A 57,671-nucleotide genomic window follows, 5' to 3' on the forward strand; every position below is an offset into this window, starting at 1 on the left:
TAAATTATAGAGTTGAAGATGCTGCAGGCAATTTTGCTACTTGTTCGTATACTGTAACGGTAATTGATAATATTGCACCTACTATTTCTGCTCCCACAAACATAAGCGCAACAACTAACACAGCTTGTACAGCCACTGGTGTAGTACTTGGAACTCCAACAACTGGAGACAATTGCTCCGTTGCTTCTGTGACCAATGATGCCCCGACTGCTTTTCCAATAGGTAACACCACCGTGACGTGGACAGCAACGGATGGAAGTGGAAATACAAAAACAGCTACTCAATTGGTAACCGTAACAGATAACATTCTTCCAATTGCACGTTGCAAAAACATTTCTATTGTCTTAGATAATACCGGTAACGCTTCAATTACTGTAGATCAAATTAATGATAATTCTTCTGATAACTGCGGAATCTCTTCTGTAGTAGCTTCAAAATTACTATTCAATTGTGGAAACCTAGGCAACAATTCGGTAACACTAACAGTTACAGATAACAGTGGTAATAAAGCTAGCTGCATAGCAACAGTGACAATTACAAATCCTGCAGCAAATGCAACTATTAGTATCTCTGCTTCACCTAATACCGCTATATGCGTAGGAACGAATATTACATTCACTGCTTCTCCTACTAATGCTGGAATTAACCCGCATTACCAATGGTACAAAAACGGAACTCCAGTTGGAACTGATAGCGCTACATACTCTAATACTACTTTGTCAAATGGAGAAACAATATATGTCGAATTAAGATCTGGCCCATGTTCCACCTATGTTACCAGTAATACATTTACAGCTGTAGTTAATGATTTACCAATTGTTAGTGCCCCTTCAAAAATATGCATGGGCTCTACAGGTACTCTATCACCTACAACTGGTGGAACTTGGGTCAGCAACAATACATTAATTGCTACTGTTACCAATGGCGGAGTTATCACAGCAGTTGCACCTGGTACAACGACTTTTAGATACACCAAAACCTCAACAACTTGTAGTAGTACAACGATTCCAGTTACTATTTATGCTCTACCCATTGTAAGCTCTCCAACACAAGTTTGTGTTAACGAAACAAAAGTTCTTTCTCCTACAACAGGAGGAACTTGGACTAGTAGCAATACTTCTGTAGCTACTGTTAATAATGCTGGTGTTATAAGTGGAGTTGCTGTAGGAAATGCAACTTTTACATTTACAGATGGTATTTCAGGCTGTAGTCGCACAACAACTTCAGTATCAGTAAAAGCAATTCCTGTAATTTTATCTGCTAGTGCAACTCCATCCACGGTTTGCAGTGGAGAACAAAGTACTTTAGATGCTGTTGTTCAAGGTGCTACTAGTACCTCAACAACTCTTGTAAATTATAATTTTAATTCTGGAAACAACTATGGAGCCTTAGTCTCAAATGCTGTAGCAGGCATTACGAGTTCGGTTACTAGTCTAACCATTCCTTTTGACCTTAATAACGGTGGAGTTGTCACAACTGGAACTGCATTTGTTCCTAATACGGCTGGTAATTATTTAAATGCAGATGCCCCAGGTAAATCTTGGATATTTAGTCTAGGAGGCACTGATTTACCAAACTACACTTCATTTAAAATATACTTTCAAGCGCAAAGAGAAGATACTAAAAATACAAAAAAAGTCACAGTCTCCTATATGAAAAATGGAGGTACTACTTCTGTAATTATTGGTTCTGTATCCTTAAATAGCGACAATAGATGGTATGTAGGGACATTTACATTACTTGCGGGAGCAGCTAATCCTACTAATCTAGAAATCACTTTGGACATTTCAGGAAAAGGGAAAGATAATGTTAGAATCGATAATTTTCAAATACAAGGAATTAAATCGGGAGCAAGTTATTTATATTCATGGGTTGGATCTCCAACTGCTACGGCTGGACTTCCAACCAATGCGAGCGTACCATCTGTAAGCAACAAAACGATACCTGTCTACCCTACAGTTACTACAGAATATACTGTAACTGTAGCAAATACTGACGGGTGTATAGAAACAAAAAAAGTTACTGTAAATGTCTATCCAGACCCTAAATTGGAAATAACAGCCGATTATTGCTATGGTCCAAATCAAGTGAGATTATACGCCAACTCTTCTAGTCCAATTGGTAATTTAGTGTGGAGCACAGGGGAAACAGGCCCAAGCATAACTGTAGATACTGCACAATATGTTGAAGTTGTTGGAACCACACCTGAAGGTTGTACTTATGTTGCTTCTTTAGAAGTTGCTCAAGAACTAGTGACAAATGGAAGCTTCACAGAAGGAAACACTGGCTTTACATCTGACTATAATTATAAACCAGATGGCCCGGGTAATACCGAATTAGTAGATGACACAGGTAAAAATGGTTATTCCATTACAACAAATGGTCAAAATGTACATAATAATTTCTGGGGAGAAGACCACACCGATAATTCAGTTGGAAATAGAAATTTCATGGCAGTAAACGGTCATGGAACCACATTAGTAGTATGGAAAGAAACGGTAACTGTTCAGCCAAATACCACTTATTATTTTTCAGCCTATGCCATGAGTTTAAATAGTGCAGGAAATAATGCTCAATTGCGATTTCAAGTTAATGGAACTCTAGTAGGAACTACTGCTGTTTTAGCGAATCATGGTCAAAGTAATTCCTCTACAGATAATTGGACCCGCTTTTATGGTACTTGGACATCTGGAACAAATACTACTGCTGATGTTAACATTAGAGATCTACAAAGTGCGGCTTCAGGTAATGATTTTGGATTAGATGACATCTCTTTCGGTACATTATCTCCATTTTTAACACTCACCTCCGCAGCTGGAACAGACTCTCAAACTGTCTGTCAAGACAATTCGATTACAGATATTACCTATTCTGTAGGTAGCGGGATTAGTGCTCCTAATGTTACTGGCCTACCTTCCGGTATAACTTCATCTTTTAACGGAATTACTCTTCTATTTACAGGTATACCAACCGCTTCTCCAGGCACATATCTTTATAAAATCAAAACAACTGGATCATGTGGTACCCTAACCGCAACAGGAACGATCACAATCAATCCCGCAGCAATTGTAAATGCAGGCACAGACATTGCTCTATGTTCTACCACAACAAATGTTCCTATGGCAGCAACATTAGGAGGAAGTGCAACTTCTGGAATATGGACTGGTGGAACAGGTAGTTTTAGCAATAATACTCCAACCGCACTTTACACACTTGGCGCCGGAGATACTGGAACCGTTACTCTAACGTACACTACTAATGATCCTGATAGCGCGGGACCATGTCTAGTTGTTTCTGACACCGTAGACCTTATCATTACCCCAAATTTTGCTGCTAATGCAGGTACAGTTACCACAACTTTGAATTGTGCCGATACTACTGTAACACTAGCCGCAAACGGCGCTATTGGCCAATGGGCGGTAACTTCGGGCCAAGCAGCTGGATCATATAGTTTTTCTAACACAAGCAGTCCGACTTCAACTTTTACCGGGGAAAGTGGTGAGACTTATACTTTATCTTGGACAATAACAAACCTTTCTCCGTGCCCTCCTTCTGTAGATACTGTAACTTTCACAATTGCGAATTGTCTTAATATCTATTTTGATGGGGTAGACGACAATATAGATTTTGGCAATAATTTTAATTTAACCAATACCTTTAGCTTTGAAATTTGGGCAAAACCAAATGCTCTTAATGGATTTACTAAAACAATACTTTCAAAGAAAGATATAACTGACGTGAGTACTGGGTATGACTTAAGATTAGAAAACAACTCCATATCATTTTATTCCAATAATTCTAAAGTGCTAACCCATAACGGAATCAACAGCGACCGATGGTATCATATTGCCGTAACATTTGACGGAGCTACGTACAAGCTTTATTTTGACGGAATCGAAATGGATTCTAAAAACGGAGCTGTTCCAATTACAAATAACTACAAATTTCTAATTGGGGCAATGAATAAATCAGGTAACAAAACCATAAATTATTTTAATGGTTCATTAGACGAATTAAGAATTTGGAATATTAGTTTAACCAATGAACAAATTCGCCAAATGATGAATCAGGAGATTATCAAAAATGGGAATAATGTAGACGGGGCTGTTATCCCTTTACCAATTTCAGGTTTAACTTGGACTAATTTGGCCGGTTATTATAAAATGAATCAAGGAACCTCTGATGTTCTTGGAGGAAAATTAAATGGGACAGGCTTTGTTTCCGGAAGATTACTTAAAATGACACAACCTCAAGAACAAACGGCTCCACTCCCTTATACAACAAGAGCAGATGACCAAGACTGGAGTACAGACGAAACTTGGACAAATTATCCCGTATGGAATTATCCAAATAGCTTAGGTGTAAATGGAGATCCCATAGATTGGAATATTGTAAAGTTATCCCACAATGTAAAATCTGGAAATAAAGACATTACTTTATTAGGTTTGATAATAGATTCCGATAAAAAATTAACAATAGCCGATCCCAATCAAGGTTTAGACGAAAAAAACAATGGTCAAGGTTTATGGATTACCCATTACTTAAAATTAAACGGGGCAATCGATTTGGTTGGAGAATCTCAACTTGTTGAAAAAAGATACACCCTGACTCAGTCTAGTGAAAGTATATTAGATGAAAGCAGTTCGGGTTATATCAAGCGCGATCAACAAGGCAAAAAGAGCAGTTTCAATTACAATTACTGGTCTTCACCAGTTACTAAACAAAAACGGGCAAATAATGCAGCATACTCAATTGCAGAAGTTTTAAGGGACGGTACAGCTTCCGCGACTCCTAAAGCAATAAATTTCGGCGACGGAGCATATTTCGCAGACGGACCGGTAACTGTCCCTATAAAAATAAGTAAACGATGGCTATATTCTTATAATTCGCCGACCCCGGGTTCCAATACGGCTTTGCAAAATTACTACCTCTGGAATTATATTGGAAATAGTGTTTCATTACAGGTCGGAGAAGGATTTACCATGAAAGGAACAGGCGGACCTGCTTCTATTTTAGCAACACAGAATTATACATTTATAGGGAAACCAAACTCCGGAACTATAACTCGATATATTCCAATAGGGCAAACCTATCTGCTGGGAAATCCCTATCCATCAGCTCTAGATGCTGATGAATTTATAAAAGATAATTTGGAAGGAAGAGCCGGTCACAACGTAATTAATGGAGTACTTTTGTTTTGGGACCATTTTGGAACTTCAAATAATCATAATTTAGCACAATATGAAGGAGGTTATTCCACCTACACACTAATGGGGGGTGTTGCAGGAATTAATAATAGTCCATTAACATCAAATAACCTTGCGCAAGGACTTAAAGCACCTGAACGTTATATCGCTGTGGGCCAAGGTTTCTTTGTTACTGCATCTTTAGACCCTGGAATAAAAGGAACAACTGCGACAGTTGATGGCGGAGATATCAGCTTTAAAAATAGTCAAAGGACATTTGAACGAGAAGCAGCTGCAAGTTCGCTCTTTATGAAACAAAAAGCGACCGACAAATCAAGTATCGCCAAAAAAGACACAAGATTAAAAATAAGGCTGGGATTCAACTCCACTGCTGGTGCACATCGTCAATTATTACTTGGAGCAGACGCTAACACTACGAATCAATTTGATATTGGATATGACGCACAAATGCTTGACACGAATGCCAATGACATGTACTGGCAGTTTAGTGATCGTCAGTTTATTATTCAGGCAGTTCCCAATTTCAACGCTGACCAAATAATTCCTTTTGGCATTAACGCCACTAAAGCAGGTGACGCCACTATAAAAATTGATGCGTTAGAAAACATACCTAATGATCTCGAAATTTATTTATATGACAATGTAACTGGAATTTATCATGACATAAGAAATAATGTTTTCCCAATTTCACTTGCTGTTGGAAGATACGATAACCGATTCTCTATACGTTTTGCCAATAAAACACTTGATGTGAACAGTTATGATTTACCGGATAGCATATCGGTGTATTTTACAAATAAGGATAAAACCCTAAACATAGAAAACAACTTCATAGACCGCACAGTAAATAAAATATACCTCTTTAACATATTGGCGCAAAACATTTCTAATTGGGACGTTAAAGAAAGAGAACAAACCAGTATCAAAATTCCAATAAAAAATGTTCCGTCGGGCGTTTATATTGTGAAGCTCAAAACGACTAAGGGAGATTTTAGCAAAAAAATAATTATTCGCTAACTAGAAAATATGGTAATCAAATTGGATTTTAATTCTATTTGGGATTTAAAAAGCAACATTAATTTAAGTAAAACACATTCGAATTTTATTTACATTTAGTTACCAATTAAAAAATGAAAAATGAAAAGAATACTTATACTTGCTACATTTGTTTTATTTACTATTAATTCAAATGCACAAGACGAAAAAAAAGCCGTTAAAAAGGAAGCTAAAAAAGAATCTTGTTGTGCTATAAAAGCTGATAATCACAAAGCAATGACTGCTGAAGAGCTAACCAAATGCCAGGCAAAATGCAAAGCCGAGGGCAAGAAATGCGATGCGAAAATGGTGGCAACTGAAAAAAAAAAGTGTTGCGCTAAGAAAGCATAATTTACTTTTAATAAAATAAACGCCGCTAAATTTAGCGGCGTTTATTTATTGAATTCTAGTTTTAGTAAAACTTGAATTTATTTTTTATTTAACTCTTACACTCCATTCAAAATCCATTTCGGAAACCTGTTCTCCTTTTTCATTTGTCCCAATAGATTTCATCCAGAAGGTCTGTCCCTCTCCTGTTGTCAAGGTTTCATGAATCGCATTTTCTATTAGGTGTCCATCATTACAAACAAATGTTATTCTTCCCGTTGCTTTTTTTGTAAAAGATGATTTATTATTGGCAACTAGCATCGAAATCTTCTTTCCACTTTTTTGAATTTGGTATATTACCAAAGCTCCTGTCGACAGTTCGGCAGCCATTGCCTGAACAGCAAAATACATGGAGTTAAATGGATTCTGATTAATCCAGCGGTGCTTAACAGACACCACACATTTATTCTCTCCTACTTCCTTTACTCTTACTCCACATAAAAATGCTGAAGGCAATTTGAAAAATAGAAATTTATTAAGTTTAGATGCTGTAAGATTCATTTTCGTTGGTTTTTTTGCTAATATACAAAAATATACTATGCGTACATATAAAATATATTTGTTAAAATTATGTTAACATTTACTACTATGCGATACAAGATACTGTCTTTTGGCCATATATTTGTATAAGAAATTACTATGTAAGCTAAGCGGAATTAGTTATGGTTTTTCAATCATCAATCAAAATCAAAAAAAATGGAAACAATCACCGAAAAAAATGCAGCTACTTTTACACACTTAAGTTCTTTAACCCAATATTTTTTCCCTTTTGGAAATTATATATTTCCAATACTAATTTGGACTTCAAAAAAGGACAAATCAGAATTTGTAGATCACAATGGAAAACAAGTACTTAATTTTCAACTGAGTTTGCTACTGTATTCTTTAGTACTTATTGCAATAGCAATTCCTATTTTCATCATCACGATTTTTAGTAACATTCCTTTTAACGCGATAATACATGATGACAACTTCGTTATCAATAACTTTAATTTTGACAACAACATGGGCTTATTGACTATAGGAATAATTGCAGTGCTAATTTTTGGACTATTAAAAGTATCAGAATTTTTCTTAATCATATATGCAGCAATCAAAACATCTAACGGAGAGCGATTTAAATATCCTATAACAATTCCATTTATAAAATAAAAATCGTAGCCCTGCTGGAAGTGGCATATCCCGAATTAGAAAAACAAGGCTTTTTCAGTCGTAGTTTTAATTAATCGGGAATATAGCGGACAGCGGGTATAGCTTCTAATAAAAATCATCATCAATCATCAATCAAAAAATGAACTGTTTAATCAAAAAACAAAAATGAAATTATGAACATTGAAAACACAAAAGCACAGATGCGTAAAGGTGTTCTCGAGTTTTGCATCTTGTCTGTATTAAAAGAAAAAGATGCATACACATCGGAAATATTAGACACCTTAAAAAACGCAAAATTACTCGTAGTAGAGGGTACTATTTACCCACTGCTAACCCGATTAAAAAACGACGGATTACTTAGCTATCGCTGGGAAGAATCCACATCAGGACCGCCACGAAAATATTACGGCCTTACTGAAATAGGACAAACATTTTTAAACGAACTAAATGGCACGTGGACCGAACTATCTGACGCCGTAAATCTAATCACAAACCAAAAATAAGAGTCATGAACAAAACTGTAAATATAAACCTAGGCGGAATGTTCTTTCATATAGATGAAGATGCATACCAAAAACTTACCCGATATTTTGACGCCATCAAGCGATCTTTATCCAATTCATCCGGACAAGACGAAATCATAAAAGATATCGAAATGCGTGTTTCAGAATTACTAAACGAGAAACAAAAAAGTGAAAAACATGTTGTAGGTTTAAAAGACGTAGACGAGGTGATTGCTGTCATGGGACAACCAGAAGACTATATCATCGAAGAAGACAACCAACAAAATCAATCCTTTAACGATAACATGAGCAGAAAATCAAAAAAACTGTACCGAGATAAAGAAAAAGGAATGATAGGTGGTGTTGCAGCAGGTCTTGGACATTATTTTGGAATTGATGCTGTTTGGATTAGAGTGATACTAATTCTATTAGTTTGGGGCGCTGGAACAGGAGTCTTAGCATATATAATTCTATGGATTGTAATGCCTGAAGCTATAACAACATCCGAAAAACTAGAAATGACAGGGGAACCAGTAAACATTTCGAACATAGAAAAAAAAGTTCGAGAGGAATTTGAAAATGTTTCTGACAAAATAAAGAATGCCGATTATGACAAATATGGCAACCAAATTAAATCTGGAGCTGGAAAGATTGGAAGTTCATTTGGAGATTTTATCCTTTCAGTTTTTAAGGTATTTGCTAAGTTTTTAGGGATTATATTAATCATAACAGGACTAACTACCTTAATCTTTTTGCTTATTGGAGTTTTCACTTTGGGTTCATCAACATTTATTGATTTCCCATGGCAAGATTTTGTTGAAGCGGGAAACTTTACTGACTATCCAATTTGGACTTTTGGCTTATTAATGTTCTTTGCAGTAGGTATTCCTTTCTTTTTTCTAAGCATTTTGGGATTCAAACTATTGTCTCCAAATATGAAGTCTATAGGAAACATTGCTAAATACACCTTACTTGCACTTTGGATAATAGCTGTTGCATTAGCAATCTCAATAGGAATAAAACAAGCGTCAGCCTTTGCTATTGACGGAAGAGTTGTTCAAAAGGAGAATATTGCACTACAAACTACAGACACATTGCATATTAAGTTCATACATAACGACTATTATGCCAAAAATGTAGACGACAGAAATAATTTCAGAATAACACAAGATTCAGCGAATACTGATGTTATATATTCAAATGAAGTGCGTTTTGAAATTAAAAAAACCAACGAGAAATTACCATATATAAAAATTGAAAAAGAGGCCAAAGGAAAATCACTCTCAGAAGCAAAACAAAGAGCACAACAAATTAGATATAGCTATAAAATAATTGGAAATCAATTGATTTTAGATAACTATCTCGTGTCTGACTTGAAAAATAAATTTAGAGATCAAGAAATTGAAATTACTCTATATTTGCCTGAAGGAACTCTATTTAAGGTTGATTCAAGTGTACAACACTATGACAGGTCTAATGACGATTTTTTCAACTTACACGATAGTTCCGATAAATATCTTTACCAAATGATGGATACTAATGTAAAATGTTTGGATTGTCCAGCTGATGAAAATGACTATGACGATATTGACTACAATGAAGACCAACACACATCAGTAACCATAAATAAAAATGGTGTTTCAATTACAAATGATACTATTATAAATACCAATAGTGATATCAAAGAATTGAAAATAAACAAAGACGGGATCATCATAAAAACTAAATAATCATGCTAAAAATCATCACAATCATCACGAAATTCATATTGGTAGCATTAACCGCATTATTGTTTTCATCCTGCAACTATACGGTTAATTCAAAATCAATAAAAGGCAGCGGTCATGTTACTACTGAAAAACGAACTGTAGCAGGAGACTTTAAAAATATTGAAGTTAGCAACGCTATTGATCTGGTAATTGAACAATCAGACCAAAAGGAAATTATTGTTGAGGCTGATGATAATTTACAAAACAGCATTACTACAAGGGTAGAGAACGGAGTGCTGATCGTAGCTTGCGATTACAATTCCTTTATTAACATTGAGTCCAAAAAAGTTACTGTTAGAATGCCCTTTATAGAAGAGTTACAAGCTTCAAGCGCTTCATCAATTACAAGTATTAACACTTTAAAAGGAGAAAACATCAGCCTGAGAACTTCAAGTGCCGCAACTATAAATGTAACCATAAAATCAGACAATATAACTAGTAAAGCTAGTAGCGGAAGTACAATCTCTATGAACGGTATGGCATTAACATTAGAGGCTATTTCCTCAAGCGGAAGCACAATCGATGCTTTTGAATTATTAGCAAATGAAGTGACCGCAAAATCATCCAGCGGATCCTCTATAAATGTTCATCCAATAGTGAGTTTAAAAGCTAAAGCATCTAGTGGTAGCTCTATTGACTATAACAACACCCCTCAATCATTAGAAAAAAAATCCAGTTCTGGAGGCAGTATTGACAAAGAATAGCTTTTCTATAATAGAAATTATTACTAAAATCATCCCCCTAAAGCGGATGATTTTTTTATATTTGTAAAAACCATTATTTAAAAAAAATGAAAAAACACACCACGATAGCCCTCCTATTTTTAACAACAACTTTGCTATTTGCCCAAAATAAAGAAAAAATTAAAGGTTCAAAAAAGGTTACTACAGAACAAAGAGAAATAGGGCCGTTTAGCAGCATTGAAATTGAAGATAATATTGAGGTATATCTTGAATTAGGTGAAAAACCAGAAATAAAAATTGAAGCAGATGATAACCTTCAAAATATTATTTCAATTGATATAAAAGACAAGAAACTAAATGTACAAACTTTAAAAGAAGCCATCCGCTTTAAAAAGTTAATTGTGAAAATTACGTATACAAAAGATTTGAACTTAGTAAGCTCAAAAAATGATGCAACAATCAATGCGATTCAAGAAGTTCAATTAGATTCCATTACTTTTAAATCATTTGATGCATCTGAATTATTTTTAAATGTCAACTCAAAACATTTTCAGCTAGAGTCCAATGACAAATCAAAGGTGGAACTTAACCTTAAATCAGAAAAATCAAAAATTGTATTAAGCCAGAACGCATCTTTAAAAGCCTTAATTACAACCACTGATTTAATTACCGATTTATATCAAAAATCAGAAGCTAAAATTGAAGGAACTGCCACAGTTGGATTGTTCAGAATTGACAGCAATTCAAATTTAACGGCAAATAATTTAACCGTAAAAAATATTGAAATTACTGCCGAAGGAGATTCTAACTGCTCAGTTAATGCCCTAACCAATATCATTATTGTTGCTTCAGGCAAATCGGAAATTGAACTTTATGGTGATCCAAAAATAGAAATGAAAAAGTTTACAGATGAGGCCAAATTAATTAAAAAAACAAAATAGAAAAGACTATTTACATTGTTACTTAATAGCTCAAAACAAAAAGTCCCGATTTTTGACAAATCGGGACTTTTTATATATTGTAACTTTATAATTCTGATTATTCTTTGGCTGCCAAATATCTTTCAGCATCTAAAGCACCCATGCATCCTGTACCAGCAGCAGTAATTGCTTGACGGTACACATGGTCTGCAGCATCACCACATACAAAAACACCAGCTACATTAGTTTTTGAAGTTCCAGGTATATTTATGATATATCCGGTTTCATCTAAAGTAATAAATTCCTTAAAAATATCTGTATTTGGTTTATGACCAATTGCTACGAAGAAACCTGTGGCTTCAATGTCAAAAGTTTCATTTGTAGTTTTATTCAATGCTCTTACCCCAGTAACTACTTGATCGTCACCTAATACTTCAACGGTATCATGATTCATCAAAATAGTGATATTCTCTGTTTTGCGAACGCGTTCTTCCATAATTTTTGAAGCTCTGAATTTTTCGCTTCTCACTAACATCGTCACTTTTTTACAAAGCTTAGACAAATAGTGTGCTTCCTCGCAAGCTGAATCTCCAGCTCCAACGATTACCACTTCTTGGTTTCTATAGAAAAACCCATCACAAACGGCGCAAGCAGAAACTCCACCACCCATCTTTAAATAATGTTGTTCTGAAGGTAATCCTAAGTATTTAGCTGTTGCACCAGTTGAAATAATCACTGTTTCACAGTGCAATTCTTTAGTGTCATTAATCCAAACTTTATGTACATCTCCAGAAAAATCAACTTTGGTAGCCCAACCATCACGTACGTCAGTACCAAAACGTTGTGCTTGTGCTTGAAGTTGAACCATCATCTCGGGTCCTGTTACTCCATCCACATAACCAGGAAAATTTTCTACTTCATTAGTAGTAGTTAATTGTCCACCAGGCTGGATTCCTTGGTATAAAACAGGATTCATATTTGCTCTGGCTGCATATATTGCTGCAGTATAACCTGCTGGTCCAGAACCTATAATAAGACATTTAATTTTTTCGATTGTATCAGACATAATAAGATAATATTATAATTTTAAAAAGAACAAAAGTAAGTTATAATTACTGGATTATAGAACTTGGATAATCACTTTTAGTTATTGTATAATAAAAAAAATCCCTTCTGTAAAAACAGAAAGGATTTTTAGTCGGGGTGGCAGGATTCGAACCTGCGGCCTCCTGCTCCCAAAGCAGGCGCGATAACCGAGCTACGCTACACCCCGTAAGCGGCTGCAAATATACAATTGTTTTTTTGCTTCACCAAAACTATTTTACAAATAAGAAATAAATTTATTTCAGCAAGAACCAATAGAGCAAAACAGCAATTGCATTTACAATCTATTTTTTCTTCGAAAAACTCTTTTCACATTCAAATACCATATGTCGTTTCGCCTTTCGTAAAAATTGCTTGCATGTGACAGGGAAGAGCGATCATGAGCAACTAATTTTATACTATTTTAAAAAACTTTGCGCTCCCCTAGCTTAAAAACTGCGGTTAAGATTGAACTATAAAATTAACAAGTAGTAAAAAAAAGCAACAGAGTCAATTAGCAACAAATCAAGCATTAACAAATGTTAACAAAATAGATTTTTAGAAACCATAATTAATTGTATTTTTACGGTTCAAAATTTATAAAATATAATGGGCAAAATCATTGCGATTGCTAATCAAAAAGGAGGAGTTGGAAAGACTACAACATCAGTAAACCTTGCCGCTTCCTTAGGAGTTTTAGAAAAAAAAGTGCTACTGATAGATGCTGACCCTCAGGCAAATGCAAGTTCTGGACTTGGAATTGATGTGGATAATGTCGAAATTGGAACTTACCAAATCCTGGAACACAGTAATACGCCTGCAGAGGCAATCATAAAATGTTCTGCTCCTAATGTTGATGTAATTCCATCACATATAGACCTTGTCGCGATCGAAATCGAATTGGTCGATAAAGAAAACAGGGAGTATATGCTGAAGAAAGCATTAGAAAGTATCAAAGATGAATACGATTTTATCATCATTGATTGCGCTCCATCGCTTGGACTTCTGACATTAAACGCACTTACTGCTGCAGATTCAGTAATCATTCCTATCCAGTGTGAATATTTTGCACTTGAAGGTTTAGGAAAACTACTAAACACAATAAAAAGTATTCAAAAAATTCATAACCCGGATTTAGATATAGAAGGATTGTTATTGACAATGTTTGACTCTAGATTACGATTATCAAACCAAGTTGTCGAAGAGGTTCAAAAGCATTTTAACGACATGGTTTTTGACACCATTATTCAACGAAATGTAAAGTTGAGTGAAGCTCCTAGTTTTGGCGAAAGCATAATAAACTATGACGCAACGAGCAAAGGGGCCGCTAATTACTTGCATTTAGCCCAAGAAGTGATAAAGAAAAACAGTAAATAGTTTTATGGCAAAAGCAATAAAAAAACAAGCCTTAGGAAGAGGATTATCTGCGTTATTAAAAGATCCGGAAAACGATATTAAATCGGTAGACGATAAAAATGCAGACAAGGTAGTAGGAAACATTATTGAGCTTGAAATTGAAGCAATTGAAATAAATCCATTTCAACCCAGAAGTAATTTCAATGAAGAATCATTGAGAGAGCTAGCTACTTCCATCAAGGAATTAGGTGTAATCCAACCGATTACAGTACGAAAACTAGATTTTAATAAGTACCAATTGATCTCGGGGGAGCGTCGTTTACGTGCTTCTACTTTAGTGGGATTGACTACGGTTCCAGCATATATTCGAATTGCTAATGACAATGAGTCATTGGTTATGGCATTAGTTGAAAACATTCAACGTCATGATTTAGATCCTATTGAGATTGCACTGTCTTACCAACGTTTGATTGACGAAATTCAATTAACACAAGAACAAATGAGCGAACGTGTTGGAAAAAAACGTTCAACAATTGCGAACTATTTACGACTTTTAAAACTTGATCCGATTATCCAAACTGGTATTCGTGACGGTTTCATTACCATGGGACATGGTCGAGCAATTATCAATATTGAAGATCTGGACATTCAAACAGATATCTATCAAAAAATTGTCAGTCAGAACCTTTCTGTTCGTGATACAGAATCCTTGGTAAAAAACTACCATGAAAGTTTAAAACCAAAAGCGGCTACAAAACCAAGGCCGGCTTCATTTGAAATAGATGAATCGCAAAAAAAGGCGTTTTCTAATTATTTTGGAAACAAAGTAGATGTAAAAGTAGCTGGAAATGGAAAAGGAAAAATCACGATTCCTTTTCAATCGGAAGAAGATTTAAAAAGAATCGTCGAATTAATAAAGGGATAGTGAATAAAATTATTTCCATAGGAATACTTTTTTTTGTGTTAGGAAGCACGTCTGTTTTTGCACAAGCAAAAAACGACGACGTTCTTATTGCAAAAGACACTTTAAAATCAAATAACATTGATCCGTTAACACCAGCAAAAGCCGCTTTTTACTCTGCTATACTTCCTGGTTTGGGACAAGCTTACAATAAAAAATACTGGAAAATACCCATTGTATATGGAGCAATAGGTACCAGTCTTTACTTCTATTTGGACAGCAATAAAAAATACCATCAATATAGAGACGCCTATAAACGTAGATTAGAGGGATACTCCGATGATGACTACACCTATCTTGATGATTCTCGTCTAATTGCTGGTCAAAAATTTTACCAACGTAATCGCGATTTATCTGCTTTATTTGTAGTAGCTTTTTATGCTTTAAACATTATAGATGCTAATGTTGACGCGGCCCTATTGCAATTCAATGTTGATGAAAACTTATCAGTCAGACCTGTCGTTTATCCAAATGATGTAACATTAAGAACAAATGTGGGTCTAACGTTTAATTACAATTTCTAATCTCGTACTCAAAAGGTGACTTGAAATGAAAATAAAAACTAAAGAAATGAAAATTGCGCTTTTAGGATACGGAAAAATGGGCCAGGTAATTGAGCGAATTGCACTGGAAAGAGGTCATGAAATTGTTTTAAAAAAAGACGAACACAATACCTACGAAGGCCTTTCAAATGCTGACGTAGCGATTGACTTCAGCATTCCAACTGCCGCTGTAAGTAATATCTCTAGTTGCTTTAATGCTAATGTTCCCGTAATTTCAGGAACAACTGGATGGTTAGAACACTTTGATGAAATGGTAAGCTTATGCAAAGAAAAAAACGGAGCATTCATCTCTAGTTCCAACTTTAGTTTAGGTGTTAATATTTTCTTTGAACTTAACGAATACCTGGCTAAAATGATGTCTAAATTAGACAGCTATACTGTTGAGATGGAAGAAATTCACCATACTCAAAAACTAGATGCGCCAAGCGGAACTGCTATTTCATTAGCTAAAGGAGTAATTGAAAACAGCAGCTTCACTAATTGGACATTGGATAACGCTAAAGAAAATGAGATCCATATCGAAGCAAAAAGAATTGGAACTGTTCCTGGAACCCATACCGTAAAATACAATTCAGCCGTTGACGCTATAGAAATAAAACACACGGCACATAACCGCGAAGGGTTTGCTCTTGGTGCTGTAATTGCCGCAGAATGGATTATAGGTAAACACGGTGTTTTTACCATGAAAGACGTATTAAATTTAAAATAAACTTTTTCCGGCTTAAGGATAAAACTCCAATTGGAAAACCTTAAACTTCAAACCTTAATCAAATAATTATGACACTATATCAATGGTTTGTATTTTTCTTATTCATACAAATAGTTCACTTTTTGGGAACTTGGAAATTATATGTGGCTGCAGGAAGAAAAGCCTGGGAGGCAGGAATACCAGTTTATAATGCCATTGTATTGATGAAAATTATCGGACGCCCTACTTGGTGGACGCTATTATTATTTATACCGATCATTAATCTAATTATGTTTCCAGTAATCTGGATCGAAACTTTGAGAAGTTTTGGGAAAAAATCAAATTTAGACACTTTCTTAGGAATAGCGACTTTTGGTCTGTACATATACTATGTAAATTACACTCAAAAATTAACTTACGTAGCAGAGAGAAATTTAAATTCCGAAAACAAAGCGGCTAGTACACTGAGCTCATTGCTTTTTGCAATAATAGTAGCGACATTAGTTCATACTTATTTCGTACAACCTTACACTATTCCAACATCTTCATTGGAAAAATCTTTATTGATTGGTGACTTCTTATTTGTTAGCAAAATTAATTATGGCGCTAGAGTACCCATGACAACTATTGCTATGCCGATGGTACATGATTCAATTCCTTTTGCTAAAACCAAATCTTATCTTAGTTGGCCTGAATTACCATATTTAAGAATGCCCGGCATTGAAGAAATAAACCGAACGGATATTGTGGTTTTCAATTGGCCTGTCGATACTGTTCATTATTTCTTTGAACCTAAAGGAACGCCTGGAGTCATAAAACCTGTAGATAAAAAATCCAATTACGTAAAAAGATGCGTTGGAGTTCCCGGAGACAGTCTATCTATCAAAGACGGACTTGTATATATAGATGGTAAAGTATTGCAATTACCTGAAAGAGCGAAACCTCAATTTTCTTACTCGGTGGCAATAGATGGAAAAACACCTATCGATTTTGAATACCTATTAAAGGATCTTGATATAACAGATCAGGTATACTTTAAAAATAACGACAAAAGAGATACTTTACTTTTTAGAGCACTAACAGCTGCGGGAGCAGCAAGATTAAAAAATGTTCCCGGAATTACTGATGTAAAACAAGAAATATCAACAGGAATTGAAGATGGAATATTCCCGAATATTAACAAATGGAACAGAGATAACTTTGGCCCTATCTATATTCCTAAAAAAGGAACTACTGTAGCTCTTACGACTGAAACATTACCATTTTACAAAAGGATAATCACCGATTATGAAATGAATGATGATGGAAACAAAAACGACCTTAAAGTAACTGGAAACGAAATTAGATTAAATGGTGCAATTGTCAAAAACTACACCTTTAAGCAAAACTACTACTGGATGATGGGAGATAACCGTCATAACTCTGAAGATAGTCGTTATTGGGGATACGTTCCTGAAAACCATATTGTAGGGAAGCCGGTATTTATCTGGATGAGTTGGGATACTAACGGAAAAGGCCTGAATAAAGTACGCTGGGATAGAGTTTTCACCACCGTAAGCGGCGAAGGACAACCACAATCCTACTTCAAATACTTTTTGTTTTTCCTTGCAGCCTATTTCTTAGGTGAGTTCTTATGGAAAAAAAGCAGAGCAAAAAAAAATTAGTCACAACTTTTAAAGTCGAAAGTCATAAAGCCCCTACCCGTAGGAATCCTTTATGACTTTTGACCTTATGGCTTTAAAAACTTTAGATAGCTATGGAAATTTTAATCCAGCCCACCTACTTCCCCTCCATAAGCCATTTTGCAGCTATGCTACAGGCAGAAAAAATCACTTTTGAAATAGAGGATAATTTTCAGAAACAAACCAATCGTAACCGAGCTTATATCTATAGTCCAAATGGGATTCAGCTTTTAAATATACCCGTTAAACACACGAAAGGGGCGCATCAAAAAACGAAGGATATTCAGATAGATTTTGATTTTGATTGGCAAAAACAACACTACAAATCACTGGAAACAGCATACAGAAGTTCGCCATTTTTTGAATTTTTTGAAGACGATATTCGTCCTTTTTTTGAGAAAAAACACAAGTTCCTACTAGATCTTAATTTTGAGACTTTAGACATTATAACTAATTGTTTGCGAATAAAATTAGAATATACCACTAGCACAGAATACATACAAGATATCGACCCCTCACTTACTTCAGATTTTAGACATCTGGCAGATGGTAAAAAAGATACTTCTTCATTTGAAAGATACATACAAGTATTTGACGACAAACATGGTTTCATTAACAACCTAAGCACTCTCGACGTACTCTTCAACGAAGGTAAGTTTACCGTTGATTATCTAAAAAACCAGCCACTTTAGGAGTTTGAAAAACTCTTTACTCTAATGATATTTTAGCCATAATGGGATAATGGTCTGAATTTTCGAAGTTAGAAAAGCTTTCAAACTTTTTGACAGTCATCTTTTCGTCAGCAAAAATATAGTCAATCCTAGTTGGGTAGTATTTGAATTTATAAGTCTCCCCAAATCCTGTCCCAGCCTCTTCAAAACTGTCCTTAAGCGTACCTTTAATGCTCCTGTATACATATGAAAACGCACTGTTATTCATGTCACCACAAATAATGATCGGGTATTCACATTTTTTCTCATGCTCTTTAAAAATCTCTGCTTGTTGTTGTTGTTGCTTAAAAGCCTTACTGATTCTTATAAGTAACATTTGAGACTTGTCCTTATTGATAACATCAATATTTTCAGAAATCTCATTGACATCCGGAGTGATTTTTATCGACTGTAAATGCATATTATAAACCCTGATTATATCCTTACCTTTTTTAATATCGGCATAAATTACATTATTGTTAGAACTTGGAAACACAATATTACCTTGACTAATAATTGGGAATTTAGAAAAGATAGCTTGACCGGTCTTAATCTTATTCCCTTCCATCAAAATATATTTATGGCGATATATTTTCAAGTCAATATCAGTTGATGAGGAGAATTCTTGAATACATAAAATATCCGGATTTTTCTCATTGATAAATCCAAGAATTACACCCGGTACATCCTCTTTATCCAACCATTTAAACAAATTAAATAGTCGCACATTATAACTCATTACAACAAAGTCCTTGTCATCCTCTGGATAGTCTTTTGATGAAAATTTATAAAATTTATTGATGAATGTAATACCCATCAAAAGCACCAATCCCGATAAGAACATTCGTTTTTTAAATTGAATGGCCCAATACAAAAAAAACAATCCGTTTAGTAGAAAAAACAACGGCATAAAGAGGGTCAGAACAGATAAAATAGGAAATATTTTAGGTGCCAAAAAAGGCAGAACGTAAGCAACAAACGTAACCACTATAAGAAGAACGTTCAAACTAAACATCCCTCTGTTGAACCATGAAAGGTTTTTCATATTGCTTTATATTCAGTTAAAATACTAACTCCTATTTATTATTATCTTTTAGAAAAGGATTGTAAATCCTTACTTCCCGGCTTTGAACAAAAATTCCTTTTCTGTTTTGCTTAAACTATCATATCCAGATTTACTTATTTTATCCAAAATCTCATCTATTTGTTGCTGTGCCTTATCTTTTGTTATGATTTTAGAAACTCTATTCTCTATTGGTTGACTATAATTTTTATGCACTTTTCTAAAGGGAGTTGATGTCGGTTTCTTAAATGAACTTGCAAAAAAATCAATTATCCAAGTGACAATCTTACTCAAATCAGTGCCATTTTGCAATAATTTAATATAAACAAACCCAAATAAAGCCCCTGACAAATGCGAAATATGCCCGCCTGTGTTGTCTAAACGAAATTGCATTAAGTCAAGTATAAGAATTACTGCAGTAATATGCCATAATTTCACATTCCCTATAAGCAACAATCGGACGTTCATCAAAGGTTGATATGTTGTAACTGCCACTAATATCCCCATAATTGCAGCCGATGCTCCAACGATGGACGCACTCAAATTTAAAATATAATAACCTCCTACAAATGAAATTCCTGCAAAAATCGCACTCAAAACATACAATCCAAAAAACTGTTTTTGTGTAAAAAAAGTCAAAAAATAGGAGCTGGCAAAATTGAGAATTACCATATTAAAAAGCAGATGAAAAAAACCATCATGGAAAAACGAGTAGGTCAAGAACGTCCATGGTTTTACAATAAAATTTGAAGGCTCCGTTGACAAAGCAACCCAAGTTGGGAAATTAAACGATCCTAAACTAAATTGATAGAAAAATACCAATGAAACCAGAAAGCAACCTACATTCCAATAGATCAGTCTATGAGCAACGCCGCCTAGTTTGTACTGTGATTTTAAGTCGTCTAAAATATTCATATTTTGAGTTTAGAATTCATTCAAATATATTTCTAATTGTATTTAATTCCAACGATTATCATTGAACTGGTTTTTTTTCCAATACCACATGATTAAAAAACCAAATAATGCCCCTCCTACGTGTGCAAAATGGGCAATTCCACCACCACCAAAAATAGATTGACCAGAAATCCCTAAATACAAATCTACCAATACTAAACCAGGAACAAAATACTTGGCCTTAATTGGAACTGGAATGAACATTAGAGCAAGTTCAGCATTAGGAAACATAAAAGCAAATGCAACGATTACACCATAAATAGCACCCGAAGCACCAACAACTGTTCCTAAATAAGCACTAGTAAAGTCCTGAAACTGAGAAACCGTCATGATTTCCTGCCATTGTGTATTGATTTTACCTTCATTTAGAAGTTGCAAAACCTCTGCTTTGGCAAATCCATTTGAAACCAGTGTATTTATTCCTTCACTGAAATAATAATAGTTTATTCCCGTATGAAGTAAGGCAGCACCTAAACCACAAGAAATATAAAAGAAAAGAAACTTTTTGCTTCCCCAAATACTTTCTAAAGCAGAACCAAATGAATACAAGGCAAACATATTGAAAAAAATGTGCATGTATCCTCCGTGCATGAACATATGTGTGATAACCTGCCAATATTGGAAACCAGAATTTTCAGGAAAATACATAGCTAACATTTTGTAGGCGCCATCTCCCACAATTTGTGTTCCTATAAAAAATAGGATATTAATTATAATTAATTGTTTTACCGTTTCGGTTACATTTCTCATATTGCGAATTTTTTATCTAAATCTTCCACACGCATGGTGATGAAAGTGGGTTTTTGAAAAGGGGAAACATTAGGTTCTTTACAGGCAAAAAGTCCATTTACCAAGTTCTCCTGCTCTTTTACTGTTAATGGTGTTCCCGTTTTTACAGCCAAACTTTTGGCCATAGATTTTGCTATTGAATCATTTTGACTAAAACTACTCTCAGGGATACCATCTTGTAAATCACTCAATAATTGTTCCAACACTAAAGAAACTTCACTTTCCGTCACATTTACCGGAATTCCGGAAATAACAATATGATCTTTCTTTGTCTCTTCAAAAACAAAACCGGTATTAACTAGTGAAAGTTTCAACTCTTCAATGAGCTCCATTTCAACAGATGAAAAGAACAAATCAAGAGGGAATAGCAATTGCTGACTTGAAGCCTGATTAACGGTCATGTTGATCAAAAATTGTTCATACAAAACGCGCTGATGTGCCCGCTGTTGATCGACTATAACCATTCCTGATTTTATCGAGGAAACAATATATTTTTTATGAATTTGGTATGCACTATGTACAGTTTGCTCAACTTCTCCGTCATTGAATAGAGAGCCAGTAACCTCTTCACTTTCAAAAGAAAAATCAGCACTTCCAGTACTAAATTCAGAATCCTGTTTTAGTCCTACATACAGGCTTTCCCAATTTGAAGTGGGTTCCGGTTTCTTGTAACTTGAATAGTGCTTATTCACTTTATCATCCGAAAAAGGATTAAAGCTACCATCAACTTGGATTGTAGGCGTCGCTCCTTTTAAATCTTTATAATGGTACGGTGTATCTAAATTAGAATCTCGATCAAAATCTAAAACGGGTGCCACATTAAATTGCCCCAAACTATGCTTAATAGAAGCTCTTAGAATAGCATATAAAGCATGCTCATCATCAAACTTTATCTCCGTTTTAGTGGGATGTATGTTGATATCAATTGTATTTGGAGGAACAGTCAAGTACAAAAAATAACTCGGTTGCGCGCCGTCTTTCAAAATACCATCGTAAGCCGCCATCACGGCATGATGTAAATAACCACTTTTTATATAGCGATCATTAACAAAGAAAAACTGCTCTCCCCTATTTTTCTTGGCAAACTCAGGTTTACTTACAAAGCCTTGAATAGTTACTATTTCAGTCTCTTCTTGTACTGGCACAAGTTTTTGATTGGTCTTACCCGAAAATATATTGACAATTCGCTGTCTCAAACTAGAGCCTGGCAAATTGAACATTTCACTGCCGTTATGATAAAACGTAAAATAAATATTGGGATGGGCTAGAGCCACGCGTTGAAACTCATCTACTATATGACGGAGTTCAACTGTATCCGACTTTAAGAAATTACGACGAGCAGGAATGTTAAAAAATAAATTTTTGACTGCAAAAGAGGTTCCTTTTGGTAAAACAGCCACTTCCTGTGACACAAACTTACTTCCTTCAACGATAATTTGAGTACCGAGCTCTTCTTGGTCCTGCTTGGTCTTCATTTCTACATGGGCAATCGCAGCAATTGAAGCCAATGCTTCCCCACGAAACCCTTTAGTATGCAAAGAAAACAAATCCTCAGCTTTACGTATTTTAGATGTCGCATGGCGCTCAAAACACAGCCGAGCATCAGTAACACTCATTCCTAAACCGTTATCTATAACCTGAACCAATGCCTTACCGGCATCTTTTATAATTAATTTAATATCCGTTGACCTTGCATCGACTGCATTTTCAAGCAATTCTTTGACAACTGAAGCCGGTCTTTGTACGACTTCTCCAGCAGCAATTTGGTTGGCAACATGATCAGGAAGTAATTGAATTATACTCGACATTAAAAGAAATATTTTTAAAATTTTTAAAAGGCAAAAGTGTACAAATTTAATGAAATTCTATCGGGTTTTATTATTAATACAATTTAAAAAAAATAAAAAAACCACTGAAACAAGCACTATTTGCATTACACAAATACAAATCTAGAACGGCTTATCTTATAGCTTAGATTGATCTACAAAATGATAGAAAAGCATTTTACAATCACAAAAAAAAATCACTACTGAGCATTTCCTCTAACCCACTGAAACCACAAAGGATATAAAGATCAAATTTTTAAAGAATAAATTACTTAGCATCACAATAAAAAAACCTACTCCAATTTACGGAATAGGTTTATTATAATATTATAAAATATAAGCGAATTTTAAACTTTACTCCTTTAACTCTAAAGGCGAACCTTCTTCCAACTGCATAGCACCTGCAGATAGCAAAGGTCCCGTAGGTTTTTGATGTGTCAAAGATGCCTGTTGACGAATGAAAGCCATTTTGATAGCAGCAATAGCAGCTTCTGTGCCTTTATTACCATGAATTCCCCCACTTCTATCAATGGACTGTTGCATCGTATTATCTGTAAGAACACAAAAAATCACTGGTATGTCACTCTGTACATTCAAGTCTTTTATTCCTTGCGTTACTCCTTCGCAAACAAAATCAAAATGCTTTGTTTGTCCTTGAATCACGCAACCTATAGCAATTACAGCATCGACATTTTGAGTTTGCAGCATTTTTTTGCAGCCATAAACAAGCTCAAAACTTCCAGGAACATTCCATCGAATAATATTATCCGCGGGAACTGAATTTTCCAAAAAAGCCTCATTTGCCCCATTGTACAAGCCTTCAGTTATAGTATCATTCCATTCTGAAACAACCACCCCAAAACGAAAATTTTTCGCTTTTGGAACAGTGTTTTTATCATAAACGGATAAGTTTTTATTTACAGTTGCCATTTGGTTGTAATTTTTTGATTTAAATATTGATTTCCGATGTTAAAGATAGAATTTTGAATCAACAATCTAAAATCTAAAATCAGTAATTTTAAATCATTTTAACTATTGTGCTAATCCAATCAAAACATCTACCGAAGCAGCCTCTGGGCTTGCGTCAAAATTATCTTTAATATCTGTAAAATATTTCAATGCGTCTTCTTTCTTACCTAATTCCAAAGCCGTTTTACCTGCTTTTAATAAGAAACGTGGCGTGGTAAAATCATTTTTATTTGCTGCAACTGCCTTAAGATAATTATCTAAAGCCTCTTGCTGTTTTTTGCTTTGTGCATATGCATCTCCAATTGCTCCTTTTGCCAAAGCACCTAGAACAATATCTTCAGATTTGAATTTACTTAAATAATCAATCGCCTCAGTATATTTACCTGTATTTAGGTAAGCGATCCCTGCGTAATAATTAGCTAAATTCCCAGCATCAGTACCTGAATACTCATCAGCAATTTTCACAAATCCAAATTTACCTTCAGAACCATTCAAAGACAATTTGTATAATGAATCACTCGCAACACCGTCAGTAGCTTGTTGAAAGTTTTGTTGTGCTACAAACATTTCGTTTGCCGCTTCAACTTGTTTTGGCTCAGCGATAAACTTTTGATACACTAAATAACCTATAGTAACTAAAGCAACAGCACCTACTATACCAATAATGAAATTCTGATTTTTAGCTACAAAATCTTCTGTTTTTGAGGCAGTTTCATCTAATGTTGAAAATACACCCGCAGTTGTGCTGTCTTTTTCATCAATGTTTAAGTTTTCAACCGCGTCATCATTTACTCTTTCTTTTGGTGCTTTATATCCTCTTTTACTGTAAGTAGCCATTTAAATTTAATTTAGTGAACCGCAAAAATAAAATTTTTATTCAAACCGACACAAAAAAATTAGGATTTTATAGATAATAATAAAAAATATATATTCTGCCTAGCCCCCATCCCTTCTAAACATAAAAAAAAAATGATAGAAAACGCTCAAAAGCCTATTATATCGATAATTTTCAATAATTTGCACCCACTTTAGATAAGCCAATCAAAAACAACAAACTCCTCAATACCAGCAAGCCTTAAAGATGTATTTAAAAAAGATTTCACTGTTCAATTATAAGAATTTCTCGGAGGCTAATTTCGAATTTGAGGGTAAAATAATTTGTTTTGTAGGTAAAAACGGCATTGGAAAAACCAATGTACTTGATGCTATCTACCATTTATCCTACGGTAAAAGTTATTTTAACCCCTTGGCGGTCCAGAATATCAAACATGGCGAAGAGTTTTTCGTTATAGATGCTGAATTTATTAAAAACGAAAGAAACGAACAAGTCGTTTGCAGTTTGAAGAAAGGCCAGAAAAAGGTACTGAAACGCAATGGTAAATCATATGATAAATTTTCAGATCACATTGGCTTTATTCCACTTGTTATTATTTCCCCCGCAGACCGGGATTTGATTGTGGAAGGAAGTGAAACCCGAAGAAAATTCATGGATAGCGTCATCTCTCAATTGGACTCCCATTACCTGAAGCAACTTATACAGTACCAGAAGGTAATGAGTCAACGGAACGCTTTGCTGAAATATTTTGCATTGAACCACGTTTTCGAAAATGACACCCTATCGATATATAATGAACAACTCGACGGTTTTGGAAAGTATATTTTCGAAAAAAGGAAAGAATTTATCGAGCAATTTTTACCTATTTTTAATACACATCATCATGCGATAACAGGTTCTGAAGAAACAGTTCAATTAGTTTACGAAAGTCATTTGTACGAAAAGGATCTACTGACTCTTTTGAGAGAAAATATCAATAAGGACCGCGCATTACATTATACCAGTGTAGGCATACATAAAGACGACCTTTCTTTTGAAATAGATGGACACCCTATTAAGAAGTTTGGTTCTCAAGGACAGCAAAAGTCTTTTCTAATAGCTTTAAAACTAGCTCAATTTGAATTCCTTAAAAAGCAAAGTGGTGTAAAACCCATTTTATTATTTGATGACATTTTTGACAAATTAGACGAAAGTCGTGTTGCAAAAATAATTGAGATGGTCAACAGCGACACTTTTGGACAGCTATTTATCTCTGATACACATCCAGAACGAACTGAAGCCATCGTTAAATCGACACATCAGTCTTATAAAATATTTAACTTGTAAATAGGACTATAAATCATTTAAGTCCTCAAAATTTACTTAATTTAGCGTATTGAACCTCTAAAGAAACTAAAATGAAATTTCGCTCAATATTTTTTTTACTAGTATCTTTTGTCATTTTATCCTGCAACGGACAAACGTCAAAAGATATAAAAACTGTTGAAGCAAAAACTTTTGCCGAAAAAATCAATACGACTGACAATCCACAAATACTGGATGTCCGTACACCAGAAGAGTTCAATGTAGATCATATCCCAAATGCGAATAACGTAAATTGGCTTGGAGACAACTTTATTAAAGATTCCGAAAAATATGACAAAACAAAACCTGTATTTGTTTATTGTAAAAGTGGAGGTCGAAGTAAAAAAGCAACGGAAAAACTGCAAGAACTAGGGTTTAAAAACATCTATGAGCTAGATGGTGGATTTATGAAATGGGATGCGGAAGGCCTTTCTAAAAAATAACATAAAATTAAAGTGATAAGTTAACAACACTGTAACAATAGTCAACAAATGCTTTCAAAAGACAGTTTAGAATTTCTAGAAGATCTAAAAAACAATAACAACAGGGATTGGTTTTTGGAAAACAAAAAAAAATACGAAGTTTTCAAAAAAGACTATCAGCAATTAGTTGCTGATTTTCTTGATACTATGAAACCCTTAGATCCATCATTAGAAATGTTGGAAGTAAAAAACTGTACTTTCAGAATAAATCGTGACATTCGGTTTTCAAAAGACAAGTCCCCCTATAAGTCGCACTTGGGCGTTTGGCTTTCTTCGGGAACCAAAGGTCATAATCGCGCCGGCTATTACGTTCATATCGAAAAAGGAGCAAGTTTCATTGCCGGAGGTTTTTATGCTCCTGAAGCGGCCGACTTAAAAAAAGTACGCAAAGAAATTGCTTATTTTCATGAGGATTTAGAAAAAATTCTTAATGAAAAAAACTTCAAAAAAGAGTTTGGTGATTTTGATCGAAACGAAAAAAGCATCCTCAAAAATGCTCCTAGAGATTATGAAAAAGACCATCCCGCGATTGAGCTTTTAAAACTTAAAAGTTTTGAGACTTCTCAACCATTCGACATTTCTGAAGTTGCCAAAAAAGATTTTGTTTCAAAAATGAGCAAAAAACTAATTCTTTTAAAACCTTTAAACGAATTCATTAATAGAGCGCTAACTTCTGAAGAGTTTTAATACAACCCATGAAAAAAAGAAAGATCCTTTTTCTTGGAGAATCCTACAGAGCTGACGCCATTACTTGGACCAATGGCCTTAAAGAGTTTGGTGATTTTGACATCATCAGTTGGGAATTAAAAACACCAAGCAATACCCATTTCAATAAATTGAAGCGAATTTTAGAATATAAATTCGCTCTTTTCAAAATTAAAAAAATAATAAAACTGCATCAACCTGATATGATTATCGCAGAAAGAACCACAAGCTATGGCTTTTTGGCTGCCCTATCCGGAGTTAAGCCCACTGCCATAGCGCAACAAGGAAGAACTGATTTGTGGCCAGAAAACTCCCCTTTTTTACCATTCAAGAAAATATTACAGAATTACGCTTTCAAAAAAGCAACTCTAATCCACGCCTGGGGACCTGTTATGGCTATTTCGATGGCAAAAGTCAATGTTGATATGCAAAAGGTTCTGGTTATGCCAAAAGGAATTGACTTGACAAAATTCGAAAATAAAAACTCAACGAATCCAGACCAAATTTCAGCTATAGTAACCCGCTCATTACTGCCTGAATACCGCCATGATGTGATTTTGAAAGCTTTTGGAATTTTAAAGGACAAAGGAATTGATTTTGCGCTTACCATAGTAGGTGACGGAACGCAGCTAGCCGTTTTGAAGAATTTAGCTAAACAATTAAACATAGAAAACAAAGTCCATTTTACCGGAAGGATACCCAATACGGAATTACCCCAATTATTACAGGCCTCTAGTTTTTACATCAGTATTCCCATAACAGAAGGAGTATCAGCATCATTATTTGAAGCTATGGCATCCAATTGTTACCCAATCGTAACAGATATTGCAGGAAATCAAAGTTGGATACAACACCGTAAAAATGGGCAACTTATCGCTTTGGATGATTCCAAGATGCTCGCTGAAGAACTATTATGGTCATTTGAAAATAAAACCCATAGAGCAGAAGCTGTAATGACAAACCGAAAATTTGTTGAGAAAAATGCCGATTACAAAATCAATATGAAAATCATAGCCAACAAATACCACGACTTAATTAATAGCTATAGTAGCATTTAGCTTAGCTACGTGCGTAAATAACGGGATTTACAATAAACCCATCAAGATTTTGCAATAAGGAGGTGTTCAAATCATTGCGAATATCATACTTTATTTTGGATACTTATCTAGATGAAAAAATATACAAATAAATTATAATCCTTACTTTTGGAACTCGAATTCAACAATAAAAAGAACGCCCTTTTATGGAAATGCAAAATAATTTCTCTTTAAAAAACTACAACACCTTTGGTATAGAAGCCAAAGCAAAACAATTTATTGCAGTTCACTCTGTGGCCGAATTGAAAACCGTTTTAAAACAAAACAAATTAGAGAAAAAATTCATCCTTGGTGGAGGAAGCAATATGCTTCTGACGAAAGACATAGAAGCTTTGGTTATTCACATCGATTTGAAGGGCAAAAAAATAATTGAGGAAAATGAAGATTTTGTATGGGTCGAAAGTCAAGCTGGGGAGAGCTGGCATGAATTTGTGCTTTGGACCATAGAACAGAATTTTGGCGGATTAGAAAACATGTCTCTTATCCCAGGAAATGTGGGCACTACTCCGGTTCAAAACATAGGCGCATATGGAACTGAAATCAAAGACACGTTCATTTCATGTGAAGCACTATCTATAGCAAACCAAGAAACAAAAAAGTTTATAAAAGACGAATGTCATTTTGGGTACCGAGAAAGCATTTTTAAAAACGAGGCTAAAGACCAATATGTTATCACCTCAGTTATTTTTAAATTGACCAAACACAATCACAAAATCAACACTTCGTATGGCGACATTACTGCCGAATTAGCGAAAAACAGTATTAGTAAGCCTACTTTAAAAGACGTAAGTAATGCCGTAATTGCCATTAGACAAAGTAAATTGCCCGATCCAAAAGAATTAGGAAATAGCGGCAGTTTCTTTAAAAACCCCATTCTGTTAAAATCCGATTTCGAAAAAATTCACCAACAGTTTCCTGAAATGAAATATTATGACATCTCTGAAACCGAAGTAAAGGTTCCGGCAGGCTGGCTTATTGAACAAGCTGGATTTAAAGGAAAGCGTTTTGGTAATGCTGGAATCCATAAAAACCAAGCTTTGGTTTTAGTAAATTACGGCAATGCTACGGGACAAGAAATTTTAAACATTTCAAAGAATATCCAAGAAACAATTTTAAATACTTTTGGCATTCAAATTGAAGCTGAAGTCAATGTCATCTAATTTAGTTGTAAAATCCTTAACACCTAAGATATGTTCATTCCTGATATTTACAAGAACGAAAATCAAGAAGAAATCAGAACTTTTCTGATCCAGAATAGTTTTGGTATTCTAGTCAATCAAACTGACGGAAAATTATGCGCAACTCATATCCCACTTGAATTAGACACAAATAAAGAGGGCAAAGAAGTCTTATTAGGTCATATTTCAAAAGAAAACCCACAATGGAAAGGCTTTGCTGATAATGACGAAGTGCTGGCTATTTTTTCTGGACCGCATTCCTATATTTCGTCCTCTTGGTATGATCACGAAAATGTACCAACCTGGAATTACATTGCGGTCCATGTTTACGGAAAAATTAAAGTTGTAGAAGGCGAAGTAGTAATTGATTCTCTTAAAAAACTTGTTGACAAATACGAACAAAATTCCTATTGTCCTATTCGAGTAGAAGATCTGTCTAAGAAAACTATGATGCAAACCCGAGGAATTGTCGCTTTTGAAATCGAGATTCAAGATATTCAGTCTACAAAAAAGATGTCGCAAAATCGCGGCGAATCAGATTATAAAAATATAATTTTGGAGTTAGAAAAAACGGAAAATAGCCAGTCTATTGCCGTCGCTGATGAAATGAAAAAATGCCGAAAGTAATTGAAATTTACCTATTGATAATTGGCAATTGCGAATTACCTTTGCACTCGATTTAATAACTCATAAAACTCCGATGCTTATACTAATTCTCTACTTTTTCATTGTTGTAGTTGCCATTCAGCTCTCCTTTTATTTAGGTGTTTTTGGAAAATTTGCTTTTGCGAAAGCGCAAAAAATAACTCCCAAAAAACTGTCTATATCTGTTATTGTTTGTGCCAAAAACGAAGAAGAAAATGTAGCTAACTTTATCCCGCTATTAGCTGAACAGAACTATCCGGATTTTGAAATCATATTGATCGACGATGCTTCTAGTGACAATACATTAGAAATATTTGAGGATTTCGAAAAACAATATTCTAATATTCGTTTGGTAAAAGTCCAAAACAATGAAGCCTTTTGGGGAAACAAGAAATACGCTTTGACCTTAGGGATAAAAGCAGCTAAAAAAGAATATTTACTGTTTACAGATGCTGACTGCTACCCTACTTCCAAAGAATGGATTACAGCGATGAGTTCTCAGTTTACCATGCAAAAAACAATTGTATTAGGATATGGCGGATATGAAAAAATAGCCAATTCTTTTCTTAATAAAGTAATTCGCTTCGAGACTTTAGTTACCGCAATTCAGTACTTTTCATGGGCAAAAGCAGGACTTCCTTACATGGGAGTAGGAAGAAATTTAGCTTACAAAAAAGAAGAATTTTTTAATGTAAATGGATTTATTAGCCACATTCAGCTTCGTTCTGGAGATGATGATTTATTCATTAACGAGGCAGCTACAGGAAAAAACACAGCCATCAGCTACACTCCAGAAAGCTTTACGTACTCTAAACCTAAAAGGACTTTTAAGGAGTGGATTACACAAAAAAGAAGACATGTTGCTACTGCAAACCATTACAAGAAATTAGACAAACTGCAACTGGGAACTTTCTATTGCTCTCAATTGTTATTCATATTGCTTCCTATAGTGCTATTGTCTTTTCAATTTCAATGGATATTGGTTTTGACCTTAATAGCACTAAGATATTTGTGCGCTTGGATTATTGTTGGATTTTCTGCGGGCAAACTTAAAGAGAACGATTTGAAATATTGGTTTCCTGTTGTAGAGTTAGTACTTATATTCACACAAATTAATATCTTTATCACCAATATTTTCTCAAAACCAGTACATTGGAAATAAACACACAAATAGAAAAAGCAAAAAAAGGGGATCAAGCCGCCTTCACTTTTCTATTGAATCATTACTGGAATGAGGTATATGGCTTCATGTTAAAGCGCGTAGAAAATGAAACTACTGCTGAGGATATCACTATTGAGACTTTCTCGAAAGCTTTCGACAAGTTAACAACTTACAATCCCGAATTTCAGTTTAATACGTGGTTAATCAGTATTGCAAAAAATGTTCATATTGATTTATTACGCAAAAAGAAATCTAGTCTTTTTGTTGAAATTACAGATAAGGAAGACCAGAAAGCCTATAACATTGCGGACACTACACCGTCTAAAGAAGACGAACTAATTACGGAGCAAAACCTTTCGCAATTGCTACGATACATAAAGGAATTGAAACCCCACTACCAGGAAGTAATACAATTGCGTTATTTTCAGGAAATGAGTTATCAGGAAATTGCGAATTCCATTGATGAACCCTTGAGTAATGTGAAGATAAAACTACTTCGTGCCAAAAAGTTATTGGCAGAAATCATTAGGAATAGAAGATAGTTATTTTTAATCTACAGCTTTATTAAACACATAAATCAGCTTGCTTTAGCAAACTGTATCCGCCCTTCTTTTTTTTACAAATAAAAAGATATCTTTTACATACTAAATTTCTTGTTATTTACGTTGTTATTTAAAATAACATCTGCTTATGATTTAACTGATACCTAACCATTAAATCCTTGAAATATGTCAAAACTAAGCATTTACGAAACTGACTGGATTAATCTAGTTTTCGAAAACAAGAACAAAGAGTATGGCGCTTATCAACTTCGTCAGGAAAGTTCCAGAACCTCCTTATTTGCCCTTTTTATAGCTTTGTTACTATGTGCCTCTTTGATGGGCATTCCACCAATTTTAAGTTTTTTTAATGTTGAAAACAACAGCCCCGCTGAAATTCAGGAACCATTAGACAGAATAATTCAAGTAACCACTATTGCACCACCTTTAATAAAAAAAATCGAAGCTCAAATTCCTGTAAAAACGCTTGCGCAAAAATCTCTAGAAGTTAATCTAAAAAAGCAATTAGTGAATCCTGTCATAGTAGAAGCACCACTTGCAACTCCTGATCTTGCGACCAATAATGAATATCCCGCGATAATAGAAAGCACCAATACAGGAATCGGATTAGCAAATCCCAATTCTTCAGTAGGAAATGGTACTGAGATAACCACGCCAATCGAATATGGAAATACTGTTGTTACAACTGCCATTCTAGACAAACTGCCTGAATTCCCAGGAGGCATTGCTAAGTTCTACACTTATATTGGTAGAAATTTTGAGACTCCAGATATAAATGGCGAAAGAACCGTACGTATTTATGTTTCATTTGTGGTCGAAAAAGACGGCAGTATGACTAGTATTCAAGTAAAAAATGATCCAGGCTATGGCTTAGCAGATGAAGCCATACGCGTTTTGAAATCCTTGAAAACTAATTGGGCACCAGGAATGATTGGTTCAAAACCAGTAAGAACCTCTTATAATTTACCTATTATGGTGCAGGGGAACTAATTTTAAATTTAAACACATAAAGCAGAGTCGAGAGGTTCTGCTTTTTTTGCTTCCTTTCGAAACCACAAATACAATAGTATTAGGACTGCCCTAGCCCAGATTGCAGTGACCATCCTTGTGTGTAGAAATGGACTATTTTCCTGACAAAAATGAGCGACCGAAAGAAGCTCCATTACTGTCCTAGGAAAAACCATTTCTAAATACAATATGGAAGCGTAAAGCTAGAAATAGCTTCTAATATCTCCACTTATTTTTTCTGTGGCAAATCAATACTAAAGCTTGGTGCTTAAACCCTTTGTTTTAAATCCGCTTTCCTTATATTTGTACTTTGAAAATTGATATATGGAAACTGCTTTAGAAAATACTTTACCAACTGCAAAGCCAAAATGGTTGAAGGTAAAGCTACCAATAGGAAAAAAATATACTGAGCTTCGAGGCTTAGTCGACAAATATAGTTTGAATACGATTTGCGCCTCTGGAAGTTGCCCAAACATGGGTGAATGCTGGGGTGAAGGTACGGCAACGTTTATGATTCTGGGAAACACTTGTACCCGTTCATGCGGTTTTTGCGGTGTAAAAACTGGTAGACCTGAAACGGTAGACTGGGATGAACCTGAAAAAGTGGCGCGCTCTATAAAAATCATGAATATTAAACATGCGGTGATTACCAGTGTGGACAGAGATGATTTGAAAGACGGTGGTTCAATTATTTGGATCGAAACCGTAAAAGCAATTCGTAGGATGAACCCTACTACTACTTTAGAAACTTTGATTCCTGATTTTCAGGATATAAAAAGAAACATAGATCGAATAATAGAAGCTAATCCTGAAGTAGTTTCTCATAACGTGGAAACTGTGCGCAGGTTAACTCGTGAAGTGCGTATTCAAGCCAAATACGACCGAAGTTTAGAAGTGTTGAGATACCTAAAAGAAAAAGGAATCAACAGAACGAAATCAGGAATTATGCTTGGTCTTGGTGAGCAAGAAGAGGAAGTTTTTCAAACAATGAGAGACCTACGTGCAGTTAATGTGGATATCGTCACAATAGGACAGTACTTACAACCAAGTAAAAAGCACTTGCCGGTTAAAGAATTTATCACGCCTGATCAATTTGCCATTTATGAAAAATTTGGACTGGAACTAGGTTTCCGTCATGTAGAAAGTGGCCCATTAGTTCGTTCTTCTTATAAAGCACAGAAACACATTCTTTAAAAAACAGTTCAGCTTTCAAGTTTAAAGGTTCTAATTAAGCGCCTTTAAACTTGTAACCTGAGACTTTATACAAAACATATTGAAAACAAGAGTTGCCATTAATGGCTTTGGAAGAATTGGACGCAATTTATTTCGTTTGCTTTTAAACCATCCCAGTATTGAAGTTGTTGCCATAAACGATATTGCCGATACTAAAACCATGGCACATCTGGTAAAATACGATAGTATTCACGGAGTTTTGCCTTACACGATAAGTTCCGATGAGAAAGGAATCTTGGTTGATGGAAAGCACTTTTTGTTTTTTCACGAAAAAAACATTTCAAACTTAGACTGGAAAAGCACAAACATAGATTACGTTATTGAATCCACCGGAAAGTTTAAGACGTACGAAGAACTGAATGCACACATTGTTGCTGGTGCAAAAAAAGTAATTCTTTCAGCGCCTTCTGAGGTTGACACGATAAAAACCGTTGTACTAGGAGTAAACGACTCTATTCTTGACGGAACGGAAACCATTATCTCGAATGCAAGCTGCACAACGAATAATGCCGCTCCTATGATGAAAGTGATAGACGAACTTTGTGGTATCGAACAAGCCTATATTACAACAATACATTCCTACACTACTGATCAAAGCCTACATGACCAACCGCACAAAGATTTACGTCGAGCACGCGGAGCAAGTCAGTCAATTGTACCTACAACAACTGGAGCTGCAAAAGCATTGTCAAAAATATTCCCTACATTAGAGGGCAAAATAGGAGGTTGCGGTATTCGTGTTCCGGTACCGGACGGTTCATTGACCGATATAACCTTCAATGTAAAACGTTCTGTTTCAATAGACGAAATAAACACAGCCTTCAAAACTGCCGCTGAAGGAAATCTAAAAGGAATCTTAGACTATACTGAAGACCCCATTGTTTCAGTTGACATTATTGGGAACAGGAATTCTTGTGTATTTGATGCGCAACTGACTTCGGTAATCGACAAAATGGTCAAAGTAGTAGGCTGGTATGATAATGAAATTGGATATTCTTCCCGAATAATTGATTTAATACTTTTGACAAAAAAATAAAATGAACAATTAAAAAACTTCAAATGAAATACCTCTTGGTTTTTATTATTTTTTTTAATTCACTGCTATATTCTCAAAAAAAAGAGAACATGGACAGCATTGCTTATTACACCACGCTTGCCGATTCTAACATAAAAGAAAACGACTACAAAAACGCACTCCTATCTACTCAAAAAGCAATAAATTATTGCATCGAAAACAATCAGATTGAAAGTCAAGGAATTCAAACTTACAAACTAGGTAAAATCTATTTTGCCGTTAAAAAGTATGATGATGCGAAGGAAGCTTTTTCTGAAAGCATCGACCTACTCGAAAACTTAAAAAACTCAGCCACCTATACCGATCTCTATTATTATTTAGGGCTAACCCATATTCGCAAAAAACAGTATGAGACCGCTGAGATCTATTTTGACAAAGCACAAGACAGCAACAGTGAGCTGCAAACTGCAGGTTTTAATGAATTAATAAATCTTCAAAAAGGAATTATTCACAAATCTAAAGGGCACTACGATTTAGCTTCTCAAATCTTTAATAGTATAATTGCCCTAGCCGATAGTCCTGATACCGTTGACACAAAAGCGGAAGCATTATATCAAATTGGTCTAATCGAAGAAACAAACAAACGAAATAACTTAGCATTAAACTACTTCAACAAAGCTTTAGCTTTAAATGCTAAAAATGAAAACCTAGAACAAAAAGCTAATATCTTATTTGCATTAAGTTCAGTTTACGAGAAGATGCTAGATAAGAATTCTGCTTATTCCTATTTAAAGCAGCACTTGAATTTAAAAGAACGTATTTCTATCTTAAATAACGAAAAACTTGGAATCGACGACTACGAGTCTTTTAAGGAATCCCAACGTCTAAAAAAACTAGAACAGCTAAACAAACAAAATATAGAGAAAGCAAAAACTAATAAATTCTCTAAACTCATTAATATCTTGGCCATTGCCTTAATTTCAATTTTATCACTACTGAGTTTATCTCTTTATAAAAACAATATTATTAGAAAAAAATCTAATTTATTATTATGGGATAAAAACAACGAATTAATTATAGCTAAAGAAAAAGCAGAGAAAGCGTCAAAAGCAAGGTCTGAATTTCTATCTACTGTTAGTCATGAACTCCGTACGCCACTAAATGCCATAAACGGAATCACCCATTTGCTATTAGAGGAAAACCCTAAAAAATCCCAATTGCAATATTTATCTTCATTAAAATTTTCAGGGAATTATTTAACGACTTTTATTAATGAAATTCTAGAAATTAACAAAATAGAATCTAATAAGACAGAGCTTGAAAACATCAATTTCAATCTAAAGGAGCTACTAGAAGACATTCAAAATTCTTTAAAGGCAATTGCCCTAAAAAACAATGACGCTTTTACATTAGAGATTGATCCAAACATACCTGAGTATCTACTTGGGGATCCAACTAAACTATCTCAAATTTTCATGAATTTAATCAATAACGCATTAAAATTCACGAAAGACGGACATGTCAGCACTAGCGTTAAACTTCTATCATTGAAAGAAGGCAAAGCAACTTTATCCTTTGCTATAACAGATACAGGAATAGGTATTCCTGAAGACAAACTCGTAACCGTCTTTGAAAGTTTTTCCCAAGGCTCCGTAGAAATTAATCGAAAATACGGTGGAACAGGCTTGGGTTTAACAATAGTCAAGAAATTAATCGAACTATTAGGAGGTAAAATTAAGCTCGAAAGTATCGTTGACAAAGGTTCTAAATTTTCATTTGATTTAAAATTTGAGGTTGATGAGCTGCATCTAGTTACTAAAGAAAAAACAAAACCATACGATGAAGCAATCTTAATAGATAAAAAAATACTTGTTGTAGAAGACAATAAAATAAATCAAATGATCACCAAAAAGATGCTCGAGAATAAAGGAATTCTTTGTGAAATCATCGATAATGGAGAAGATGCAATTGCGGTTGCCAAATCTAATACTTACGATTTAATTCTGATGGATGTACATTTACCAGGAATAAATGGTACCATAGCAACAGAGCAAATCAGAGAGTTCGACCCCACTACGCCTATAGTAGCCATAACGGCTATTTCACTAGATGAGAATAGAGAAATGTTATTGTCCTATGGGATGAATGACGTAATTACAAAACCTTTCCCTCCCTTAGAATTTTATACTGTAATCGCTCGAAACATAAAAAAAGCTAATACTTTAAAATCAACTCTTTAATTAGAGTTCTCACTTTGGGCTCTGCTTTTTGAGCAGCTTCCAACACTTCATTGTGAGAAATCGTTTCGATACTATCTTCATCTCCCATATCCGTAATTACAGAAACCCCAAAAGTTTCCAGATCCATGTGGCGCGCCACAATAACTTCAGGAACAGTGCTCATTCCCACACAATCAGCGCCAAGAATTTTTACCATTTTGTACTCTGCCAAAGTTTCAAAAGTAGGTCCTTGCAATCCTAAGTAAACCCCCTCTTTAATTTCAATATTGAGATTATCCGCCAGTTCTTTTACTTTTGCAATCATTTTTCTAGAATAAGGCTCACTCATATTTACAAAACGAGGTCCAAAACGTTCGTCATTTATTCCACGCAAAGGATGTTCTGGTGCAAAATTGATGTGGTCTTTAATTATCATTATATCACCTACTCTATAATTGGGGTTCACACCACCTGAAGCATTAGATACAATCAATTTATTTATTCCTAAAAACTTCATCACCCGAACTGGGAAAGTAACTTCCTTCATGGAGTAACCTTCATAATAATGAAACCTTCCTTGCATCGCAACTACCTTTTTATCTCCTATTGTCCCAAAAACCAAAGCTCCTTTGTGTCCTTGAACCGTCGATACAGGGAAATTTTGAATTTCATTGTACGGTAGAACAAACTCAATATTCATTTCCTCTGTAAAACTTCCTAAACCAGATCCTAAAATCACACCATACTCTGGAGTGAAATCTATTTTCTCCTTAATGCAACTAACTGTTTGTTGTACTTTATCCCACATAATTTAGTATTGTTTTTTTAAATGCATTGTCAGCTACAAGAAACTTGCTTTTTATGGGTAAATAAAAGAGTTGTTCACTAGGAATACTATCTTTTAATCGCACATAATCTTTCTCTGTGGTGACAATAATTTTATTTATTGCTTTATTTTTAATGTCTAAAATATCTTTTTCAGTAAAATGATGGTGATCTGGAAAAGTTAGACATTCTTCATTGTTTCGCTTTAAAAAATTGAAAAACGGTTCCGGTTTTGCAATCCCTGCCAAAAGTATCTTATCCATATTGTGAGTTTCACTTACTTTTAGCGTTTGATTCTCAGAATAAATACAATCGTCATAAACGATTGTTGTAAAGTATAACTCTTGATTTTTAGCAATTTTTAAATTATTTCTAATTAGGTTTTGCTCTTTAATAGCTACTTCTGACGGACATTTTGTTACTATAATTACGTTAGCTCTTTTAGCACCGCTGCGGCATTCTCTCAAATTTCCTGTTGGAAGCATAAAATCATCTGAATACAAATCACCATAAGAAGTAAGCAAGATATAAAACCCAGCCTTAACTTTTCGGTGTTGAAAGGCATCATCTAACAAAATAACCTCTGGCTTCAGATCTTGCGACAGTAATTGTTCAATTCCGTTTTTCCTATTAACATCAACCGCAACTTGAATATTATCAAACTTCTGATAAAACTGAAATGGCTCATCTCCCAAAATTTCAGCATTTGAGGTTGTATCAGCCAATATAAAACCTTCCGAATTCCTCTTATAACCTCTACTTAAAGTAGCTACTTTATAGGTATCAGAAAGCAATCGAATTAAATACTCTATTTGTGGCGTTTTCCCGGTACCTCCTACACTTAGATTCCCTACAGCAATAATTGGCAAATCGAAAGTATACGACTTCAAAATCCCATTATCGAAAAGAAAATTCCGAATACTCGTAATTAAACCATATAAAACAGCAAAAGGAAAGAGTATTTTTCGAAGTAAAATCATAATACGAAAGTATAATAAATTATCTTTGAATTAAATATTTTGTCTCTTTTGTTTAAAGTTTAAAGTTCCCCAACTATCAAACTTTAAACTTTTATCCTCTAAACTAAAAAATCATGAAAATAAAAGAAATCCTTTCCGTACTCGAAGAAATGGCTCCTCTCGCTTATGCTGAAGATTTTGACAATGTCGGTTTACTGGTTGGAAACCCCGACACAGAAGCTACAGGAGTTTTAGTTTGTCATGATGCCCTTGAGAATGTATTAGAAGAAGCTATTGCCAAAAAATGTAATTTGGTCGTTTGTTTTCACCCCATTTTATTTTCTGGCATAAAAAAAATAACGGGCAAAAATTATGTGGAACGCTCCATAATAAAAGCAATTAAAAATGACATTGCCATATACGCAGTCCATACTGCTTTAGACAATCACCAAGATGGTGTTAATAAAATATTTTGTGACGCCCTAGGTTTAAAAAACACCAAAGTTCTAATCCCAAAAGAAAACTTCATCCGAAAACTGGTTACCTATACTATTGCTGAAAATGCTGAAAAACTGAGAAATGCACTATTTGATGCCGGCGCAGGGAATATAGGTAATTATGAAGATTGCAGCTTTAGCTCTAAAGGGATTGGAACCTATATGGGTAATGAACACTCCAATCCGCAATTAGGAGAACGTTTTGAATTTGTACAAGGCGATGAAATTAAAATTGAAGTCACTTTTGAAAAGCATTTGGAAAACAAAATTCTGAAAGCACTCTTTAGTAATCATGCTTATGAGGAAGTTGCTCATGAAATTTACGAACTGCAAAACAAACATCAAAATATAGGCCTAGGAATGATAGGAGAATTTCAAACTCCTATGGATGAAAAAGATTTTTTATTATTTGTCAAGGAAAAAATGATTTCTGAAGGCATCCGACATTCCTCTTTTTTAGGAAGACCAATAAAAAAAGTTGCAGTCTTAGGTGGATCTGGAAGTTACGCGATAAAAAATGCAATTTCGGCTGGAGCCGATGCTTTTTTGACTGCTGATTTAAAGTATCATCAGTTTTATGAAGCAGAAAACCGACTACTTTTAGCCGATATTGGACATTTTGAAAGCGAACGCTATACAAAAAATTATATTGTTGACTATCTTCGGAAAAAAATCCTTAATTTTGCAATCATTTTATCTGAAGAAAATACAAATCCAGTTAAGTACTTATAGAATATGGCGAATACGAAAGAATTAAGTGTTGAGGACAAGTTAAGAGCAATTTACGACTTACAACTTATTGACTCTAGAATTGACGAAATCAGAAACGTAAGAGGTGAACTTCCTCTAGAAGTAGAAGATTTAGAAGATGAAGTTGCGGGTTTAAGCACACGTTCTGAAAAATTGAAAAGTGAACTTGAAGTTATCGAGGATCTTATCAAATCAAAAAAGAGTGGAATTGACGAGCACAAAGAAGCTATCAAAAAATACACGAAGCAACAGGAAACTGTTCGTAACAATAGAGAATTCAACTCTTTAACAAAAGAAGTTGAGTTTCAAGAACTTGAAATCCAATTAGCTGAAAAGCAAATGAAGGAAATGAAAGCTTCTATTGAACACAAAAAAGATACAATCGCTCAATCTAAAGAAAGATTAGAAACTAAATCTAATCACTTGAAACATAAAAAGCTAGAATTGGACGCTATCATGGCCGAAACTGCTAAAGAAGAAGAGTTTTTAACAGAGAAATCTGGTGAATACCAAAACTTAATTGAAGAAAGATTATTAGCTGCTTACACAAGAATCAGAACAAGCGTTCGTAATGGTTTAGCAGTTGTTTCTATCGAAAGAGGTGCTTCTGCAGGATCATTCTTTACAATTCCTCCACAAACACAGGTGGAAATTGCTTCAAGAAAGAAAATCATCATTGATGAGCATTCAGGAAGAATTCTAGTTGACAGCGTATTAGCTGAAGAAGAAAAAGAAAAAATGGAAAAGTTATTTTCTAAATTTTAATTATATCTAAGTCCCGATTCACATCGGGACTTTTTTTTGTAAAATCAGCATGACCGATAAAAGTCAGTAAATATCAACATGTGAAAAAACTACTCTATTTCTTTTATACCAAATCTGCTGGTTTATACATTAACATTTTGAGTTTTGTATTTCCTAAAAAAGCAACTCAAATTGCTTATTCTCTTTTTAGCGAGCCCAGAGATGGCCGATTATCAAAAAGTAGTCTTCCCAAGGTACTTCAAGAGACTTACAGTGAAACTTTACAACATAATGAACATCATTTTCAATCCTATACTTGGAAAGGAAATGACAATGTTATTCTATTAGTCCACGGTTGGGAAAGCAACGCAGCCCGCTGGGAAAGTATATTGCCTTATTTACAAAAATCAGGAAGCACGATTATTGCCATAGACGCACCTGCTCATGGTTTATCAAGTGGTAAAGAATTCAACATTCCTCAATATGCTGAATTCATACATGTTCTTTTCCAAAAATACAATCCTAAACATCTTATAGGTCATTCTTTAGGTGCAAAAACATGTTTGTACTACCAATCCGTTTATCAAAATGATGATCTCGAAAAAATGGTAATATTAGGATCTCCAAGTGATTTTAATATCATCCTGAACAACTATATCAACTTACTGAGTTTGAATTCCATAGTTACTCAAGGATTAGAAAAACATTATTTAAAAAACTTCAATCTTAAATTAGAGCACTTTTCAGGAAAACTATTTGCATCCAAAATTAAAACAAAAGGATTTATCGCTCATGACACTGACGATACCATCGTATTATTTGAAGAAGGAAAAAAGATTGCCAGTAGCTGGAAAAATTCCGTTTTCGTTGAAACAACTGGCTTAGGACATAGTTTACACGATGACGTACTTTACACAAAAATCGCTCGTTTTTTATTCGAAACTGAATAAAAGAATTCATTTAATAGCTAAATTCCCCTCTTTTTCCACTGTTGCGCAAATAATCAAAGTAGCTTATTAACGGTTAGACAATTTAGTCTTACTTTTGCAGTATGGAAGAAAATCTGAAACGTCTTAACAAATTCATAGGAGAAACTGGATATTGCTCACGTCGAGAAGCTGACAAAATCATTGAAGAAGGTCGCGTGACTATTAATGGTGTCGTTCCTGAACTAGGTACAAAAGTCTCAGCAAGCGACGAAGTACGTATTGACGGCAAGTTAATCCGTGAAAAGAACGAGAAATCCGTTTACCTAGCTTTCTACAAACCTGTTGGAATTGAATGTACCACTAATTTAGATGTTCGCAACAACATAGTTGATTACATCAATTATCCTAAACGTATTTTCCCAATTGGAAGACTAGACAAAGCAAGTGAAGGGTTGATTTTTATGACCAATGATGGCGATATCGTCAATAAAATACTTCGAGCAAGAAATAATCACGAAAAGGAATATACCGTAACAGTTAACAAACCAATTACGGATCGCTTCATTGAAAGAATGGGAAATGGGATTCCTATTTTAGATACAGTAACCAGAAAATGTAAAGTAGAACAAATCAGCAAATACATTTTCAAAATCATTTTAACGCAAGGCTTAAACCGCCAAATTCGTAGAATGTGTGAATATTTAGGTTATGAAGTAACAGCGCTAAAACGCATCCGTATTATCAATATTTCACTTGATATTCCCATGGGAAGGTACCGCGATTTGACTGATGCCGAAATAAAAGAACTAAGCGAACTTATTGAACCTTCAAGTAAAACGGAAGAAGCAAGTTTTCCAAAAGAGGAGGTTCCTAAAAGAAGAACCGAGTTCATCAAAAGGGATGATCCTAGATTTAAGAAAAGAGGAGATTATTAAAAAATAACCCGTGCAAATATTTTTACACGGGCTTTTTGTGATCAAAACCATCTTCTTTTTTTGAATAAAAAGACTCCAAATACGGATAATAAAATCGAGATTAAAATGATAATCCACAATCCAAATGGATTATTCTGCAAATCGTTTGGCACATTCATACCATAGAAACTAGCTATTACAGTGGGAATCATCAAAATAATGGAAATAGAAGTCATCTGTTTCATTATGTTGTTCATATTATTAGAAATAACGGAAGCGTAAGCATCCATTGTTCCCGTTAAAATATCGCTATAAATATTTGTAGTTTCTTGAGCTTGGCGCAATTCAATTTCCACATCTTCTAACAGATCTAAATCAAAATGCACCCTTTGCGATTTTATATTTTTTATTCTATGAAGTAATATGTCATTCCCTTTTAAGGAAGTCATAAAAAACACCAAACACTTTTCTATTTGCAGCAAAGCTTGCAATTCTTCGTTTTTTATTGATTTCTCTAAATTATCTTCAGCCAATCTGATTTTTTGATTGACCTGTTTCAAATACTTAAGATACCAAACGCTAGATGACAATAGCAACCTAAGTACTAAATCAAAATTATCTTTAATATCAATTCGCTTTTTTTTGGTATAACTAACAAAGTCGGTCAATATTTCAGTTTCATGAAAGCTTAAAGTGACACAAACTTCTCCTTTAAAAACTACACCTACTGGGATCGTATGAAAAGGTAACTTCACATCATTACTTTTTACAGGAATGCGCATGATGATCAAAGTCCAACCATTCTCAATCTCGATACGAGGCCTTTCATCAATATCTTCAATGTCATTATAAAATGCTTCCGGAATTTGAAGTTCTTCTAGTAAGTATTTTTTTTCTAGTTCGGTAGGACATTCAATATTTATCCAGCAGTTTTCCGACCATTTGTCAGTAGCAATTAATCCGTTATTGTTTGTGTAAAAAGCTCTCATTTCAAAATTCTATAGGTTTATATATAACATTTTGAAATAGTATCAAGTGCTATAATTAGGTTAACATCTCCGAATAATAATCGTCCATTATATAATTCTCTTTTTTAAGTGCTGCAAAAGTATCCATTATTTTTTACTGGAAATAAATTCGCCGAAATTTTAAGATATTTTTAATGTCATAGATGATTAAGTAGAACCCAACTTACTCTATTAGCATCTTAAAACTTAAATAAATTTTCGAATATTCGATTAGAATGGGAGAAACGAGCTTACCAAAACACAACCTATAAAAAAGGACAAACGAGTTCGTCAAAACGGATGACTCTAGGTTTAAAAAAGAGGAGATTCCTAATTATTGTATTTTTCGTCTTCTTGCTTTGACGATTTTCTCGTCAATCAGTATAGCTTCCTGAATTTTTTGTTTTACAAAAGCGACATCAATTTCTTTGACAGAGTTGAAAGTGAATTTTGCACTTACGAAAGTTTCGTCTAAAAGAGAATCCCCTTTGCAAAAACCTATGGCAACACCTTTTGAGATTTTCTCCCAAGGAATTGTGGCGGGCCATATAAAGCAAATTCGAGAATGACGATAGTAAAAAGGAACATTATAAGCTAATTTCTCTTTACAGTCCGGCATACATTCCAAAATGATTTGACGAAGAAATACAACTATTTCCAGTTCGTCAGCAGGAAGATAGTCTAGAAATTCATGAACAGCCTTAAATTCCGTTGCTTGTGTATTTCTCATAATGATAAAAGCCTATCCGTGGTGAGATAGGCTTGTGTATTTTTAGTTATTTTTGGCGATTCTCATTTCCCTTGCCAACAGCGTATTTTTTAACAACATTGCAATGGTCATTGGTCCAACTCCTCCTGGTACTGGAGTTATAAAAGAGGATTTTTTACTTACATTTTCAAAATCAACATCTCCAGTAATAACATACCCCTTAGCATTTGAATCATCTGGAACACGAGTAATTCCAACATCAATAATTACTACACCATCTTTTACCATATCTGCTTTTAAATAATTTGGAACACCCAAAGCGGTAATAATGATATCAGCATTTTTTGTAAACTCCTCAATGTTTTTGGTTCTACTATGAGTTAGCGTTACCGTTGAGTCACCAGGATATCCTTTGCGACTCATCAAGATACTCATTGGTCGGCCTACAATATGGCTTCTTCCAATAACTACGGTATGCTTACCTGATGTTTCTACTTTATAACGCTCTAATAATTGCATTATCCCAAAAGGAGTTGCCGGTAAAAACGTTTCCATTTCTAAAGCCATTTTTCCAAAATTAGCAGGATGAAAACCATCGACATCCTTATTTGGATCAATAGCCATCAAAATCTTTTGCTCGTCTATATGTTTTGGCAAAGGCAACTGAACAATAAAACCATCCAGATTGTCATCTTCATTTAGTTCTTTGATTTTACTCAATAATTCATCTTCGCTAATCGTATCAGGCATACTAACTAAGGTAGACTCAAAACCTATTTGTTGACAAGATCTCACCTTGCTTCCCACATAAGTCAGACTTGCCCCGTCGTTCCCTACAATTACTGCAGCCAAATGTGGAACTTTCCCTCCATCAGCTTTTATCTTTTGAACCTCAACAGCGATTTCGCTTTTGATATCTTCTGCTGTTTTTTTTCCGTCTAGTAGTTGCATTTTATTCAAATTATTTAAAAGAATCTAAAATTCAGACACTTTAAGGTTTAGTAGTTGTTTATTATATAAAAAAATAAGGTTTAAAATATCCATTAACAGGAAACTTTAAACCTTAAGTATATTTTATCCTTGCATTCCGCCTGGCATTCCTTTCATTCCTCCCATCATTTTCATAAGGTTCTTCCCTCCTGGTCCCTGCATCATTTTCATCATCTTGCTCATTTGCTCAAACTGTTTCATCAGTTGATTGACTTGCTCTATTTTTGTTCCAGAACCTTTAGCAATTCTAGCCTTTCTTTTTACATCTATAACCGATGGTTTTGTTCTTTCGATTGGAGTCATCGAATGAATAATAGCTTCAATATGCTTGAAAGCATCATCTTCAATCTCTACGTCTTTCATCGCCTTTGAAGCACCTGGTATCATTCCGACCAAATCTTTCATGTTACCCATTTTCTTCACTTGCTGAATTTGAGACAAGAAATCGTCAAAACCAAATTCATTTTTAGCAATTTTTCTTTGGATTTTTCTAGCTTCATCTTCATCAAACTGCTCTTGAGCTCTTTCCACCAAAGACACAACATCTCCCATTCCTAGGATACGTTCAGCCATACGTATAGGATAGAACACGTCAATAGCCTCCATTTTTTCTCCAGTACCTACAAACTTAATTGGTTTGTTAACTACCGTTTTAATAGATAATGCAGCCCCACCACGAGTATCACCATCTAACTTAGTAAGGATTACCCCGTCAAAATTTAATATATCATTAAAAGCTTTAGCAGTATTCACTGCATCTTGACCTGTCATAGCATCCACAACAAATAAAGTTTCTTGAGGTTCAATTGCTTTATGAACACGAGCAATCTCATCCATCATCTCTTTATCAACAGCCAAACGACCCGCTGTATCGACAATCACAACATTGAAACCATTCGCTTTGGCATGTTTAATTGCATTTTGAGCAATTTCAACAGGATTTTTATTTTCTGGCTCTGAGTATACCTCAACGCCTATCGAATCTCCAACAACGTATAATTGTTGTATTGCCGCCGGACGATAGATATCACAGGCAACTAATAAAGGTTTTTTATTCTTTTTTGTTTGCAGATAATTAGCCAATTTTCCAGAGAAAGTTGTTTTTCCAGAACCTTGTAAACCTGACATCAAAATAACTGTTGGTGCACCTGAAAGATTAATTCCTGCAACATCACCTCCCATTAATTCGGTAAGCTCATCTTTCACTAACTTCACCAACAATTGTCCTGGTTGAAGTGTAGTTAAAACGTCTTGTCCAAGCGCTTTCTCTTTCACCCTAGTGGTAAAGTCCTTGGCAATTTTGAAATTCACATCGGCATCAAGTAAAGCACGACGAACTTCTTTCAAAGTTTCGGCTACGTTTACCTCAGTTATTTTCCCGTGCCCTTTAAGTATATGAAAGGCTTTGTCTAGTTTATCGCTTAAATTATCGAACATGATTTTTTATTTATTGAATTGCAAATTTAAGCATTTGATTTTGAAGTTTAAATACTATTACATACAAAAAGAGGCCATCTTTTTAAGACAGCCTCATTTTTAATAATTTTAGTTCCAATTTTGGTCAATACTTGTCGTCTAAATGTATTTGCTGCTCCAATAAGTCTCTTATTGACTCTCCAATATCATGATGCCCATCATCATTGTTAGTAGTAATTTCGATAAGACCGTCACCATCTGTATCTAATAATAGATTTTGACTGGCTAGAGAGACAAATTTAGCTATAAGGGCATCCAACTGTATTTTAATATTAAGTGAGACATCGTTGCTGTTGACAGTAAAATCTTTAGATGGTTCATTAAAATCTAATTCTAACTCAACATCTTTATCACTCCAAAAAACAAATTCCTTCCCGTCAATAGTGCCTTTAATTAAAATACTTTTTCCAAACATATCACCAACCTCAATGCCCGTTTCGAACTTAATTTTTATTTCTTCATATTTGGCATTTGGAGTAACCAAAGAAGCAATCGTTTGACTCAGTGTTTTATTTGCATCCAATAAATCTAATAAAAAAGGCCCCGTTAATTTGACATCTTCATGGCTAGGCTCTTCATTATACCTATCGTCATCTTCATCAGTTTCAAATTTAATGTTCCCTATATTAATCTTAAAATCAGTAATAACTATTGTTGACGCCATACGCGAACTAGAAGAAGTTAAACCTGAAGTCGAGACCGCAGATGCTTTTAAGGTAACGTTCCCGTTTTTGGATGTGGACGAATTATCTGTACACGAACTTATCATAATGACAAGTAAAGCTAAAATCAGTATCTTTTTCATAATGTCATTATCTATTTGTTCGTGATATAATAACGGAAAATCTGGCTTTATATTACAACTTTTGAGAAAAATTATTAAAAAAAAGTTAACACCTGCTATTACGGCGCATGTCATTCATTACATCTGAAAAACTTCATAGGGAACCTTTCTTACAGAACAGAAAAGTAAAAAACCTAACTCCACCAAATTACAAAAAGTGTAGACCAGCAGATTTAAATTTAACCCCACCTCTTTTAACAAAAAAAACGACCCCAAATGGAGGTCGTTTCTTATGTCTTAAGTTTATTTTTTACATTCTTTCCGGAACATTAATCCCTAGAAGTTTAAAAGAAGAAGCAATGGTATCTGCCACTTTTTTGGACAATTGAACCCTGAATATTTTATCGTTTTCTACTTCTGATCCTAATATAGGGACAGTTTGATAAAATGAATTGTACTCGCGAACTAAATCATAGGTATAATTCGCCAATAACGCAGGGCTGTGATTTTGAGCCGCATTCTGTATTACCTCTGGAAATAATTCCAACTGTTTCAATAACTCTTTCTCTTTTTCATGTAACGTAAGGATCTCCGATTTACCTGAAAAATCAAAATTAGCTTTACGAATTATCGATTGAATTCTCGCATAAGTATATTGTATAAAAGGACCAGTATTCCCAGCAAAATCTACTGACTCTTCAGGATTGAAAAGGATTCGTTTTTTAGGATCTACCTTCAAAATATAATATTTCAAAGCTCCGAGACCTATTGTATTGTATAGCTTTGCTTTTTCTTCAGCAGAATAAGTATCTAATTTACCTAAATCCTCTGCGATTTTTTGTGCTGTTTCCGTCATTTCTTGCATCAAGTCATCTGCATCAACAACAGTTCCCTCGCGGCTTTTCATTTTTCCAGAAGGTAAATCAACCATTCCATACGATAAATGAAAAAGGTTTCTGGACCAATCGAAACCAAGTTTTTTCAGAATCAAAAACAAGACCTTAAAGTGATAATCTTGCTCGTTACCAACAGTATAAACCATTCCTCCCACATCTGGATAATCTTTTACACGCTGAATGGCAGTACCGATGTCTTGTGTCATATAGACTGCGGTTCCATCAGAACGCAATACAATTTTACGATCTAAGCCTTCATCAGTCAAATCGATCCAAACGGATCCATCAGGGTCTTTTTCGAAAATTCCTTTTTCAAGTCCAATTTGAACTACATCTTTCCCTAGCAAATAAGTATTACTTTCATAGTAATAACAATCAAAATCAACCCCTAGATTTTTATAAGAGATAGCAAAACCATCATAAACCCATTGATTCATTTTTTTCCACAGTGAAATCACTTCTTCGTCACCCGCTTCCCATTTTAAAAGCATCTCTTGTGCTTTTAAGATTATTGGCGATTGCTTTTTAGCTTCTTCCTCCGTTTTTCCTTCGCTCATCAACTCAGCTATCTCTACTTTATAGGCTTTATCAAAAGCCACATAATAGTTACCAACTAATTTATCTCCTTTTAATCCTGTTGATTCTGGAGTTTCACCATTTCCAAATTTCTGCCAAGCCAGCATTGATTTACAAATATGAATTCCCCTATCGTTTATAATTTGAGTTTTATACACCTTTTTACCAGAAGCTTTGATAATCTCCGCTACAGAATAACCCAAAAGATTATTACGAACGTGACCTAAATGCAGTGGTTTATTTGTGTTTGGTGAGGAATATTCAACCATCACTGCTTTATCGTCAGGATTTGGTGTAACAAACCCAAATTTCAGATCGTCTCTAATTTCATTGAAGAAATTCAAATAGTACTCATCTGAAATCACAATATTCAAGAAACCAGACACCACATTGAATCTTCCTACTTCCGCTACATTTTCAACTAGATAATTCCCGATTTTATTCCCTAATTCTACGGGATTGCTCTTTACAACTTTCAATAAAGGAAAAATAACCATGGTAATATCCCCCTCAAATTCCTTCCGAGTGGACTGAAATTCAACTTTGTCAATAGCAATGTCAAACAAAGCTTTAATAGCTTTTTCGATTGATGGCGTAAGAATTTGGGATAATGTCATTTTGTAAAGGTTTTAAGCGTGCAAAGATAATTCTAATTCCTTAATATGGATACAAAAAAAAATCTAATCGTTTTTAAATGATAAAACAGCTAAAAACACTACTTTTAGTATATTGCAAATTAAGTAATTACAAAAAATACTAAATGTTAAAATATTCGTTTTATAAATGGTATTTTTGTTTATCATATAAAATCTATACACATGAAAAAGATCTTAATTTTTGGAATGTTGATCGTTTTTTTTTCCTCTTTTTCCCAATCTATAACTGTCAATACAAACTTATATACCACGGATGAACTAGTTAATCAAATATTGATTAATTCACCATGTGTAAATACCTCGAATATAAACTTTAAATCAGGTTCACAATTTGGTTCAACAAATAGTATTGGTTACTTTGAAAACACCAATACAAATTTCCCCTTTGCAAGTGGTGTGCTATTATCTACAGGAGATGTTGCCAAAGCAGTTGCACCAAACAACACTATTCTAAGTGATGGAAATAATTCCTGGACTGGTGATACTGATTTAGAAAACAATCTTTTATCGCAATCAGGAATCTCTATTAATTCTATTAATGCAACTTACATTGAATTTGATTTTCAACCCAAAACACCCAACTTTAATTTTTCCTTCTTATTTGCTTCAGAGGAATATGGTACATCACAATGTAATTTTTCAGATGCATTTGCCTTTTTATTAAAAGATGTAACCGCGGGAGGAGCAAATATAAATATTGCAGTTATTCCTAATACTAATATTCCAGTTTCCGTAGAAACCATTCGGGACAACACCTATAACTCAAATTGTCCGTCAGCAAACCCTAATTATTTTGGAGCATATAATACCAGCGGTTTTGGTCCAGCAATCAATTTTAATGGTCAAACTGTAGAAATGATTGTTTCGGCAGCAGGGCTAGATATCACACATACTTACAGAATCAAATTAGTGATTGCAGACGGTAGTAATAATACAGGATACGACTCAGCCATATTTCTAGAAGCTAATAGTTTTAATATTGGACAAGATGTATTAGGACTAGACTATACTGCTGCCACTAATCGAGCGATATGTCCTTCAGAAATATTACCAACATTAACTGCGTCGGGCTTAAGTCCGGGGACTACTTTTGAATGGAAAAAGGAAGGAAATGTATTTTCGCCCACACAAACGGGATCTACATTAGACCTAAATATCGTTCTACCGCTTATTAGTTCCGGAATACATAATTACAGCGTAACTTATATTGAGCCAGGCTGTAGTGCAGTAACGGATAACATTACGATTGAAATTTATCCTGAAATTGGAGTAATGACAACCGTACCTGCCATTTATGCCTGTAACTCCGGAGCATCAAACTATGATTTTGATTTAGGAAAAAATACTGCAATACTTCTGGCAGGAAAAAACCAAGCCACTACAACTACAGGAGCTTTAGATGACTTAGCAGCAGGAACAATCATAACCTACTACATAAACAATGGAGATGCTGTAGCTAATGTAAATATGATTTCGAGCCCTCACACCATTTCAACAGCTGAAAATGGTAAAACTATTTATGCCAGAATTGAAAATCCCAACACTAGTTGTTTTGAAATACGTCCTTTCCAATTACAAATTGTCAATGGTCCAACAATCGCGACTAGCCCTAGCAACATTACTTTATGTGCGAGAAACACCTCTGAAAATCCACCAAAATCTAATTTTAACCTAACCAATACAAGAAATTCTATTCTAGGGTCGCAGGACCCTGCATATAATATCATTACTTTTCATTCAACCCTAGCTGGAGCAAATGACAATACTGCTGTTTTAGCTGTAAATAGTAGCAATATAGTCCTATCTGCGAGTCGAACCATATGGGCCAGAATTCAAAATATTTCTAATATAGGTTGCTACATTACGGTAAGTATAGAACTAATTGTAACTCCTTTGCCACCAGTAGACATACTACCAGATGTATATGTATGTTCGGCCTATACATTGCCCGCATTGACTCAAACAGGAGCACAATATTGGACGGGTTCAAACGGGACGGGTACGCCACTTTTTGCTGGAAATAGTATTAGTACAACAACTACGCTCTATGTTTTCAATCAATCAGGAACCTGCACAAATCAAGATTCTTTTTTAATCACAGTGGCCGATTTGAATGCAATCTCCCCAAACTCGGCTTCATACTGTTCACAATACAAACTGCCGTCGCTGCCGTATGCAAAATATTTCACTCAAAGCGGAGGCTCTAATACAACTGGTAACGTAGAGTTAGCAGCCGGAACTATAATAAATACGGCCGGACCTAATACGGTTTACATTTGGTTTGAAGACACTACGGTAACTCCGTCTTGTACAAAAGAGAGTTTATTTACCATAAACATAATTCCGTTCACATCATTACCTAATTATTCAGATCAATTTGCTTGCAACTCTTACACTTTGCCAGCTGATCCTAATGGAGCTATTTATTATTCAGGAACCAATAAAGGATTACCTATTCTTGCTCCTGGGACGATTATCACAACTAACACTCCCATATTTGTATATAAAGAATCCGTAACAACCCCGGTAAATTGCACCTCCCAAAAAACATTTACCGTATACATAGGTGTCGCAAATATCAATCCTCCATCTGATGTTAGTTCCTGCTCTGCTTACACTCTACCAACTTTAAACATTGGAGAATACAGAACTGCCCCTGCAGGCGGTGGTAACGTAGTTCCTCCGAGAACATTAATCAATGCTAGCACAACTTTATGGTTTTATGTCCCTGGCGAAAACTGTACAGATAACTTACAATTTACCATTACTGTCAACATAGCCCCACTACCACTATTTCAGGATACTTTACCACAATGCGATGTTTATTTTCTTCCAGCAGTGGCTCACAGTGGCGATTATTTTACTGGACCATTAGGAACTGGAACTAAGCTCGCTGTCGGCTATCCAGTTACCAAAACTCAAACAATGTATTTTTATGATAAAGCTGCAGTAGGGACTTGTTATGTAGAAGATAGCTTTTTGATTACGGTTAATCCTTCACCGGCAATTGATGCAAGACCTATAGAAGTTATAAAATGCGGCGATAATTTTATTTTAGATAACTTAGTCAACGGTGAATATTACGAATTTGCAGGAGGCCCCTCTGCTACAAATCCTATTCTACCTGCTGGCTCACTAATCACAGAATCAAAAAAAATATACATGTACGCTGCTGCTGCTGCACCAAACACTTGTGTACGAGAATACAGCATAGATATATATGTAACTAAAGTTAATCCTATTGAAGATCAATATAATTGTGACTCCTACAACTTAGCACCTATTGTAGGCCTTGGTGATTATTATACTGAATCTGGAGGTCCTAATGGTACGGGAGTAAAATTATCTTCTCCATACGCACCAATAACAAGTACGACAACTTTATTTGTTTACGCGGAAGACAATAGTAGAGTTTCATGTTCTGATGAAGATCCTTTTACAGTAACAATCTACAACACACCAGTTGTCACTGCATACGCTCCGATACTAAGATGTGATTCATATACCCTCCCAGCTTTAGTAGCCCCCGTTACCCGATACTTTACACAAGCAGGCGGCCCAACTCCAAGCAATGTAGAAAAATTTCCAGGTGACCTAATAACTACCTCATCAACCATATATGCCTATGCACAAACTGGGACAGCTACCACAAAAGTATGTTATGATGAAAAACCAATAGAAATTACAATCACACCAAAGCCAGATCCTATTATCACCAGCTCGCCTATTTGTCATGATTTTAGTACCGGAAACTTAACTAATTCTTACAACACAACTAATTATACAGCTACTCAATATGCGTTTGAGTGGAAGTCTGAAGACGGAACCCTGCTAGGAGTTGCCAGTGATTTTTCAACAAACATAGCCGGAAACTATAGTTTAACTGTAACAGACCTCTCCATAATTGGTTGCTCATCAGATCCGGTTCCATTTACCGTTGTTGAAATATTTCCCCCTTTAACAATAACGTATACTACCGAAGGCTGGTTTTCCGATAATCAAACCATAATTGTAAATGCGGTTCCAACTACAGGTGATGGAAGTAATTTCCTATACTCAATAGATGGGAATTTTCCTCAAACGAGTAATACATTCACAAATGTAACTTCTGGTATCCATGAGATAAGTGTAAGCGATGCTAACGGTTGTGGGTCTTCAGTACCAATTTCTATACAACTTATAAACGCCCCTAAGTTTTTTACGCCAAATGGGGATGGCTTTAACGATACTTGGAATGTTACAGAACTGCCAAATCAAGATAACCTAAAGCTATATATTTACGATAGGTACGGAAAATTATTAAAACAACTGTTTCCACAGGGTGCTGGTTGGGATGGAACATTTAATGGTTATCCGCTACCCGCAGATGATTACTGGTTTTATATATCTTACGTTGAAAGTGGAATTGCGAAAGAACATCGATTTCATTTTTCTTTAAAAAGATAATCCTTAAAATCTCTTTCAACTCAAGACTTTCCTTACCGAAAGTCTTTTTTTATATAAAAAACCGAAAAAAAATGTAACAAAATGAAGAGCTGATAGTCTATTAGATATCTTCAAAAGTATAATTTATTAAAAATAGTACTATGCTATACACACTATTGAGATAAATACAATACCTTTGCATCATCAATCAAATATTCAATCAAAAATCACAATCATGAAAATCAAATTAATTTTAATCTGCCTGTTCGGAACGATGTTTTCGATGCAAGGCCAAACTTCGGTTAAACCATCACCTCTTGAAAGTCCTGGAAGCATAACGGGAAAAGTTGTAGATAAAAAAAGTAATGAACCACTTCCCTACGTAAATGTCATTGTAAAGGAAGCGAACAAATTTATTACTGGAGGAATTACTTCTGACAAAGGGATTTTTTACATCAAAAATCTAGACTTAAAAAATTATACTGTTGAAATACAGTTTATGGGTTACAAAACCGCAACACAATCTATTACATTGTCCGCTGACAATAAAAATGTCGACTTGAAGACCATTACCATCGAAGAAGATGCAATACAACTTAAAGGCGTTGATATTATCAGTGAGAAATCAACAATCGAGCAAAAAATTGACAGGAAGATTATCAATGTAGGGAAAGACCTAATTTCTGCCGGAGCAACAGCGGGGGAAATCATGAATAACATTCCTTCTGTTAGTGTTGATCCACAAACAAACGCTATTAGTTTAAGAGGGAATTCAAACGTACGAGTTTTAATTGACGGAAAACCTTCCAACATTGACGCTTCCCAATTATTACAACAAATACCTTCCTCTTCAATTAAACAAATTGAGTTAATCACTAATCCATCTGCAAAATACAACCCCGAAGGAATGAGTGGTATTATTAATATTGTTTTAAATAAAAACAGTAAAATTGGTTTTAATGGTAGCATTAATAATGGTGTTACTTTTGGAAAAACACCAAAACTAAATTCTTCATTTGACTTAAATTACAGAAGTGGTAAATTTAATTTCTATGGGAATTATGGTTTAAATACTGGAAAACAATCTAATAATGGATTTATAAAAAGTGAAGAAGTTACTAAGGAAAACAATCAAATCTTCTCATTTATAAACAATAATACTTCTCATTTAGCAAAAGTAGGTTTCGATTTCACTATCAATGATAAAAACACTTTGTCATTCTATACTAATCAAAGTTTCTTTAAAGGAAATGGTAAAGCGACCACAGATGTAGACTACCTAAACAACACCTCCAATACAGATCTGCTGCAACTATTCGAAAACAGAAATGATGAGCATTCACAAACTTACAATTTCGATTATAAAGTTAAATTTAAAAAAGAAGGACATAGTTTAGAATTAGAAATGAATTACAATAAAAATGACGGGCCAGAAAACGCCATTTATTCTAATTACAACAGAGATACAGCAGCCTTGAACAGTACTTTTACAAATGATGTAGAAACTATTGGTAAAAACACAATTATAAATCTTGACTATGTAAATCCTCTATCAGAAACGATAAAATCAGAATTAGGATTAGAACATAGAAATGAAACAACAGATAATAGTTTACTTAGAGATAGTAGCCCAAATTCAAATTTCAACTACGACAGAAGAATATCATCGGCTTACGCCACTTTAGGAAAGCAATGGAAAAAATGGAGTTTTCAAGCTGGAGCACGTGTAGAACAATACAATATTGAAGCCTTATTTAAAGAAGTATCGAAAGCAGATGGATCATTTAAAGATGACTTATTAAACGTATATCCTTCAACATTCTTGACTTATAACCCAAGTGATAATAATTCATTTAATCTAAGTTTCTCAAGAAGAGTAGACAGACCAAGTATTGGGCAAGTAAATCCTATTAGAGAATGGAGTACTGCGACATTAGATTCTCAAGGAAATCCAGATCTTATTCCACAGTTTACGAATTCATATGAAATAAATTACACTAGAAAAACGAAAATAGGATCTATTACTTCAGGAATTTTTTATAGAAGAATAGAAGACGAAATCACTAGAGTTATCTTTACAAATCCTGAGAATCCAAACAAGCAAATCCTATCTTTTGACAATTTCAATAACAACAATGCTTATGGAATTGAGGTCTCTGGTAATTTAGATTTTAAAAAATGGTGGAGCGCTAACGTAAGTGTAGATGCTTATCAGAAAAAAGTAAAAGGAACTATTGAAAGCTCTCCTGGCATATATGAATTTGTAGAAGTTAACGCAAGTACATTTAATACTCGCATAAACAATACTTTCAAAGCCACAAAAGACCTTCGTTTCCAATTATTTGGTATGTACAGAGGGCGTGACTTAAGCCTGCAGTTCAACCGAGAAGCAATGTGGAAAATGGATGTTGGAAGCAGTTACAATATCTTAAAAGGAAGCGGAACAATAAGCGCACGATTCAGCGATATTTTTAACTCTATGCATTTTGCTTTTGCAGGTGATCGACCATATAAATCAAACGGACAATTCAATTGGGAAAGTCAATCCGTCTATTTAGGATTCAATTACCGTTTTGGAAGCGGAAAAAATAAAGCTATCCAAAGAAAACAAAGAGACAAAAATGAAACCCAAGGTGGTGGTGGACTTTTATAAGAATTAGTTTAGATAATTTGTTACCCAAAAAAACCCGGAGTATGCCAACTCCGGGTTTTTTATATAAAATAAACAGCTTGTTTGTGGACTAAAAAAAA

General features: G+C 34.6%; 47 protein-coding genes and 1 tRNA gene. 31 read left to right on the plus strand and 17 right to left on the minus strand.

The window, feature by feature from the left end:
• Positions 1 to 6,224, plus strand: a 6,224-nt coding sequence (locus HJ01_RS00825) for a LamG-like jellyroll fold domain-containing protein (protein ID WP_040473571.1), incomplete at its 5' end; no start/stop codon positions are given.
• A 120-nt stretch (positions 6,225 to 6,344) separates the two neighbouring features.
• A complete protein-coding gene (locus HJ01_RS00830) occupies positions 6,345 to 6,593 on the plus strand; it encodes a hypothetical protein (protein WP_007136351.1) in 249 nt (82 codons plus the stop codon).
• A gap of 84 nt (positions 6,594 to 6,677) precedes the next feature.
• Here HJ01_RS00830 and HJ01_RS00835 read toward each other — a convergent pair whose 3' ends face one another.
• Positions 6,678 to 7,130 carry a DUF4442 domain-containing protein gene (locus HJ01_RS00835; protein ID WP_007136352.1) on the minus strand — a complete coding sequence of 151 codons (453 nt, stop codon included), beginning with the start codon at positions 7,128 to 7,130 and terminating at the stop codon, positions 6,678 to 6,680.
• 195 nt (positions 7,131 to 7,325) lie between these two features.
• On the opposite strand from HJ01_RS00835, the gene HJ01_RS00840 reads away from it, so the two are divergent.
• From HJ01_RS00840 to HJ01_RS00860, 5 genes are all read left to right on the plus strand, one after another.
• The gene (locus HJ01_RS00840) at positions 7,326 to 7,781 is read left to right on the plus strand and encodes a DUF4870 domain-containing protein (RefSeq protein ID WP_007136353.1); all 456 of its coding nucleotides are present in this window, start codon (positions 7,326 to 7,328) and stop codon (positions 7,779 to 7,781) included.
• Between the two features lie 173 nt (positions 7,782 to 7,954).
• On the plus strand, positions 7,955 to 8,284 hold the full coding sequence (locus HJ01_RS00845) for a PadR family transcriptional regulator (RefSeq protein WP_007136354.1): 330 nt from the start codon (positions 7,955 to 7,957) through the stop codon (positions 8,282 to 8,284).
• 5 nt (positions 8,285 to 8,289) lie between these two features.
• On the plus strand, positions 8,290 to 10,014 hold the full coding sequence (locus HJ01_RS00850; RefSeq protein WP_007136355.1) for a PspC domain-containing protein: 1,725 nt from the start codon (positions 8,290 to 8,292) through the stop codon (positions 10,012 to 10,014).
• A 2-nt stretch (positions 10,015 to 10,016) separates the two neighbouring features.
• Positions 10,017 to 10,757 carry a head GIN domain-containing protein gene (locus tag HJ01_RS00855; RefSeq protein ID WP_007136356.1) on the plus strand — a complete coding sequence of 247 codons (741 nt, stop codon included), beginning with the start codon at positions 10,017 to 10,019 and terminating at the stop codon, positions 10,755 to 10,757.
• A gap of 86 nt (positions 10,758 to 10,843) precedes the next feature.
• Complete coding sequence (locus HJ01_RS00860; RefSeq protein ID WP_007136357.1) at positions 10,844 to 11,677, plus strand: GIN domain-containing protein; 834 nt, start codon at positions 10,844 to 10,846, stop codon at positions 11,675 to 11,677.
• A 97-nt stretch (positions 11,678 to 11,774) separates the two neighbouring features.
• On the opposite strand, the gene trxB is transcribed toward HJ01_RS00860, so the two are convergent.
• Together trxB and HJ01_RS00870 are read right to left on the minus strand one after the other, a co-directional pair.
• On the minus strand, positions 11,775 to 12,722 hold the full coding sequence (gene trxB, locus HJ01_RS00865) for a thioredoxin-disulfide reductase (RefSeq protein ID WP_007136358.1): 948 nt from the start codon (positions 12,720 to 12,722) through the stop codon (positions 11,775 to 11,777).
• A 132-nt stretch (positions 12,723 to 12,854) separates the two neighbouring features.
• Positions 12,855 to 12,929 (minus strand) — tRNA-Pro (locus HJ01_RS00870).
• 419 nt (positions 12,930 to 13,348) lie between these two features.
• Between HJ01_RS00870 and HJ01_RS00875 the strand changes: the two genes are divergently transcribed.
• The 6 genes from HJ01_RS00875 (at position 13,349) to HJ01_RS00900 (ending at position 18,681) form a co-directional block, all read left to right on the plus strand.
• Complete coding sequence (locus HJ01_RS00875) at positions 13,349 to 14,116, plus strand: ParA family protein (protein ID WP_007136359.1); 768 nt, start codon at positions 13,349 to 13,351, stop codon at positions 14,114 to 14,116.
• A 4-nt stretch (positions 14,117 to 14,120) separates the two neighbouring features.
• Complete coding sequence (locus tag HJ01_RS00880; protein ID WP_007136360.1) at positions 14,121 to 15,020, plus strand: ParB/RepB/Spo0J family partition protein; 900 nt, start codon at positions 14,121 to 14,123, stop codon at positions 15,018 to 15,020.
• Entirely contained in the window at positions 15,020 to 15,580 is a 561-nt protein-coding gene (locus HJ01_RS00885) for a DUF5683 domain-containing protein (protein ID WP_007136361.1), read from the plus strand. Before HJ01_RS00880 ends, HJ01_RS00885 begins: the two co-directional genes overlap by 1 nt.
• Positions 15,581 to 15,626: 46 nt before the next feature.
• A complete protein-coding gene (gene dapB, locus HJ01_RS00890; protein WP_040473574.1) occupies positions 15,627 to 16,328 on the plus strand; it encodes a 4-hydroxy-tetrahydrodipicolinate reductase in 702 nt (233 codons plus the stop codon).
• Between the two features lie 68 nt (positions 16,329 to 16,396).
• Positions 16,397 to 17,971 (plus strand): signal peptidase I, encoded by a 1,575-nt coding sequence (gene lepB / locus HJ01_RS00895; RefSeq protein ID WP_007136363.1) that lies wholly within the window; start codon positions 16,397 to 16,399, stop codon positions 17,969 to 17,971.
• A gap of 92 nt (positions 17,972 to 18,063) precedes the next feature.
• Entirely contained in the window at positions 18,064 to 18,681 is a 618-nt protein-coding gene (locus HJ01_RS00900; RefSeq protein ID WP_007136364.1) for a WbqC family protein, read from the plus strand.
• 16 nt (positions 18,682 to 18,697) lie between these two features.
• On the opposite strand, the gene HJ01_RS00905 is transcribed toward HJ01_RS00900, so the two are convergent.
• The 6 genes from HJ01_RS00905 to HJ01_RS00930 form a co-directional block, all read right to left on the minus strand.
• Positions 18,698 to 19,744, minus strand: coding sequence for an endonuclease/exonuclease/phosphatase family protein (locus HJ01_RS00905; RefSeq protein WP_007136365.1), 1,047 nt, complete (start codon positions 19,742 to 19,744; stop codon positions 18,698 to 18,700).
• A gap of 69 nt (positions 19,745 to 19,813) precedes the next feature.
• Positions 19,814 to 20,677: a rhomboid family intramembrane serine protease gene (locus HJ01_RS00910; RefSeq protein ID WP_007136366.1), complete on the minus strand. Its 864-nt coding sequence runs from the start codon at positions 20,675 to 20,677 to the stop codon at positions 19,814 to 19,816.
• Positions 20,678 to 20,719: 42 nt separating this feature from the next.
• Positions 20,720 to 21,466, minus strand: a complete 747-nt coding sequence (locus HJ01_RS00915) for a rhomboid family intramembrane serine protease (protein ID WP_007136367.1) — start codon at positions 21,464 to 21,466, stop codon at positions 20,720 to 20,722.
• On the minus strand, positions 21,463 to 23,313 hold the full coding sequence (gene mutL / locus HJ01_RS00920) for a DNA mismatch repair endonuclease MutL (protein WP_007136368.1): 1,851 nt from the start codon (positions 23,311 to 23,313) through the stop codon (positions 21,463 to 21,465). The genes HJ01_RS00915 and mutL overlap by 4 nt, the downstream gene beginning before the upstream one ends.
• A gap of 372 nt (positions 23,314 to 23,685) precedes the next feature.
• Positions 23,686 to 24,261: a 6,7-dimethyl-8-ribityllumazine synthase gene (gene ribH / locus HJ01_RS00925; protein ID WP_007136369.1), complete on the minus strand. Its 576-nt coding sequence runs from the start codon at positions 24,259 to 24,261 to the stop codon at positions 23,686 to 23,688.
• Positions 24,262 to 24,363: 102 nt separating this feature from the next.
• Complete coding sequence (locus HJ01_RS00930) at positions 24,364 to 25,137, minus strand: tetratricopeptide repeat protein (RefSeq protein WP_007136370.1); 774 nt, start codon at positions 25,135 to 25,137, stop codon at positions 24,364 to 24,366.
• Between the two features lie 244 nt (positions 25,138 to 25,381).
• On the opposite strand from HJ01_RS00930, the gene recF reads away from it, so the two are divergent.
• The 12 genes from recF to HJ01_RS00995 all read left to right on the plus strand — a co-directional run bounded on the left by recF (position 25,382) and on the right by HJ01_RS00995 (position 37,804).
• On the plus strand, positions 25,382 to 26,461 hold the full coding sequence (recF, locus tag HJ01_RS00935) for a DNA replication/repair protein RecF (protein ID WP_007136371.1): 1,080 nt from the start codon (positions 25,382 to 25,384) through the stop codon (positions 26,459 to 26,461).
• A 71-nt stretch (positions 26,462 to 26,532) separates the two neighbouring features.
• Complete coding sequence (locus HJ01_RS00940; protein WP_007136372.1) at positions 26,533 to 26,922, plus strand: rhodanese-like domain-containing protein; 390 nt, start codon at positions 26,533 to 26,535, stop codon at positions 26,920 to 26,922.
• A 48-nt stretch (positions 26,923 to 26,970) separates the two neighbouring features.
• Positions 26,971 to 27,648: a DUF2461 domain-containing protein gene (locus HJ01_RS00945; protein ID WP_007136373.1), complete on the plus strand. Its 678-nt coding sequence runs from the start codon at positions 26,971 to 26,973 to the stop codon at positions 27,646 to 27,648.
• Positions 27,649 to 27,656: 8 nt separating this feature from the next.
• Entirely contained in the window at positions 27,657 to 28,724 is a 1,068-nt protein-coding gene (locus HJ01_RS00950; RefSeq protein WP_007136374.1) for a glycosyltransferase, read from the plus strand.
• A 185-nt stretch (positions 28,725 to 28,909) separates the two neighbouring features.
• Positions 28,910 to 29,923, plus strand: coding sequence for a UDP-N-acetylmuramate dehydrogenase (gene murB, locus HJ01_RS00955; RefSeq protein ID WP_007136375.1), 1,014 nt, complete (start codon positions 28,910 to 28,912; stop codon positions 29,921 to 29,923).
• Positions 29,924 to 29,953: 30 nt separating this feature from the next.
• Entirely contained in the window at positions 29,954 to 30,568 is a 615-nt protein-coding gene (locus HJ01_RS00960; RefSeq protein ID WP_007136376.1) for an FMN-binding negative transcriptional regulator, read from the plus strand.
• A gap of 73 nt (positions 30,569 to 30,641) precedes the next feature.
• Positions 30,642 to 31,748, plus strand: a complete 1,107-nt coding sequence (locus HJ01_RS00965; RefSeq protein ID WP_007136377.1) for a glycosyltransferase — start codon at positions 30,642 to 30,644, stop codon at positions 31,746 to 31,748.
• The gene (locus tag HJ01_RS00970; RefSeq protein ID WP_007136378.1) at positions 31,739 to 32,290 is read left to right on the plus strand and encodes an RNA polymerase sigma factor; all 552 of its coding nucleotides are present in this window, start codon (positions 31,739 to 31,741) and stop codon (positions 32,288 to 32,290) included. The genes HJ01_RS00965 and HJ01_RS00970 overlap by 10 nt, the downstream gene beginning before the upstream one ends.
• 186 nt (positions 32,291 to 32,476) lie before the next feature.
• Positions 32,477 to 33,298, plus strand: a complete 822-nt coding sequence (locus HJ01_RS00975) for an energy transducer TonB (RefSeq protein ID WP_007136379.1) — start codon at positions 32,477 to 32,479, stop codon at positions 33,296 to 33,298.
• A gap of 342 nt (positions 33,299 to 33,640) precedes the next feature.
• A complete protein-coding gene (gene lipA / locus HJ01_RS00985) occupies positions 33,641 to 34,510 on the plus strand; it encodes a lipoyl synthase (protein WP_007136380.1) in 870 nt (289 codons plus the stop codon).
• A gap of 79 nt (positions 34,511 to 34,589) precedes the next feature.
• Positions 34,590 to 35,585, plus strand: a complete 996-nt coding sequence (gene gap / locus HJ01_RS00990) for a type I glyceraldehyde-3-phosphate dehydrogenase (RefSeq protein WP_007136381.1) — start codon at positions 34,590 to 34,592, stop codon at positions 35,583 to 35,585.
• 23 nt (positions 35,586 to 35,608) lie between these two features.
• The gene (locus tag HJ01_RS00995; RefSeq protein ID WP_007136382.1) at positions 35,609 to 37,804 is read left to right on the plus strand and encodes an ATP-binding protein; all 2,196 of its coding nucleotides are present in this window, start codon (positions 35,609 to 35,611) and stop codon (positions 37,802 to 37,804) included.
• Here HJ01_RS00995 and HJ01_RS01000 read toward each other — a convergent pair.
• Both HJ01_RS01000 and lpxK read right to left on the minus strand, forming a co-directional pair.
• Positions 37,779 to 38,591: a purine-nucleoside phosphorylase gene (locus tag HJ01_RS01000; protein WP_007136383.1), complete on the minus strand. Its 813-nt coding sequence runs from the start codon at positions 38,589 to 38,591 to the stop codon at positions 37,779 to 37,781. The two genes, HJ01_RS00995 and HJ01_RS01000, sit on opposite strands and share 26 nt — an antisense overlap.
• Positions 38,581 to 39,588 carry a tetraacyldisaccharide 4'-kinase gene (gene lpxK, locus HJ01_RS01005; protein WP_007136384.1) on the minus strand — a complete coding sequence of 336 codons (1,008 nt, stop codon included), beginning with the start codon at positions 39,586 to 39,588 and terminating at the stop codon, positions 38,581 to 38,583. The genes HJ01_RS01000 and lpxK overlap by 11 nt, the downstream gene beginning before the upstream one ends.
• 113 nt (positions 39,589 to 39,701) lie before the next feature.
• Here lpxK and HJ01_RS01010 point away from each other — a divergent pair, with 113 nt between their 5' ends.
• The 4 genes from HJ01_RS01010 to rluF all read left to right on the plus strand — a co-directional run bounded on the left by HJ01_RS01010 (position 39,702) and on the right by rluF (position 43,422).
• A complete protein-coding gene (locus tag HJ01_RS01010; protein WP_007136385.1) occupies positions 39,702 to 40,796 on the plus strand; it encodes a Nif3-like dinuclear metal center hexameric protein in 1,095 nt (364 codons plus the stop codon).
• 3 nt (positions 40,797 to 40,799) lie between these two features.
• Positions 40,800 to 41,579 (plus strand): zinc ribbon domain-containing protein, encoded by a 780-nt coding sequence (locus HJ01_RS01015; RefSeq protein ID WP_007136386.1) that lies wholly within the window; start codon positions 40,800 to 40,802, stop codon positions 41,577 to 41,579.
• Positions 41,580 to 41,659: 80 nt separating this feature from the next.
• The gene (locus HJ01_RS01020; RefSeq protein ID WP_007136387.1) at positions 41,660 to 42,508 is read left to right on the plus strand and encodes an alpha/beta fold hydrolase; all 849 of its coding nucleotides are present in this window, start codon (positions 41,660 to 41,662) and stop codon (positions 42,506 to 42,508) included.
• Positions 42,509 to 42,609: 101 nt separating this feature from the next.
• Positions 42,610 to 43,422, plus strand: coding sequence for a 23S rRNA pseudouridine(2604) synthase RluF (gene rluF, locus HJ01_RS01025; RefSeq protein ID WP_007136388.1), 813 nt, complete (start codon positions 42,610 to 42,612; stop codon positions 43,420 to 43,422).
• A 41-nt stretch (positions 43,423 to 43,463) separates the two neighbouring features.
• Here rluF and HJ01_RS01030 read toward each other — a convergent pair whose 3' ends face one another.
• From HJ01_RS01030 to argS, 6 genes are all read right to left on the minus strand, one after another.
• The gene (locus HJ01_RS01030) at positions 43,464 to 44,390 is read right to left on the minus strand and encodes a magnesium transporter CorA family protein (RefSeq protein WP_007136389.1); all 927 of its coding nucleotides are present in this window, start codon (positions 44,388 to 44,390) and stop codon (positions 43,464 to 43,466) included.
• Between the two features lie 352 nt (positions 44,391 to 44,742).
• Positions 44,743 to 45,138, minus strand: coding sequence for a DUF1801 domain-containing protein (locus HJ01_RS01035; RefSeq protein WP_007136390.1), 396 nt, complete (start codon positions 45,136 to 45,138; stop codon positions 44,743 to 44,745).
• A gap of 42 nt (positions 45,139 to 45,180) precedes the next feature.
• The gene (locus HJ01_RS01040) at positions 45,181 to 46,068 is read right to left on the minus strand and encodes a bifunctional 5,10-methylenetetrahydrofolate dehydrogenase/5,10-methenyltetrahydrofolate cyclohydrolase (protein WP_040473573.1); all 888 of its coding nucleotides are present in this window, start codon (positions 46,066 to 46,068) and stop codon (positions 45,181 to 45,183) included.
• Positions 46,069 to 46,191: 123 nt separating this feature from the next.
• Complete coding sequence (gene ffh / locus HJ01_RS01045) at positions 46,192 to 47,544, minus strand: signal recognition particle protein (RefSeq protein WP_007136392.1); 1,353 nt, start codon at positions 47,542 to 47,544, stop codon at positions 46,192 to 46,194.
• Positions 47,545 to 47,668: 124 nt separating this feature from the next.
• Complete coding sequence (locus tag HJ01_RS01050) at positions 47,669 to 48,388, minus strand: hypothetical protein (protein ID WP_238531055.1); 720 nt, start codon at positions 48,386 to 48,388, stop codon at positions 47,669 to 47,671.
• Between the two features lie 289 nt (positions 48,389 to 48,677).
• Complete coding sequence (gene argS / locus HJ01_RS01055; RefSeq protein ID WP_007136394.1) at positions 48,678 to 50,456, minus strand: arginine--tRNA ligase; 1,779 nt, start codon at positions 50,454 to 50,456, stop codon at positions 48,678 to 48,680.
• 201 nt (positions 50,457 to 50,657) lie between these two features.
• Here argS and HJ01_RS01060 point away from each other — a divergent pair, with 201 nt between their 5' ends.
• Both HJ01_RS01060 and HJ01_RS01065 read left to right on the plus strand, forming a co-directional pair.
• Positions 50,658 to 54,941 carry a T9SS type B sorting domain-containing protein gene (locus HJ01_RS01060; protein ID WP_007136396.1) on the plus strand — a complete coding sequence of 1,428 codons (4,284 nt, stop codon included), beginning with the start codon at positions 50,658 to 50,660 and terminating at the stop codon, positions 54,939 to 54,941.
• Between the two features lie 214 nt (positions 54,942 to 55,155).
• The gene (locus HJ01_RS01065) at positions 55,156 to 57,573 is read left to right on the plus strand and encodes a TonB-dependent receptor domain-containing protein (RefSeq protein WP_007136397.1); all 2,418 of its coding nucleotides are present in this window, start codon (positions 55,156 to 55,158) and stop codon (positions 57,571 to 57,573) included.
• Positions 57,574 to 57,671 lie beyond the last annotated feature (98 nt).

Origin of the sequence: Flavobacterium frigoris PS1 (assembly GCF_000252125.1) — a bacterium.
Lineage (GTDB): Bacteria > Bacteroidota > Bacteroidia > Flavobacteriales > Flavobacteriaceae > Flavobacterium > Flavobacterium frigoris_A.

Excerpts from the sequence above, each read along its gene's own strand:
- ffh (WP_007136392.1), bottom strand. The coding sequence starts at position 47,544 with ATGTTCGATAATTTAAGCGATAAACTAGACAAAGCCTTTCATATACTT.
- HJ01_RS01015 (WP_007136386.1), top strand. The coding sequence starts at position 40,800 with ATGGCGAATACGAAAGAATTAAGTGTTGAGGACAAGTTAAGAGCAATT.
- argS (WP_007136394.1), bottom strand. The coding sequence starts at position 50,456 with ATGACATTATCCCAAATTCTTACGCCATCAATCGAAAAAGCTATTAAA.
- HJ01_RS00905 (WP_007136365.1), bottom strand. The coding sequence starts at position 19,744 with ATGAAAAACCTTTCATGGTTCAACAGAGGGATGTTTAGTTTGAACGTT.
- recF (WP_007136371.1), top strand. The coding sequence starts at position 25,382 with ATGTATTTAAAAAAGATTTCACTGTTCAATTATAAGAATTTCTCGGAG.
- HJ01_RS00910 (WP_007136366.1), bottom strand. The coding sequence starts at position 20,677 with ATGAATATTTTAGACGACTTAAAATCACAGTACAAACTAGGCGGCGTT.
- HJ01_RS01035 (WP_007136390.1), bottom strand. The coding sequence starts at position 45,138 with ATGAGAAATACACAAGCAACGGAATTTAAGGCTGTTCATGAATTTCTA.
- HJ01_RS00845 (WP_007136354.1), top strand. The coding sequence starts at position 7,955 with ATGAACATTGAAAACACAAAAGCACAGATGCGTAAAGGTGTTCTCGAG.
- HJ01_RS00945 (WP_007136373.1), top strand. The coding sequence starts at position 26,971 with ATGCTTTCAAAAGACAGTTTAGAATTTCTAGAAGATCTAAAAAACAAT.
- lipA (WP_007136380.1), top strand. The coding sequence starts at position 33,641 with ATGGAAACTGCTTTAGAAAATACTTTACCAACTGCAAAGCCAAAATGG.
- dapB (WP_040473574.1), top strand. The coding sequence starts at position 15,627 with ATGAAAATTGCGCTTTTAGGATACGGAAAAATGGGCCAGGTAATTGAG.
- HJ01_RS00975 (WP_007136379.1), top strand. The coding sequence starts at position 32,477 with ATGTCAAAACTAAGCATTTACGAAACTGACTGGATTAATCTAGTTTTC.
- HJ01_RS00860 (WP_007136357.1), top strand. The coding sequence starts at position 10,844 with ATGAAAAAACACACCACGATAGCCCTCCTATTTTTAACAACAACTTTG.
- lpxK (WP_007136384.1), bottom strand. The coding sequence starts at position 39,588 with ATGATTTTACTTCGAAAAATACTCTTTCCTTTTGCTGTTTTATATGGT.
- HJ01_RS01030 (WP_007136389.1), bottom strand. The coding sequence starts at position 44,390 with ATGAGAGCTTTTTACACAAACAATAACGGATTAATTGCTACTGACAAA.
- lepB (WP_007136363.1), top strand. The coding sequence starts at position 16,397 with ATGACACTATATCAATGGTTTGTATTTTTCTTATTCATACAAATAGTT.
- ribH (WP_007136369.1), bottom strand. The coding sequence starts at position 24,261 with ATGGCAACTGTAAATAAAAACTTATCCGTTTATGATAAAAACACTGTT.
- murB (WP_007136375.1), top strand. The coding sequence starts at position 28,910 with ATGGAAATGCAAAATAATTTCTCTTTAAAAAACTACAACACCTTTGGT.
- HJ01_RS00850 (WP_007136355.1), top strand. The coding sequence starts at position 8,290 with ATGAACAAAACTGTAAATATAAACCTAGGCGGAATGTTCTTTCATATA.
- HJ01_RS01010 (WP_007136385.1), top strand. The coding sequence starts at position 39,702 with ATGAAAATAAAAGAAATCCTTTCCGTACTCGAAGAAATGGCTCCTCTC.
- HJ01_RS00950 (WP_007136374.1), top strand. The coding sequence starts at position 27,657 with ATGAAAAAAAGAAAGATCCTTTTTCTTGGAGAATCCTACAGAGCTGAC.
- HJ01_RS01050 (WP_238531055.1), bottom strand. The coding sequence starts at position 48,388 with ATGAAAAAGATACTGATTTTAGCTTTACTTGTCATTATGATAAGTTCG.
- HJ01_RS00915 (WP_007136367.1), bottom strand. The coding sequence starts at position 21,466 with ATGAGAAATGTAACCGAAACGGTAAAACAATTAATTATAATTAATATC.
- HJ01_RS00965 (WP_007136377.1), top strand. The coding sequence starts at position 30,642 with ATGCTTATACTAATTCTCTACTTTTTCATTGTTGTAGTTGCCATTCAG.
- HJ01_RS00840 (WP_007136353.1), top strand. The coding sequence starts at position 7,326 with ATGGAAACAATCACCGAAAAAAATGCAGCTACTTTTACACACTTAAGT.
- mutL (WP_007136368.1), bottom strand. The coding sequence starts at position 23,313 with ATGTCGAGTATAATTCAATTACTTCCTGATCATGTTGCCAACCAAATT.
- HJ01_RS00960 (WP_007136376.1), top strand. The coding sequence starts at position 29,954 with ATGTTCATTCCTGATATTTACAAGAACGAAAATCAAGAAGAAATCAGA.
- HJ01_RS00900 (WP_007136364.1), top strand. The coding sequence starts at position 18,064 with ATGGAAATTTTAATCCAGCCCACCTACTTCCCCTCCATAAGCCATTTT.
- HJ01_RS01040 (WP_040473573.1), bottom strand. The coding sequence starts at position 46,068 with ATGCAACTACTAGACGGAAAAAAAACAGCAGAAGATATCAAAAGCGAA.
- rluF (WP_007136388.1), top strand. The coding sequence starts at position 42,610 with ATGGAAGAAAATCTGAAACGTCTTAACAAATTCATAGGAGAAACTGGA.
- HJ01_RS00875 (WP_007136359.1), top strand. The coding sequence starts at position 13,349 with ATGGGCAAAATCATTGCGATTGCTAATCAAAAAGGAGGAGTTGGAAAG.
- HJ01_RS00830 (WP_007136351.1), top strand. The coding sequence starts at position 6,345 with ATGAAAAGAATACTTATACTTGCTACATTTGTTTTATTTACTATTAAT.
- HJ01_RS00835 (WP_007136352.1), bottom strand. The coding sequence starts at position 7,130 with ATGAATCTTACAGCATCTAAACTTAATAAATTTCTATTTTTCAAATTG.
- HJ01_RS00930 (WP_007136370.1), bottom strand. The coding sequence starts at position 25,137 with ATGGCTACTTACAGTAAAAGAGGATATAAAGCACCAAAAGAAAGAGTA.
- HJ01_RS01065 (WP_007136397.1), top strand. The coding sequence starts at position 55,156 with ATGAAAATCAAATTAATTTTAATCTGCCTGTTCGGAACGATGTTTTCG.
- HJ01_RS01060 (WP_007136396.1), top strand. The coding sequence starts at position 50,658 with ATGAAAAAGATCTTAATTTTTGGAATGTTGATCGTTTTTTTTTCCTCT.
- HJ01_RS00940 (WP_007136372.1), top strand. The coding sequence starts at position 26,533 with ATGAAATTTCGCTCAATATTTTTTTTACTAGTATCTTTTGTCATTTTA.
- HJ01_RS00855 (WP_007136356.1), top strand. The coding sequence starts at position 10,017 with ATGCTAAAAATCATCACAATCATCACGAAATTCATATTGGTAGCATTA.
- HJ01_RS00995 (WP_007136382.1), top strand. The coding sequence starts at position 35,609 with ATGAAATACCTCTTGGTTTTTATTATTTTTTTTAATTCACTGCTATAT.
- HJ01_RS01000 (WP_007136383.1), bottom strand. The coding sequence starts at position 38,591 with ATGTGGGATAAAGTACAACAAACAGTTAGTTGCATTAAGGAGAAAATA.
- trxB (WP_007136358.1), bottom strand. The coding sequence starts at position 12,722 with ATGTCTGATACAATCGAAAAAATTAAATGTCTTATTATAGGTTCTGGA.
- HJ01_RS00880 (WP_007136360.1), top strand. The coding sequence starts at position 14,121 with ATGGCAAAAGCAATAAAAAAACAAGCCTTAGGAAGAGGATTATCTGCG.